The organism is Proteus genomosp. 4 str. ATCC 51469, assembly GCF_003144375.1.
Lineage (GTDB): Bacteria > Pseudomonadota > Gammaproteobacteria > Enterobacterales > Enterobacteriaceae > Proteus.
In genome coordinates this window covers 173,015-213,883 of sequence record NZ_PENV01000005.1, presented here as the reverse complement: position 1 = coordinate 213,883, position 40,869 = coordinate 173,015, and the positions used below count along the sequence as shown (strand labels likewise).

Sequence of the window (40,869 nt, the reverse complement as noted above, 5' to 3'; positions counted from 1 at the left end):
AGAAGTGAAACGTTGTAGCGCCGATGGTAGTGTGGGGTCTCCCCATGTGAGAGTAGGGAACTGCCAGGCATTAAATAAGACGAAAAAGCCAACCCAATGGGTTGGCTTTTTTGCGTTTAAGCTTTTTAAAAGCTCAAATCAATGAGTAATTTATCTTTGTTAATAAAATAATTGCTAAATAATACCTTGGCTCCAACGAGAAAACTGCTCAATTCCCATCCGATTTAATATGTAACGAAACCAAACACTGTAATTTTGTGCGTTCTCTTCAATATCTTGATAAAGAGAATCGAGAGAGATCCAGCGATAATTCATCACTTCATTTGGATTACTAAGTGGTAATTCGTTACTAAACCCAAGAAATAGATGATCAAATTCATGTTCTATCAGATCATCAGTCACTTTTTCGTTATATAGAATAGTTCCAATAGATTGCATATCACATTTCATGCCTAATTCTTCATCTAAACGACGATGAATAGCATCTGAAACTAATTCGTTTGGAAGAGGATGACTACAACAAGTGTTTGCCCATAAACCACCAGAGTGATATTTAGATATTGCACGTTGTTGAATAAGTAATTGCTGCTTTGAATTAAAAATAAATATTGAAAAGGCTCGATGTAAGGCGCCTACAATATGAGCTTCAAGCTTTGGCATCGTTCCCAGCTCATTATCATTTTTATCTACGAGAATAACAGCGTCTTCCACAAGAAATCACCTTAATAAAATAATATATTGTTATAGCGTGAATATAACATGACTGTATATCAAATAACGATTTATTGTGTTGTCCTTTTTATGGCATCACATTTGTGATGCCTAGAATAAAAGGAAAAAGATCTAAGCAGTATAATATTGAACGCCAATCTTAATAAGTTCTCGGCCTTGTGATTTACGATATTTATTTGTATCTCTTAACGAATAAATACACCCACAGTATTCTTGTTGATAGAATTGTTCTCGCTTACTTATTTCTATCATTCTGGCTGAGCCACCTTTTTTACGCCAATTATAATCCCAATAAACCATATCTGGATAAGGCGCTACTGCTCTTTCGCCACAACCATTTATCTGTTTCATATCTTTCCACCGTGATATCCCAAGTGAACTTGAAATAACAGAAAAACCATTTTCAGCAGCATAAAGAGCTGTTCTTTCAAAACGCATATCAAAACACATTGTGCATCGGATACCACGTTCAGGCTCTTTTTCCATTCCCTTAGCTCTTTCAAACCAATTGTCAGTATCATAATCGGCATCGACAAAAGGAATATTATGTTTTTTAGCAAAACGGATATTTTCCTCTTTTCGAATTAAATACTCTTTTTGAGGATGAATATTGGGATTATAAAAAAAGATTGTATATTCAATGCCTGATGCTTGTAATGCTTCCATGACTTCACCAGAACAAGGGGCACAACAAGAATGTAATAAGAGTTTATTGGCATTTGCAGGTAATGTCAGTTTTTCTCGTATAAGTGTCATTGATGATCCTAAACTACGTTATTTTAGTTATAAAACAATGCTTATATTATAGATATAAATACGTAATTAATCTGCTGTTTTAAAATTATATTAAAATAACTATTTGTTTTACATATATTTAAATAATGCAATATCAATATATAAGGTAATAGCTATCAGAGAGTTTACTAGATTCATATTCTGATGAGAGGTAAGATGAAATACTAATTCTGCTATTGTTTATAGCAAAATCAAAAATAAAGGAATTTAGTTATGCCGTCTATATTACCTCGTTCTGTAACCTCCCCAAAAAAATTCTTTATTGGTAGCCAACTTCTTGCTTCTGTTGGTAAATATGTTAAAGATTTTGGTGATAATGCTTTTATTATTAGTGATGAATTTTTCTTAGAAAAAGTAACTAAAGAAGCGCTTCCTTCTCTAAAAGAAAATAAGATTGGAGCGATTGTTGAAAAATTTAATTACGAATGTACTGAAGCAGAAGTTAATCGCCTTGGTCAAATTGCAATTGAGAATAAAGCGAACGTTATTATTGGTATTGGCGGTGGCAAGACATTAGACGTGTCTAAAGCGGTTGCTTATTATCAACATATTCCTGTTATTTTATTTCCTACGATTGCCTCTACTGACGCACCTTGTACTGCACTTTCAGTGTTATACAAAGAAAATGGTGAGTTTGATAAATATTTATTTTTACCGCAAAACCCTGATGTTGTTATTGCAGACACTGCGATTATTGCCTCTGCACCACAACGTTTTTTCTCAGCGGGTGTTGGTGATGCTCTGGCGACTTACTTTGAAGCACGCGCTTGCTATCAAGCAGATGGTTTAAACTTAGTCAATCAACGCCCATCACGTACAGGCCTTGGTTTAGCACAATTATGCTTTGAAATGTTAAGTGAAAACATTGATAAAGCAATGGATGCTATCCGTCATAAAATTACTACACCAGCATTAGAACAAACTATTGAAGCAACAATTTATCTTAGTGGTGTTGGTGCCGAAGCTGGCGGTTTAGCCGCTGCTCATGCGGTCAACAATGGTATGTCTGCGGTTGAGTCTTTACATCGTGTTCAACATGGTGAAAAAGTTGTCTTTGGTTTATTAACACAATTAGTGCTAGAAAATGCGCCACAAGAAGAAATTGATGAAGTGATCCGTATTATTAAAGCGGCGGAATTACCACTGACACTTGAAGATATGGGTATGAAAGAATTCATTGAAAGCGAATGGCGTACTGTAGCGAAAATTGCCTGTGCCGAAGGTGATACCATGGGTAATATGCCAATGAGAGTCACTGAAGACGATGTTTATAATGCAATGATCGCTGCTAACGCATTAGCTCATCGCTATAAATAATTCTTAGCTTGGCAAATGATTATCTTAAAACCCCAAATTTTATTTTGGGGTTTTTCTTTAATCTAAGGTTGGATTCATATGAGCAAGATCGAACGGTGTTATCTGATAAACATAGTAATTCAACCAGTTTGCAAACAATAAATGCCCATGGCTACGCCAAGAAGCGATAGGTTTTTTACTTGGATCATTATTAGGAAAATAATTTTCTGGTAATTGAGGATCTAGCCCTGCTTTAACATCACGATGATATTCATCTGCTAGTGTATTGGGATCGTATTCTGGATGCCCAGTTGCAAAGACAACTCTTTTATCTTTTGATGCAAACAAATAAGCGCCTGCTTCTTCTGAAGTCGCAAGGATCTCTAAATCAGTATTATGTTGAATAAAATCGATAGGAAACCCGGCATAACGAGAATGAGGTGCAAAAAAAGTCTCATCAAATCCACGAGTCAATAATGAAAGAGGCGAGCAAGTGCTATGACGATATACTCCTGAAATTTTTTGTTCTAGCGTATATTTTGGTAATCCATATAAAATATTTAGCCCTGCTTGGGCAGCCCAGCAAATAAAAAGTGTTGAAGTGACGTGTTCTTTAGCCCATGTAATAACTTCCTTTATTTCATCCCAATAAGCCACATCTTCAAATTCGACTAACCCTAATGGTGCCCCTGTAACAATAAGACCATCAAAATTTTGTTCTTTAATTTGGTCGAAATCGCAATAGAAAGTATCGAGATGTTCTACTGGCGTATTTTTAGGGATACGAGAATCAATACGTAATAATTGGATATCAATTTGCAGAGGGCTATTAGAAAGTAACCGCAGAAATTGGTTTTCTGTTTCTATTTTCTTTGGCATTAAATTAAGGATAAGCACTTTTAAAGGGCGAATATCTTGAATACTTGCTCTACTGGATGTCATGACGAAGACATTCTCTTTTTGTAAACAACTGACTGCGGGTAGCTCATCGGGTACTCTAATTGGCATTTCAATAACCTCTAAAAACATCTAGACATCTAGAAGCCTAAATTTAGCTAATAACCTTTTGAATGTCGAGGTCTTCATGTTGTGTATGAAGAATATTCATATAAGAAAAAGCTATATAGGTAAAATCATCAAGTATGAACACACTTTTTTTCCTTTCGTTAGCGATCTCTTCTAGATCCCTCTAGTTATTTTTGAAATTTCCGTTTTTGTACAATAAAAAAACACCATTGTAATCACATTGTTAAAATTTATTTAAATAAAAATGGAATTCATTTTTGATTTTTGTGAAAACTGCATTAATCTTAATCAGGTGTGTAAACGATTTTAGGGGAATGCAGAATGTCACAATCGTTAATAACAGAAGAATTAAATTTTACGCAATCTTTTGGTGAACAGGAAAAAGAGATAATAAATCAAGATGTTAAATTATTTTTAACTGATTTGGTTAATCATTTTTCAGAGAGAAGGGATACCTTATTAGCGGAAAGGGAAAAGTGGAAAAATAAAGTTGATAATGGAATGCTTCCTGATTTTATTTCGGAATCAGATTCCATTATAAATTCGGAGTGGAAAGTTAATCCAATACCTAAAGATCTGCAAGACCGTCGTGTTGAAATAACAGGGCCCGTTGATCGCAAAATGGTTATCAATGCATTGAATGCCAATGTAAAAGTCTTTATGGCGGACTTTGAAGATTCCTTAGCACCTACATGGGACAAAGTGATTGATGGCCAAATTAATTTGCGTGATGCCGTCAAAGGCACCATTTCTTATACCAATGAACAGGGTAAATGCTATCAACTTAAAGCATCACCAGCAGTATTGATTGCCAGAGTTAGAGGATTACATCTTCCTGAAAAACATGTGTTATGGCAGGGGGAGCCTATTTCTGGTGGATTATTTGATTTTGCTTTGTATTTTTATCATAACCACAAAGCACTGTTAGAAAAAGGAAGTGGACCATATTTCTACATTCCTAAATTGCAAACATGGCAAGAGGCTAAATGGTGGAGTGATGTTTTTCATTTCACTGAAAAGCGCTTTGGTTTAGCAACAGGAACGATTAAAGCCACGGTATTAATTGAAACCTTACCCGCTGTTTTCCAAATGGAAGAAATCCTCTTCCACATGAAAGAGCATATTGTCGGGCTTAACTGTGGTCGTTGGGATTATATTTTTAGCTATATTAAGACATTAAAAAATTACCCTGATCGTGTATTACCAGATAGACAAGGGATCACGATGACTCAGCCTTTCTTGAGTGCTTATTCTCGTCTACTTGTTCAAACTTGCCATAAACGTGGCGCTTTTGCGATGGGAGGAATGTCTGCGTTTATTCCAAGTCGAGATCCTGAGCAAAACGGCATTATTTTGAAAAAAGTATTTGATGATAAAGAGCTTGAAGCAACAAATGGTCATGATGGTACTTGGATTGCTCATCCTGGTCTTGCTGAAACCGTATTAGCAGCTTTTGATGCCGTATTGGGAGCTCGTTCCAATCAACTTGATGTACAACGTAATGAAAAAATAACGGCAGAAATGTTATTAGCACCTTGTACAGGTGAACGTACAGAAAAGGGCATGAGAGCTAATATCCGTGTTGCTGTGCAATATATCGAAGCGTGGATTTCTGGTAATGGTTGCGTACCTATCTATGGACTAATGGAAGATGCCGCAACGGCAGAAATATCGCGTACTTCTATTTGGCAATGGATCAGCCACCAAAAAACGCTGTCTGATGGGCAAATTGTGACTAAAGATCTCTTCCGTAATATGTTGAAAGAAGAGCTTGAGGTGATACGCCAAGAAGTCGGTGATACTCGTTTCGAAGAAGGGCGTTTTAAAGAAGCCGCTTCTTTGATGGATAACATTACAACCCAAGATGAATTAGTCGATTTTCTGACTTTGCCGGGTTATCAACTTTTAAATTAAAAAAGATACGTCAAAACGTATTTATAAACTGCAAACATCATCACTACCGTATTTATAGGAGCTGTTTTTATGACTATTAGTAGATCAGAGCAAATCGCCCAATTAGAGAAAGAGTGGGAACAACCTCGCTGGAAAGGTATTACTCGTCCTTATAGCGCTGAAGATGTCATTAAATTAAGAGGTTCGGTTAACCCAGAACATACCTTAGCACGACGTGGCGCTCAAAGGCTTTGGTCATCATTAAATGGAAAATCGAAAAAAGGCTATGTGAATGCATTAGGGGCTTTAACGGGTGGGCAAGCGTTGCAACAAGCAAAAGCAGGGTTAGAAGCCGTTTATCTTTCAGGATGGCAAGTGGCTGCTGATGCTAACACTGCGGCAAGCATGTATCCTGATCAGTCTTTATATCCGGTTGATTCTGTTCCTAATGTTGTACAACGTATCAATAATACCTTTAGACGAGCTGATCAAATTCAGTGGTCAAATGGTATTGGTCCTCAACATAAAGATTATATTGATTTCTTCCTTCCTATTGTGGCTGATGCGGAAGCGGGCTTTGGTGGTGTATTAAATGCCTTTGAATTAATGAAGGCGATGATTGAAGCTGGCGCAGCAGGTGTTCATTTTGAAGATCAGTTAGCCGCAGTGAAAAAATGCGGACATATGGGGGGAAAAGTATTAGTTCCAACCCAAGAAGCTGTACAAAAACTGGTTGCGGCACGTTTAGCTGCTGATGTGTCTGATGTACCAACTTTATTAGTTGCAAGAACAGATGCTGATGCCGCAGATCTCTTAACTTCTGATTGCGATCCTTATGATAGTTCGTTCTTAACAGGAGAACGTACACCTGAAGGTTTCTTCTGTACCCATGCTGGTATTGATCAAGCCATTAGCCGTGGTCTTGCTTATGCGCCTTATGCCGATTTGGTGTGGTGTGAAACATCACTCCCCGATCTGAAAATGGCGGCTAAGTTTGCTGAAGCTATTCACGATAAATATCCCGGAAAAATGCTGGCTTATAACTGTTCACCTTCCTTTAACTGGAAAAAGAATCTTGATGATCGCACGATTGCGCATTTCCAAGATGAGCTTTCTGCAATGGGATATAAATTCCAATTTATTACTTTAGCGGGTATCCATAGCATGTGGTTCAACATGTTTGATTTAGCGCATGACTACGCTAAAGGTGAAGGTATGAAGCATTACGTTGAAAAAGTACAAGAAAAAGAATTTGCTGCACTTAATCAAGGTTATACCTTCTCCTCACATCAACAAGAAGTGGGAACAGGATATTTTGATAAAGTCACGACGATTATTCAAGGTGGTATGTCTTCTGTAACGGCACTAACAGGCTCAACAGAAGAGCAGCAATTCTAAAGTTTAAAAATATTATTATCTCTTTTTGTGGTGATAATTCAGGAGCAGGATGCTCCTCTTTTTCGTGAGGTTGTGAATGACGCCAGAAGATTTGATTGCTCAAACAATTTTACAGGGCTTTGATGCTCAATATGGTCGTTTCCTTGAGATAACATCAGGAGCTCAATATCGTTTTGAACAAGCAGATTGGCATGGTGCTCAACTGGCGATGAAAGAGCGCATCCGTTTATATGATAATCATGTTGGATTAGTGGTTGAACAACTTAGATGTATTCGTCACGACATTGATAAAGAAAGTCTTTTTTTACAAAAAGTAAAAGAAAACTATACGCAATTATTGCCTAATTATCCTCGATTTGAGATTGCAGAAAGCTTTTTTAATTCCGTTTATTGTCGTCTGTTTCACCATCGTGAATTGAATAAAAGAAATCTTTTTGTTTTTTCATCACAACCTGCTTATCGCTTTACGCAAGCCCCTCGACCATTATCAAAGCAGTTTGTTATTCAAAGTGATTTACCGACATTACTGCAAGACATCTTATCGCGCTTACCTTTACGGTTGCCGTGGCAAAATAAGCAACGAGATATTAATTCAATCTGTAATGTGCTAAATGCCCAGTTTTCTTCTTTGCAGTTACGTAATGCGGTATTTCATATTGCAAATGAACTCTTTTATCGTAATAAAGCTGCATGGCTAATAGGTAAAATTGTTATTGATAATCAATATATTCCGTTCCTATTACCTATTCATAATATTGAACAACAATTGTTGATTGATACTTGTTTGATAACCGCAGATGAAGCCAGCATTGTCTTTGGTTTTGCCCGTTCTTATTTTATGGTTTATGCGCCATTTCCTGCGGCATTAGTTGCATGGTTAAGAGATATATTGCCGGGGAAATCTATCGCTGAGCTTTATATGTCTATTGGATGTCAAAAACACGGTAAAACAGAATACTACCGCGAATACCTTGCTTTTATGAATTTTTCATCGGAGCAATTTATCGAAGCACCAGGAGTAAAAGGTATGGTGATGTTGGTGTTTACGTTACCAACGTATGATCGTGTTTTTAAAGTGATCAAAGATAAATTTGCGCCACAAAAAACGATCACCGCTGAGCGTGTAAAAGAGTGCTATCAATTAGTTAAAGAGCACGATCGTGTTGGTCGAATGGCAGATACTCAAGAATTTGAGAATTTTGTGGTCGATAAAAAAAGAATTAGCCCTGAGTTAATGGCTGTCTTTGAACAGGAGATCCCAAATAAATTGGAAGATCTTGGCGATAAGTTACTGATCCGCCATCTTTATATGGAACGCAGAATGACACCTCTCAATATCTATATGGCGCAATGTAATGATGATCAACTCAAAGCTGTCGTCGAAGACTACGGCCAAGCATTAAAAGAACTTATCGCGGCGAATATTTTTCCTGGTGACATGTTATTTAAAAACTTTGGAGTGACTCGTCATCATCGTGTCATTTTCTATGATTATGATGAAATTAGCTATATTACAGATATGAATTTTCGGGCGATCCCTCCGGCCCGCTATCCTGAAGATGAATTAGCCAGTGAACCTTGGTATAGCGTTGCGCTTAATGATGTTTTTCCAGAAGAATTTCGTTATTTTTTATGCAGTGATAAACAAGTCTGTCGTTATTTTGAGGCTCAACATCATGATCTTTTATCACCAGAATATTGGCAACAACAACAGCAAAGAATTAAAGAAGGGTATATTGAGGATGTTTACGCTTATGCCCAAACTAAGCGATTTGCTTATCGTGATCCGTCAGAATAAAAAAGGTTAAAAACAAAGATAGGCATAAAGGGGATACCTATCTTTATTGAGCTAAATATATTTTTATTGCAAAAATTAGCGCTGAGTGCCAGCAACAGCTTCTCTAGCTAATTCAGTAATACGCTGGAAATCACCAGCTTTAACCGCATCATTAGGCACTAACCAAGAGCCACCAATACAAAGTACGCTTTCTAGCGCCAGATAATTACGGTAATTATCTGGTGAAATGCCTCCGGTTGGACAAAAGCGAACTTTTGAGAATGGTCCTGCAATTGCTTTTAATGCCTTAACACCCCCGTTGGCTTCAGCAGGGAAAAACTTAAATTCATTTAAACCATAACTCATACCGAGCATTAGCTCAGAAACTGTTGAAATACCAGGAATTAAAGGGATCGTTCCAGCTACTGCAGCTTTGAGTAGTGCTTCTGTTAACCCAGGGCTAATAGCAAATTGAGCGCCTGCTTCAGTAACTTGTGCTAACTGTTGTGGATTAATCACGGTTCCTGCACCCACAATGGCTTCTGGGACTTCTTTCGCAATACGGCGAATAGCTTCAATAGCGCAATCTGTACGTAATGTGACTTCTAAAACTTTTACGCCACCTGCAACCAATGCTCTGGCAACAGGTACAGCTTCATCAATATGATTAATAACAATAACAGGAACGACAGGCCCTGATTTTAGTACAGACTCTGCACTTGTATTCCAATGATTCATCATTTGTATTTCCTAATTAGAAAATGGTGAGCAAATGAATTAAATCTGCTCCTCGTTAGGCATTAAAACTTGTTGCTATTAAAAATCAATACAACAAGCACCTTGTTCAGCTCCGGATAAATGACGACGCAAATTCACAAATAGTTCACGGCCACAGCCTATGTCGTTCGCACTTAAATCAGGCATCTTATCTTGGCGAGCATTGAGTGTTTGTTCATCAACAAGGAGTGTTAACTCACCTGTTTTACCATTAACACGAATGATATCACCATCGTGCACTTTGGATAATAAACCACCATTAATAGCTTCAGGAGTGACATGAATTGCGGCAGGTACTTTACCAGATGCGCCTGAAAGTCGGCCATCGGTAACTAATGCTACTTTGTAGCCTTTATCCATTAACACCCCTAGTGGTGGCATTAATTTATGTAATTCTGGCATACCGTTGGCTTGTGGCCCTTGATAACGCACAACCACAACACAATCTTTATTTAGCTCACCGGCTTCAAATTTAGCGGCAATATCATGTTGGCTATTAAACACCACAGCAGGGGCTTCGATAATTTTATTTTCATCAGGTACGGCTGAAGTTTTCATTACAGCTCTGCCTAAATTACCTTGCATCACTTGTGTACCACCATGTGATGAGAATGGTGTATTGATATCAGCAATGACATCTTTATCTAAAGAGCTTGTTGTACCTTCGCGCCAATCAAGTTTACCCTCATTTAACCAAGGTTCTAAGGTATAACGCTCAATGCCAAATCCTGCAACAGTATTGACATCACGATGAATTAAGCCTTTTTTCAGTAGTTCGCGAATAATTAGTGCGATACCCCCTGCTGCTTGAAACTGGTTGATATCGGCAGGGCCATTAGGATAAATACGAGCAATCAGTGGCACAACTTGTGAAAGTTCAGAGAAATCATCCCAATTAATGATAATGCCAGCCGCGCGTGCCATTGCAACTAAGTGCATTGTTAGGTTAGTTGATCCACCCGTTGTTAATAGAGCAATAATGCCGTTTACAATGACCTTCTCGTCAACTAATTGACCGATAGGAAGGTAATTACCTGAGTTTTCAGTAAGGCGTACTATTTGGTTAGCCGCTGCATCCGTCAATGCATCACGCAAGGGGGTATCTGGATGAACAAAAGAAGCACCGGGTAAATGTAACCCCATCATTTCCATGACCATCTGATTTGAGTTCGCTGTACCGTAAAAGGTGCAGGTGCCAATACTATGGTAAGACGCTGCTTCGGCTTCTAACAATGCATGACGATCCACTTTACCTTCAGCATAAAGTTGGCGAATACGCACTTTTTCTTTATTGGGTAAACCACTCGTCATAGGGCCAGCAGGAACAAAAATAGCAGGAAGATGACCAAAAGAGAGTGCTGCCATTGTCAGTCCAGGAACAATTTTATCGCAGATCCCTAAATAGAGTGCACCATCAAACATATTATGAGATAAACCGACAGCCGCTGACATCGCAATCACATCCCGACTCAGGAGTGATAGTTCCATCCCATCTTGACCTTGAGTTACACCATCACACATAGCAGGAACACCGCCTGCAACTTGCCCTACGGCACCAACAGCATGTAATGCTTTTTTAATTTTTTGGGGATAATTTTCATACGGCTGATGAGCTGACAACATATCATTGTAAGCAGTGATAATGGCAATATCATTATGAACCATATTTTTCAGGCGATTTTTATCATCAGCCTGACAAGCAGCGAAACCATGAGCCAAATTACCGCAAGCTAATTGAGCACGATGTACTGTTTGGCTTTTTGCAGCTTCGATTTTTTTCAGATAAGCACGACGAGTCAATTGTGAGCGAACAATAATGCGCTCTGTTACCTGTTTTACAGTCTCATTAAGCGGAACAAAGTCGTTCTGAATTGGGTTATGGTTTTTAGGGTTCATAATGATGCTTCCTTTATTCACACAGGGTGATGAGCGTTACTATCGGCTATGAATAGAGCGTATTTTAATTTAGCTATAGTATTTGTTACCGGTAACATTGTTGCGGGTAACAAGAAGAGTTGCAATACTCTTAATGCGTCTTAAACAACATCTGTGATCAACATCAATTTTTTTAGGTGATAAATAACAGTTTTTTAATATTTAACGAATATAAAGCCGAAACTCTGCCTTTTTAAAAAGCTGAATCGGTTTAATTAGGGAGTTCCTTCCTCATTGTTTGGTAACGAGGAAGGTGAAAGATAGGATCAGCTTTTTACACCACCATATTCACGGCTAATTTGTTTTGCAGCTTTGATAACCATAGCGCCTAATTCAGTGATACGTGAATCAGTCATTCTAGAAACAGGGCCTGAAAGTGAAATTGCAGCAAAAGGCTGGTGGTGTTCATCATAAATACAAGCACCAATACAGCGTAAGCCTAAAGCATGCTCTTCATCATCGAAAGAAAAACCTTGTTTACGAGCTTGATCCAAATTTTCTTTTAAAGAAGAAGGGAGTGTTCTGGTGTGAGGTGTATAGGCCATTAAGCCTTTTTTCTGGAGTAGCGGTAGCAATTTATTTTCTGGCAACGTCGAAAGAAATGCTTTACCAGCACCTGAAGCATGCATCGGTAATTTACCACCAATAGGAGCCGACATTCTCATTAGTGCATTACATTGCACTTGATCGACAATCACGGCATCAAATTCAATTTGGTCAAGAATAGCCAGATTGACGGTTTCACCTGAATCTTCCATCAACTGACGCAAAATAGGATGCACCATTACTAAAAGATTACGAGTTTGCAGAAAGCTACTGCCAACAATAAAGGCGTGTGTACCAACAACCCACAACCCTAAATCGCCAACTTGACGGACAAAACCATGTTGCTGAAGTGTCGTGAGTAAACGGTGTGTTGTGGAATTAGGCAATCCAGCTTGAAAGGCGAGATCTGTTAGGGCGATCCCCCCCGGAGATTCGGAAATATATTCCAATAATGTCAGTCCACGGCTTAATGACTGAACGGGGCCTCCTTGTGCAGTACTTTGAGTGGCAGTTGTTTTCGTCTTACGCACTTTTTTATTTGTAGGGGAAACTGTCATGCATACACTCCAGAAATGCTATCCATATTAATATCTATTATGAACTATCTCGCATAATAAAACTCCTCCGATCACTACATTTTTCAAAACAAAGTGTGTGATAAGAAATATTTATTAAAAGCATTTATTACTGAGTGAAAATCTCTCATCTTCGTCTTAGAAATCTTTCTAAAAAGATATGGTAGGATAAAAAAACAACGAAAGAAAAATAAAGAAATAAGAATAAAAACATTCTCGATTAAGAGGAAGCAACGTGGCAAACATAAAACAACAACTGGTAGAAGCATTAGAAAAACGTATCTTAGTACTCGATGGTGCAATGGGTACAATGATCCAGCAATATCAACTGACAGAAGCTGATTATCGAGGTGAGCGTTTTGCTAATTGGGGTTGTGATGTTAAAGGAAATAATGACCTTTTAGTGTTAACACAACCCCAGATTATTGCAGATATACATGATGCTTATTTTCAAGCGGGTGCTGATATTGTTGAAACCAATACCTTTAACTCAACTTCCATTGCGATGGCTGATTATCAGATGGAGTCGCTCTGTTTTGAGTTGAATGAAGAAGCTGCAAAATTAGCAAAAATCTGTGCAGATAAATGGAGTGCCTTAACTCCTGATAAACCACGTTATGTTGCTGGTGTTTTAGGACCAACAAATAGAACGGCGTCCATATCTCCTGATGTTAATGATCCTGCATTTCGTAATGTTTCATTTGATAAGCTGGTGGATGCTTATCGAGAAGCGATTCGAGGACTAATTAAAGGCGGTGTCGATTTAATTATGGTCGAAACTATTTTCGACACATTAAATGCGAAAGCTGCTATTTTTGCGATTAAATGTGAATTTGAAGCGCTAAATATTGAATTACCTGTGATGATCTCAGGCACCATTACAGATGCTTCAGGAAGAACTTTAACAGGGCAAACAACAGAAGCGTTCTACCACTCTTTACGTCATGCTGATGCACTCTCATTTGGTTTAAACTGTGCGTTAGGCCCTAAAGAATTACGCCAATATATTCAAACACTTTCGCAAATTTCTGAAGCCTATGTCAGCGCTCACCCTAATGCGGGTTTACCTAACGCATTTGGAGGTTATGACTTAGATGCTCAAGAAATGGCTGAGCAAATTAAAGAGTGGGCGCAAGCTGGTTTTCTCAATATTGTGGGGGGATGTTGTGGAACAACACCTGCACATATTCTTGCAATTTCACAAGCAGTAGAAGGTATCGCACCAAGAGTATTACCGACTCTTAAGAAAGCGTGTCGCCTTTCAGGTTTAGAGCCTTTAGTGATTGATGATAACTCACTGTTTGTAAATGTGGGGGAACGAACTAACGTAACAGGCTCGGCGAAATTTAAGCGTTTGATAAAAGAAGGCAATTACCAAGAAGCATTGGATGTTGCACGTCAGCAAGTTGAGAATGGTGCTCAAATAATCGATATCAACATGGATGAAGGCATGCTAGATGCGGTTGAAGCCATGACACGTTTTCTCAATCTTATTGCTGGTGAGCCTGATATTGCCAAGGTTCCGGTGATGATCGACTCTTCAAAATGGGAAGTAATCGAAGAGGGATTAAAGTGTATCCAAGGCAAAGGAATTGTTAACTCAATTTCAATGAAAGAGGGAGAAACACCTTTTCTTGAACATGCTAAATTAGTGCGTAAATATGGTGCCGCTGTCGTTGTTATGGCGTTTGATGAAGTGGGGCAAGCGGATACTCGAGAGCGTAAAATCGAAATCTGTCGTCGAGCTTATCAGTTATTAACAGAGCAAACCGGTTTTCCACCTGAAGATATTATTTTTGATCCTAATATTTTTGCAGTAGCGACAGGCATTGCTGAACATAATAATTATGCTGTTGATTTTATTGAGGTCTGTGCAGATATTAAATCTCAATTACCTTATGCTTTAATATCTGGCGGGGTGTCTAACGTTTCATTCTCATTCCGGGGTAACGATCCTGTTCGTGAAGCTATTCACTCTGTTTTTCTTTATTACGCCGTAAAAAATGGCATGGATATGGGGATTGTGAATGCAGGGCAACTTGCTATTTACGACTCATTGCCAGATGAACTGCGTAATGCGGTTGAAGACGTTATTTTAAATCGCCATGAAGAAAGCACAGATAATCTATTAGCATTGGCAGAGCGTTATCGTGGAACGAAAAATGATGAACAAAACCATCAACTTGCTGAATGGCGTCAATGGGATGTAGAAAAACGCTTAGAGTACGCCTTAGTTAAAGGGATCACTGAATTTATTGTTGAAGATACGGAAGCTTGTCGTCAACAAGCATCAAGCCCAATTGAAGTTATTGAAGGACCATTGATGAATGGTATGAATACAGTGGGTGATTTGTTTGGCGAAGGGAAAATGTTTTTACCTCAAGTAGTGAAATCAGCAAGGGTGATGAAACAAGCCGTTGCTTATCTTGAACCCTATATTCAAGCGACAAAACAAGCAGGTACTTCCGCAGGTAAAATTTTACTCGCTACTGTAAAAGGGGATGTTCACGATATCGGTAAAAATATTGTCGGAGTTGTTTTGCAGTGTAATAACTATGAGATTATCGATCTGGGGGTAATGGTACCTTGCGATAAGATCCTGCAAACGGCGATTGATGAAAAAGTCGATATTATTGGTCTTTCAGGTCTGATTACTCCGTCACTTGATGAAATGGTGAATGTGGCTAAAGAGATGGAAAGGCGAGGTTTTTCGTTACCATTAATGATTGGTGGTGCAACAACGTCTAAAGCCCATACAGCTGTAAAAATAGAACCAAATTATAGCCATCCTACCATTTACGTACAGAATGCATCACGTACGGTCGGTGTTGTTGCAGCTCTATTATCTGAAACACAAAAAGCGGATTTTGTTGCAAAAACACGGCGCGAATATGAAGTCGTACGCCAGCAATACGCTAGAAAAAAACCACGTACACCACCGGTCGCTTTAGACATTGCGCGATCCAATGCACTTAAAATTGATTGGCAAAATTACACGCCACCCAAACCGAACCAACTTGGTGTGCAAGAAATTACTGTAAGCATTGATGTGCTGCGTGAATATATCGACTGGACGCCTTTCTTTATGACGTGGTCTTTAGCAGGTAAATATCCTCGTATTTTAGAAGATGACGTGGTCGGTGAAGAAGCGAAACGGGTATTCGCTGATGCGAACGCGATGTTGGATAAGCTAAGTCATGAAAACTTACTCACGCCTAAAGGTATTATGGGGATCTTTCCTGCTAATCGTTTGGGTGATGATATTGTTATTTATCAAGATGAAAGCCGACAGCATGAATTATTGCACAGTTGCCATTTGCGCCAGCAAACAGAGAAAAAAGAGTTTCCTAACTACTGTTTAGCCGATTTTATTGCGCCAGTGGAAAGTGGTGTCCCTGATTATTTCGGTGCTTTCGCTGTAACTGGAGGGCTAGAAGAAGACTCGCTCGCCAATGCGTATGATAATGCCCATGATGATTACAATAAAATCATGGTGAAAGCGTTATCGGATCGTCTTGCTGAAGCTTTTGCGGAATATCTTCACCAACAGGTGAGAACAAAAATTTGGGGTTATAGCCCTGATGAAAACCTCTCTAATGACGAGCTTATTCGAGAAAAATATCAAGGAACACGACCTGCACCGGGATATCCTGCCTGCCCTGAACACACAGAAAAAGCCAAAATTTGGCAACTGCTTGATGTTGAAAACCGTATTGGTATGAAGCTAACAGATGCTTATGCGATGTGGCCGGGTGCTTCAGTATCCGGTTGGTATTTTAGTCATCCTGAAAGTAAATATTTTGCAATTGCTCAAATTCAAAAAGATCAGGTTGAAGATTACGCAAAACGTCGAGGGATGAGTGTCAATGAAGTTGAACGTTGGCTAGCGCCTAATTTAGGTTATGGATCTTAATTTGTCTTTATTCTAAGATCTCAACAATATAATAAATCCAGAGGGGGTAGCGATATCCCCTTGTTATTTCCTCTCGCAGTTCCCATTAAAGGTGTATAAGCTATAAGCCTGTATCAGAAAAAAGGACATGACGATGAGTTATACTTTGTATCTTCAGAAAACTCCGCCCGCTGGCACTGAAATACCTTTCCCTTCTTTAGTGAAAGGGGGCTATCCATTAAATGAAGTGTTAATTAATGCTTTTTTAAATCTGATGCAATTAACAGGAAGTTTAGATACAGAGGCAATTTTAGACGAAAAAGTATTTGATAATATTTGGCTAAAAGCAGAAATGACGCCTGCACGAATCGAAGAAGTGGGGGATTATCTTTATCATAAAATTCCTACTACTCCTGAGCCTGTTGAAGAAGAAATTGTGTTATTTAAGCAGGCGATGAAAGAAGAAGAAGCGTTATTAGCCAAAGAGAGTGAGAAAGAAGGCAATATTCCTATTTGTAAATTTGCCACTAATGATGGTTGGATTGTGACACCCAAAGAGTGCGAAATAATTGCAGCTACACTTACCGCTAAATTGCTGGAAGATAACCGAGTTTTCGTTGAAAAAATTGCAAAGATGTCACATCTTGCTCATCGTTCTTTAGAGATTGCTTTAATTGATTTTGGTAAGTTTAATCAATTTGCTAAGAAATATGGTGGTTATCGAGTTTATTAATTTATTAGAAGCTAGGCTTCTAGAAAAAGAAGCCTAGATTAAATATTAAAATCTAAGATAAGTAGTATTTATTTTTTCTATGCTTTCTTTATGATTTGTTATTAATTCTAATATTTTATTATGATCTTTTAATTGGTCACTATTTTCTAATATAGATATATAATTTGAAGTGATTGTACATAGTTCATCAATGGCTTTATTTAAATTTTCATTATACTTCTTGGCTTTACTTGTTTCTTCTTCAATTTTCATTCCTATGTTTTTTTGTGATGTATTGTATTTAATTAAGCTTGAGAGAATTTTATTTTGGTCATCGTATTCATTTATTTTCTTTTCGAGTTCAGGTGTTTCATCTAGTTTGTCTTTAAGATTTTGAAAATAACTATCTAGAACTTTTATTGTATTTTTTATTGTGGTGTGATTTTCTATGATTTTATCAGATAGTTTCATAAATTCCTTTGTAAGCTGAATTTCTTTATTTGTAGTATTTATGCCTATTTTTTTTAATATATCTGAATAAAGGCTAATAGCTGAATGGTCTTTTTTCTTTTCTCTATGATGTATATCAATCATAGAGAAAAGGCTATCCTTATCGACTAATTCTAGATTGTATATGGCATCTATATTTTCAGAAATAGGACGCTTATCTTCTATATATTTTAAAAGAGAGAGCGTGGTATCGAGAGGAATACTCAGCGTAACTGAATTATTGTGCAAAGAATTAATTTCTTTTTTTATATCTGTAAGAATACGAGCATGAGGCTTATTAGTGCTAATTTTATTACTTATAATTTCACTTATACTCATGCTGCTATTACTGACTTTATGCATTTTTTAATACTCCATTAATAGAATTAGGCTTTGATTCTAATTATTATTAAATGAAGTTCTTTAAAGCTTGCACCTTTTCAGCAATAAAGGTTGAATTTTGAGAGAGATAAAAATTTTATCTCTCTTTTCAATGTGAATTTGTTAAAACAAAGTATCATGCAATTTACGCACAATATTATCCGCATCTTTGCCATCAACTAATAAACATAAATTATGAGTACTTGCACCGTGGCTAATCATACGAATATTGTAATTTTCTAATGTGCCAAAAATTTTAATACCTAAACCATTTACCTGTGAAAGAGAGTTACCAATCACGGCAACTAACGCCAGATCTTCTTCTACTTCAACACGGCATAATGCAGAAAGCTCAGTTAATAAGGCATTTGTTAATAAACTGCCTGATGAATTTGTTGTACCTGTTGTATCTAGGGTTAAAGCAATACTGACTTCAGATGTTGTTATCACATCAACCGAAATATGATGGCGCGATAAAATGGTGAAAATTTCAGCCAAGAAACCACGCGCATGAAGCATTTTCAGGCTATGTAACGTGAGCAATGTTTGCTTTCTACGCAGTGCAATAGCACGGAATACAGGTGGATTTTCTGTTTGTGCACAAACTAACGTACCACCTTCTTCGGGAGCTTTGCTTGAGCCAACAAATACCGGAATGCCACTACGAACAGCAGGCAATAATGTAGCGGGGTGTAATATTTTAGCGCCAAAGGTTGCCATCTCTGCCGCTTCATCAAAGGCGATTTGATCAATACGATGCGCCTCTGGCACTATTCTTGGATCAGTGCTGTAAATGCCTGGTACATCCGTCCAGATATCTACACGAGACATTCCTAGTGCTTCACCAATCAATGCAGCCGTATAGTCGCTACCACCACGACCTAGAGTTGTGGTTCTACCTTTTGGCTCTTGACCAATAAAGCCTTGTGTGACAATAACTGTTTCATCTAGACGAGGCTGAAGAAGGCTTTGTGTGAGCTCGGTTAATTGCACCATATCAGGCTCAGCGTGACAAAATAGATCGTTCGTTTTCATCACTTTTCTGACATCAAACCAATCCGCTTGTATGCCTTTTTCACGCAGTAACTCAACGAAAAGTAAGGTTGACATTAATTCACCATGACTTACAAGTTCGTCTGTTAATGCATCAGAAGTAGCTAACGCGGCCGCTTCAGAGAGCATTTCAATATTTTCAAGCAAGCGGTTTATTTCTTGGGAAATAATTTCTGGCTGAGAGAGTTGATTGATAATCGCGTACTCAATATCGCGAACTTGTGAAAGTAAAGCTTCTCGTTGTGAAGGCTCAGTGCCTGCCGCAAGTTCAATCAGCAGATTAGTGATCCCAGCAGATGCAGAAAGAACGACGACACGAACTGACTTTTGTTTCAGGATAATATCTGCACATTTTTCCATTGCTGAATAGTTGGCAACACTCGTGCCACCAAATTTAGCGATAGTGTATGGTGATGATGAAGATGAAGGCGTAGCAGTATTATCAGTCATTGTCGTATTCCTTTAGGCAAAAATGAGATGTTGGACACAATTAGGAATATCGGTTATTAAGTAGAGAGTCAATGCAGAGTGAAGAATAATCAATTTAATTAATAATCAGCTCCACATTATCGGTTTTACCTATGTAAGTAATTAGTACTAGATTTGTTGATTGGTTTTGACCAATATCATCAAATGAGAAAGAATTGACTGTAACTATTAAATGTCAGGCTACAATCTGAGAATATTGGATTGTAATCTTAAGAGAGTATTGTGAATGAAAAATGTAAACCCAACTCAAACCCTAGCTTGGAAGGCATTAGAAAACCATTTTTCGGTTATCAAAGATACCGATATGAAAACGCTTTTTGCTCAGGAACCATCACGCTTTGAGCAATTTTCAAAAGTGTTTTCAGACCAAATTCTAGTGGATTTTTCAAAAAACCGTATTACGAAAGAAACATTAGATAAATTGCAGGCTTTGGCGAAGGAATGTGACGTAGAAGGTGCGATAAATAGCATGTTTACGGGTGAAAAAATCAACCGTACTGAAGATCGTGCTGTATTGCATACTGCATTACGTAATCGTAGCAATACTCCTGTCATCGTTGATGGCAAAGATGTTATGCCAGAAGTTAACGCAGTACTGAATAAAATGAAAAAATTCAGTGAACGTATTATTAGTGGTGAATGGAAAGGTTATACAGGCAAAGCAATTACTGATGTTGTAAATATTGGTATCGGTGGGTCCGATCTCGGCCCTTATATGGTAACAGAAGCATTACGCCCATATAAAAACCACCTTACTATGCATTTTGTTTCGAATGTCGATGGTACTCATATTGCCGAAACACTAAAAAAATGTGATCCCGAAACTACATTATTCTTAATTGCGTCAAAAACATTCACGACACAAGAGACCATGACAAATGCGCATTCAGCAAGAGATTGGTTCTTAGCATCAGCGAAAGAGAGTGTTTTTGTCGCTAAACATTTCGTCGCGTTATCCACGAATAGCACTGAAGTTGAAAAATTTGGTATTGATACTGCCAATATGTTTGAGTTCTGGGACTGGGTTGGTGGTCGTTATTCATTATGGTCAGCAATTGGTTTATCTATCGCGTTATCTGTTGGTTATGACAACTTTGAGCAATTATTGGAAGGTGCTCATGCTATGGATAACCACTTTAGAACCACTGATGCTGAAAATAACATCCCAACAATCCTTGCACTGATTGGCATTTGGTATAACAATTTTTTTGGCACAGAAACTGAAGCGATTCTGCCATACGATCAGTACATGCATCGTTTTGCTGCTTACTTCCAACAAGGTAATATGGAATCAAATGGTAAGTATATTGATCGCGATGGAAATCAAGTCAATTACCAAACGGGACCTATTATTTGGGGTGAACCAGGTACAAATGGCCAACATGCGTTTTATCAACTGATCCATCAAGGTACAAAAATTATCCCTTGTGATTTTATTGCACCTGCAATTAGTCATAATCCATTATCAGATCACCATGCAAAATTGATGTCTAATTTCTTTGCTCAAACAGAAGCGCTCGCTTTTGGTAAAACTCGTGAGCAAGTTGATGCTGAATTTGCGGCAGCAGGAAAAGATCCTAAAACCATGGGATATGTTGCACCTTTCAAAGTGTTCGAAGGTAATCGCCCAACTAACTCTATTCTGTTAAAAGAAATTACGCCTTATTCATTAGGTGCATTGATTGCAATGTATGAACATAAGATCTTTGTACAAGGTGTTATTTTCAATATCTTCACGTTTGACCAATGGGGTGTTGAATTAGGTAAACAGCTGGCTAACCGCATTCTTCCTGAATTAAAAGGTAAGGAAAGTGTTAACAGCCATGATAGCTCAACAAATAACCTGATTAATCGTTACAAAGCATGGCGTTAATCGAATAAATTGAATATAAGTAGTCGGTTAGATACAAAGGAGGTTTTTATGGCCTCCTTTATTTTTTGAATATTTCGTGCTCAATCTGATTTTCTTTTAACGCTTTTTTAGATTATTTATGCGAAATGTTATCAGCTTTTAACTTCCCTTAGTCACATCATGATATCCTTATGTATCATGACTCACACAAGCTAGGATCATCAACGCGTGATGATGAAATAATGTTCAAAAAATCAATAATTACCCCTGCTCCTATCCATTGGTTGCCCAGTGAGGAACATGAAAACATTAAAGAAAGTACATTAAGTTGGTTAATGGAATTAGGCTCAATGACACGACGCTTTGAACAGCATTGTCAAAAAGTTACAGTGATGCCTTATCAAGAAGGATTTGTTGAGGTTATTGAGCCTGCTGATGAAAAAGCATGTTTACCTGAAAGTCAGCGTTATTGGTTAAGAGAAGTGGTATTGTGTGGTGATAATGTTCCTTGGTTATTAGGGAGAACATTAGTACCAGAAGAGACACTGACAGGTGAAGATAGAAAACTGGTCAATTTAAGAACCGTTCCTCTTGGACGTTATCTGTTTCAGGAAACAACCTTAGGCCGTGATTTTATTCATATCGGGCAACAAAATGGGTATTGGCTACGCCGTTCTCGTTTCCAGCTTTCAGATAAACCTTTATTATTAACCGAGGTGTTTCTACCTGCATCACCAGTGTATGAGAAGTAATTAGGGGGAGCTAAAATTGGAGGGAAGTATGACGCACAATAAATGGCAGGCATATAGCCGTTTAATGCGTATAGATAAACCTATCGGAGCGCTATTATTACTTTGGCCAACTTATTGGGCTTTATGGATTGCGGCTAAAGGTTTTCCTGATTGGCATATTCTGATTGTCTTTACTATTGGCGTGTTCTCTATGCGTGCCGCTGGGTGTGTAATAAACGACTTTGCTGACAGAAAAATTGACGGCAGCGTTGAACGAACTAAAAATCGACCATTACCTAGTGGGGCTGTGACAGAAAAAGAGAGTAAAATTTTATTTATTGTATTGGTTATCTTGTCATTTGGATTAGTACTCACACTCAATACGATGACAATTTGGCTCTCTGTGGCAGGACTTGCACTAGCATGGTTCTACCCCTTTGTTAAACGCTTTAGTAGTCTACCTCAGCTTATTTTAGGTATGGCCTTTGGGTGGTCGATTCCAATGGGTTTTGCTGCTGTTTCTGAAAGCTTACCATTAGTATGTTGGCTATTATTTCTTGTTAATATTGTCTGGTCGGTGATTTACGATACCCAATATGCGATGGTTGACCGCAATGATGATATAAAGATTGGCGTAAAATCTACTGCTATTTTATTTGGTCGTTATGACAAAATTATTATCGGTATTTTACAACTGATGATGTTGGCGCTACTCGTGGGTATTGGTGTTCTGCTGAACATGAAAGGTATCTATTATTGGTCGATATTACTCATTACCGCGCTCTTTATCTATCAACAAAAACTGATTGCAGAGCGTGAAAGAGCACCTTGTTTTCAAGCTTTTATGAATAATAATTATGTTGGTTTCGTTTTATTTGCGGGTATTTTATTTAGTTATTTTTAAGATAAATAAGCGCTGAAGTATTCTCTATCACTGAGTAGAAACAAAAAGGGATAAGCAATGCGCTTATCCCTTTTCTATTGCGGTCATGGCGTTATTTACTGATTATTTATCAGCTTTAGGCTCATTCTTTTCATTCATTATCTGTGCTGAATTGTTATCTTCAGTGACACCGACACTCTCAATGGTTAAGCGAATTTCTGGCGACATTAATTTTGCAATCACTTGGTAAAGGGCAGATGCATCTGCTTTTAGGATATCTTCGTTATCGTTGAGATAGCCTTCTTCACGCAGTGTTGAAACTAAGGTAGAGAATACTGCTTTATCAAAAAACTCAGGTGCGTTGATGCCATGTAATACAGAAAGACGTTGTGCCAAAATACGGCTCTCTTTTTCCAATAATGCACGACTAATTTCAGGAGCAAAATTGAGTAAAGACAGCGTAATGCCATAACGTTGTAATGTTTCTCTGACACTAGCCGCTAAAAGCTGTAATGGACGAATACGAGCAGGATTAATGCGTAGTAAGCCATCACTATCACAACAAATTAGACGCTGACGACAAAGTTCTGCGATCAAGGTATTAATGACTTCAGGCAGCTCTTCTTTCTCATAGCGAATAAATAACTCTGCTTTAATTAGAGGGAAGATTAATTCAACCTGTTTCATTAAATCATCACGATGGATTTTTTCATGATGCAAGATGATGCTAGCAATTAACGATGGAGTAACCATTAAATGGATCGTGTTATTACGGTAATAAGTCATTAATACCGCGCTTTCACGAGGAAGCACCACAATATCACCTAAACTATCTTTTTCGACTAAGAATTTATCTGATTGCAGAGCATGTTCTAATAATGCCTCAGCATTTTTATCAGACACAATCATGTCAGTCGAATAAGGCACATTACGTAATAATTGCAGATAACAATCGACTTGTTCTAACAGCTGTTCTCTAGTGAGTGCTCGCTGACGTGATGCTAACAGTGCCGTTGAGACCAAGTTAATTGCATTAATTGAGGCTGCATTATTGATATGAACCATAATATTGTCAGCTAATGCGCTTACAGCTGGATTTAACCAACTTGGGCGTTGTGGCTCAATGGGATCAATATCATCACGCCACTGTGGAACCGCTTGATTTAAGTACTGTGCAACAGAGATAGGTTCACCAAAGTTAACATAGCCTTGGCCAAGGTTACGTAATTTACGTAAACCCCTCACCATCTGCATAAAACCTTCTTTCTCTTTTGTTGCGCCACGTAATTCTTTGGCATAGGTTGCCACTTCCATAACGTGTTCATACCCAATATAAATAGGAACAACAGAGATAGGGCGTGTTTCACCACGTAACATTGCTTGTACTGTCATTGAAAGTGTTCCTGTTTTAGGATCTAACAATCGACCTGTACGTGAGCGTCCACCTTCAACGAAATATTCAATAGAGTAGCCTCGTGTAAATAGCTCACCTAAATATTCACGGAAAATGGTGGAGTACAGCTTGTTACCTTTAAAGGTTCTTCGGATAAAGAAAGCCCCTAAACGGCGGAAAATTGGACCTGCTGGCCAGAAATTAAGGTTAATACCCGCTGCTATATGTGGAGGAACTAAGCCTTGATGATAAAGCACATAAGAAAGCAGTAGGTAGTCCATGTGGCTGCGGTGGCAAGGTACATAAACAATCTCATGTCCATCTTGTGCGAGTTTACGTACTCGTTCGGCATTATAGACGTTGATACCTTGATAGAGCTTATTCCATGTCCAACTTAATACGCGATCACTAATACGCACCGCTTCATATGAGAAATTAGCTGCAATTTCTTCCATGATATCAGTAGCATTTTTGCGCGCTTTATCCAGTGATATTTTTTTTGCTTTTGATTCATCTTCAATTGCTTTTTCAATGGCTTTCGATGAAAGCAATTTATTGAAGAGGTCTTGACGTGCTGGTAATTTTGGGCCAACAGCGGCTAAACGCTGGCGAGAAAAATGAATACGCGCAACGCGTGCGAGTTTTCGGGCTATACTGGTGTCAGTACCGTGTTCGTTCGCCATTTCACGCATTGATACAGTGGGTGAAAAACGAACAAAGCTATCACGACCTAACCAGAGGATAGCGATAAATTTTTGGATACCATTAAGCACACGTAAATGTGGTACGCCATTATGACCTTCACGGCCAGGAGAGCGACCAAACATCACGGAAACCGGTAACATCTCGATATCAAGGTGTGGATTATTACGATGAGCATCAAGATAAGCGTGGAATGTTTTCACGGAATCTTTACGAGGATCGGGCGAGTAGTAACGGAATACTCTTGGGCCGTCATCAATAAAGACATACGCAGGGAGCTTCGTACCGCCTATCTCAATAGGTTGCAGTGGATCAGGCAATCCTAAAGTTAAACATTGCTGTCTTAATGTCAGTAAGTCTGCCTTTGAATGATAAGGCAGCACATAAAGGAAAGATCGCGACGTATCCAACCCTAACTCAGTGATAGGATCAGTCGGAACTCGTTTACTTTTTACCAGTAATTTTAGTGGTAAATTCAATGTGTTATAATATAGTTTACGCCAAGCTGACATAAATAGTTGTAGCCTCTTATTAGCAATACTTCGAAAGCATAACAGAAAGTCTTTCGTAGATCTGTGGTGCTGTGACAATATTAATAGAGAAAAGTGGCAAAATAATCGTTTGTTTTCGATAGAGTTTATTATGGCTAATCAAAATAAAGGTCTTACCCGAATCATCAAAGCTGGTGGCTATTCATACAAGGGCATTCGTGCCGCTTGGATTAATGAAGCTGCTTTTAGACAAGAAGCAATTGTGACCTTGGTTGCAATTATCCTTTCATTTTTCATCGATGTCAGTGGTCTAGAGCGCATTTTACTCATTGGTTCCGTTGTATTGGTTGTGATCTTGGAACTGGTAAATAGTGCAATAGAAGCGGTTGTCGATCGAATTGGATCTGAATACCACGAATTATCAGGACGTGCAAAAGATATGGGTTCTGCTGCCGTTCTCATTGCTATTATATTGGGATTATTTACTTGGGTAACCATTCTTTGGGGACATTTCTTCGCATAAAGTTAAAAAATTCGATTTTTGTCGAAAAATAATCCAAAGATGCGTGTTTTATATTCATTTAAGGTTTCAAATCGTCATATACCTGTATATACTCACAGTCTGACTGTATAAACAAACAGGGGGCGGAATGAAAGCATTAACTGCAAGGCAGCAGCAGGTTTACGATTTGGTTCGTGATCACATTTCGCAAACGGGTATGCCACCAACACGGGCTGAAATAGCTTCCCAACTTGGGTTTCGCTCACCAAATGCGGCAGAAGAGCACTTAAAAGCTCTTGCTCGTAAAGGCGTGATAGAAATTATCTCTGGTGCATCTAGAGGTATCCGTTTGCTGATGGAAGAAGAGCCAGAAGGACTGCCATTAATTGGGCGAGTTGCTGCTGGTGAACCACTTTTAGCACAAGAGCATATTGAAAGCCATTATCAAGTTGACCCAATGCTATTTAAACCAAGTGCAGATTTTTTATTGCGCGTTAATGGTATGTCGATGAAAGACATCGGTATTATGGATGGCGACTTACTTGCTGTGCATAAAACACAAGATGTTCATAACGGGCAAGTGATTGTGGCACGTATTGAAGATGAAGTGACAGTAAAACGCTTTAAGAAAAGCGGTAATAAAATTGAACTTCATGCAGAAAATCCAGAGTTTTCACCTATTATTGTCGATTTACGCGAGCAAAGCTTTACTGTTGAAGGTTTAGCAGTAGGGGTTATTCGTAACGGTGAATGGCTGTAATTTGTACCAAAGTAAGTCAATACAACTTATTTTATAAAGATGCAGATGATGTGTAAAAACACAAAATCGTCTGCATTTTTTATTTCTGATTTGTATAAAAAAACACCACTGCACTACAAATGTAATTACAATATGATGTGTTTTAATTGCGGAGGTGCTTATGACAACGATACAAGTTAGAGTAGACGATGAGCTCAAAAAAGAAGCTTATCAAGTATTTGAAAAAATGAACCTGTCTCCTTCAGATGCCATAAGATTATTTCTACGTTATGTTTCTGAAAATGAAAAATTACCTTTCTCAGAAGTTTCTGTCATAGAGTCGTCAGCTCGCTTAAAAGGTGATCTCACGGGTTGCTATAAGATTAAATTACGAGCATCTGGTTTTCGATTGGTTTAGCAAGTTATTGATTCTTAAGTTGTGATTTTAGTTATTGCTGTTGGTAAGCGAGAAGAGAGTAAAGCTTATTCATTAGCCGAAGTGAGAATTAAAAAGTAGAACACGTATTAGCCAGCATTTAGCTGGCTTTTTGTATTTTATAAGCTCAACGAGGCTTATAGTCACCGGTTTTTTTCTGCTTAAGATTATCATCCATACTGTGATCATGATGACAGCCTTCAGGATGCGTACACTCTTGTGCTTCGTGGCACAGTGAACACAATCCATGAATTTCGATGACGCTATGTCGTAAATGAAACCCACTCTCTTTTGCTAGTAATGAAATCGCATTTTCGATTTTATGACTATTTTTTTCTGTGACAGATAAGCAACGGTCACAAATTAGCATGACTGACGTATGTTCAACATCATCAAAATGATGACAAAGTACATAACTGTTGGTGGATTCTATTTTATGGATAAATCCTTGCTCAAGTAAAAATTCTAACCCGCGATAGACTGTTGGTGGTTTGGCTTGTGGCTCAACTTGGCGTAATAAATCCAATAAATCATATGCGCTGATAGCAGAAGGTTGCTGCATTATCAGACGTAATACTGCCAGACGTTGTGAAGTCAGGCGAACACCTCGTTTCTGGCAGATCTTTTCTGCCTGAGCGAGCAATTTCTCTTCATTCATGGGGATAAGATGCTCTCAGACGTTGTTAATAACACAGATCCTATCATATTTTTCAAGAGTAAACCTTTGTGTAAAGTGGGGTTTTATGAAAATAACTGTGGTATTACGCTCTTTTTTAAAGAGAGCTGTTGTTAGATAAAAGAACATGTTTTCTTTCAATAATATAAAGAAAGTGTCTTTGAAGAGAGATAAACACATAACAATTTACTGCGTAAAGCGAATTTATTCTATGTAAACAAGTTGGCTTACATGGGGATATAGCTTTTTGATCATTAGCAACAAAAAAACCCAGCCTAAGCTGGGTTAATTTTTTAGATGGTTTTAAATAATTTGTTCTGAACCTTAGAATGGTTAGGTTTACCTGATATAGCATGAACAATATCATGAAAACAATAAATGCTTATATAGTAGAGAAAATTATCACAATCTTTTCGACCAAAACTACAAATTGTAATGTTATATGTAAAATTTTTTATAATATACTCTGTGAAACATTACATTGTTGTCAGCGACTACTAAGTTAACCATCTTAGCTGTCAACCGGCTAGGCCATAATTTCCGTCGTAAGGTATCTGAGTTTTCAGTACGCCATAGCATAGATGAATTAATTTTCTCATCGCGGCACCAAGTGCTGACATTTTCGATTTACCTCGTGCTAGTAGCCGGTCATACAATGCTTTTACATGAGGATTAAATTGCTTAGCTGTTATTGATGCAAAAAAGAGTTTTGCTCTGACATCTGAAGGACCTGCTTTCGATAAATGGGTGTGAACATTCATTGATGAGCCTGAACGCTTTTCAATCGGAAACCACACCCAAATAGGCAGCAACCTGCTCAGCATTCTGGAAATTATGGCTGCGTAGGATTATCAACATAATGCTGCCCATTGAGGGCCAATTGACTTTATTGATGTCAGCAGTGCCATGTCTTTTTTTAATCCAGGATTATTATCAATGTGTCTGGCTATCTCCACTTCTATTCCTTTTTTCTCTTTCTCCTGGGTCTTCAGTACATTCATGCATGGAATGCATTACAACTTTTGGTGTTTTTGTAGCCTCTGCTTTTTCTAAACGATTTCTCTCTGATAGAACATCAGATAGCAGCGCCTTCCGGCGACACAAAAGAGACTTGAGTTCACGGACTTCTGGTGGAGGTGGTTCCCACGCGGTGGGTTGTTTTAGGGTTGAAAAACAGGTAAGTGCATAAGCATCAACCGTATCATTTTTAGTCAGTACCCCCATTCCTCTTGCAAACTCACGGATACGGTAAGGGTTGACGATAGAGAGATAAATGCCAGCATCAACAAGCTGATCGCAAAGGAGGTCATGATAAGTTCCTGTCGCTTCCAATACGATACGTACTTTTTTAGGCTGACATTTTTGCTTACCCAGCCAACTGATTAATTGTGGCACAGCGTGGGTATCATTGCTGAGGACTTTAGTTTTACGTTTACCTGAAATTCCATCTAATAACAGACAGATATCTAATTTCTTTTTACTAACATCAATTCCAATATGAAACATGAGTGTTCTCCTTTCACAAAGACCATCACGCTTATTACTCTTGTACATGCAGAGCCATTGCTCTCGGTAACCGTCCAATTTAAATGCTGGCGTGAAAGGTGAAATAGGGGGCTTTTACTTAGGACCAAGGTTTATCCATAAAGAGGAAAGACAAGCTCACTCTGTTTCGTATGGTAGTAGCTAACTACCATACAAATTAAAGATGCAAGAGGATAGGTTAGTCTGATGGACTGTGAAGTGCCTGTTAACTCCGAGACTAGTCATTCGAAGATTGCGTTGAAACCTCTTGGAAACCGCACGTTGAATACTTTTTCACTTATTGAAATCATCTAAATAACGCCCCCCGCGAAATAAAGAAAACCGCGCTAGCGACTAATTTTTCATTTCTTATGCGTCCAACTCTGAGTTATAGTCTGTTACAATTGTCCACTTCCCCTAAAATGGAACAACTATAATTAGATTTTCTGCCCTGAAAACAGCAGAGGTCATGATGAAAAAAGCACGTTTACCGAATCGCAGATTGTCAGTATTTTAAAGCTGATTGATTCCGGCATGAAGATCGAAGAAATTTGTCGTCAGAATGGGATCAGTAACGCCACGTATTACAACTGGAAATCAAAATGTGATGATGTGTAACCTACTGATATTAAACAGCTTAATGGGTTTGAGGATGAGGTGCCAGACTTAAAAATTTGCACTAAAACAATACTCCACTGATCATCCTAACAGTTATATATTTCATAGAATCACTAAATTCCCAGCCAGACTAAATGCAAATATATTCCTTATGATTTGTCTCCAAATTAGCATATTCTATTACAAAAGGAATCATAATGAAAAGGAACAAAAGATTTACCTCTGTGAGAAGCAAGATAGAAAGCCAAAAACGAAAATTTGAAAAAATAATTAAGCAAAATAAAACAGATGAAGAAAAAACATCAATTATATTTAATGAATTATCACTACTAAGACAGACTTCTACTACAGCAGCTATACATGCCTACAAAAATTTCTTAAGCATTGAAGGTGCCGATAAGTTAATGCGGGCAAGATATATATCCAATGACGAAAATATATTTAAAATCAGTCGGGTACGCGTAATTGAAAAAGAAACAAGCACGGATGTCATAAATTGGGTGACAACCACATTATCATATTTCTCGAATGAAATTAATGAATTTCTAGTAATGAGAAATGAATTCATTAAATCACTTATGAATTCATCATTTGGTGAAGCAGCAAAACTATTAGACGAAATAGAGCATAAGTTTGGGAAAACTTTTTGGAGTTTAACAAACAAAATGATACTAGTCTATTTCAAAAAAGATTTGGCAGAATTCAACCGTATATCTAAAGAAATGCAATTACTCGAACATTCATATTCTAAATCTCGCATAGGATATGAGGTAGTAAGATGCAACAGGAATATCTCGGCTGAAAGATACGTTTTTTCTATTGGAAAAATGATTGAGGAAGTGAGGTTGGATGGCATTTTTCATGCGATCGATACAATTTGTTACAGACATTTATTCGACCCTTCAGCCAACTATGAATCAATAATTAACATATATAAAAATGACTATGACATAAGAATAATAGACCAATATATTTCCTATTTGAGATTTGTTTTATATTTGAAAAATTGTAGTTTACTATCCGATGAATCAGAATCCACCTTAGAGCAATTAAATTTACTCATCGATGATAAAGAGCTAAAAAACTTAGTAAGTAATATGCGTGATTTTAATGGTAACAGAATAAATGAGGGTCAGGTTTTATACCAAAAAATCATAATGCTTTACCTTGAGGAGTCATATGAAGAAGTAGTAGATTTATGTGAACGTACACTGGTTGACGAACCTAACTTATCTGTTATCTATATCCCTTACGCGAAATCATTAATACAACTTGAGAAATACTGTTCCTTTAATAATGTCTTGGGTGAGATCATCAATTTAATAATTAATATTACATTAGATAATGACACTGAGAACTCCCTTGCGCAGTTAATGAAAATAAGTCAAGTACTGAATGATTATAATTGGTCATTCATCCTAAACTGTGTTCTAGCAAGTTATAACGCTGAAGGTGATAGTAACACTCATAAAAAATACAGTTTTGTAGACTTATGTTCACTTAACAGTAACATAATGGATCTTGATGAACTCAGCAAAGATATCATTAATAACGAATCAATACCGGATTGGCGAAAAAATAAATATACAGCTGATCACTTATATCACTTAACAGAATATGAGCAAGCACTAAAATACTATAAAATGCTAAATTCGCGTGATGAATCATATGCACGCTCTAAAATAATACAGTGCTATTACAAACTAGGCAATACTGATAAGGCTAATGAAATTATGGCCACGGAATTATTAAAGGAGACGAATCCTAAAACTTTACCAATAAAAATTATAGTTAACGACATTATAAAAAATCTTACATTCACCACTGACAATAATAAACTACTGAATTCAGCTATAATTTTACACTATTACAACCAATATATTTCTAACGATTACACCCAACCTCTATCAGATATTTGCGAGAATTACTTTAATAACCTTGGTATTTTTGAACATCATGAAATTAAATTTGAAAATCCCAATATAAACTCTTTTTTATTAGAGAGAATATTAAATTTAGAAGTTCTTGATGGCATGAGTACATTTTTCAACACTGATAGTGATGTACTCTTTTTTAGAGTATCCATTAATAGAATTTTGCTGTCTAATCTAAACTCTTATAATATTGAAAAATGCAGCTTTATTTTTGAGGAAGCTCGATCTCTTCTGAATAAAATTGTTATTAATTTATGTTCCCATGAGGCTGGCGCTGGCAGAATATACATAGATAAAACTAGTATAAGAAATAAAATCAATGACGAAGTGAAAAATGATTTAGATATATTGAAAAAATATGAAGAGCGTGATTTGTCATATCAAATACAGGATATAGATGAAGAACATGATGCATTATTTTATAGTTCTGATAACGAATTTTTCAATGGTGTAATGGCATTATTATATAAAATCACAAACGATTATACTTTGGATAAGCTATATGGTCTCGATCAATCATTGAACATGGGAATAAGGCATGGAGGATTTGTTAATTTACTTTGGGCGCCTCTTAAACGTAACAATATTTCAGCTAAAAAACATGATGAAAATAAATTCTCACCCAACCCAGTTTGGCGTACAGATTTTGGATATTTTAAGGATTCAATCCTTGATGGCATAGACAATGCTTTGGTCGATTTTAATAAAAAGGCAAATGCAATAATTAACCAAGCAAAAAATAAAGTTCATATAAATACTGGTGAGTTTGGTTACAACTCTAAACTATTCGAGTTTTCGCTTGAACCTGACTACCAAGCGTCTGTAGCAAGTAGAATCGACTCTCTATCTGCAGAAACGTTAATTGATGATGTATTCCTTTATCTTGACAAGCAGACGAATGAGAAAATGGCTATTGCAAGAGGAGAGTTCGTGGATTCAATTGAAAAGGAAATGTTTGAAGAAATAAAAAATCTCAAGGATAAACTTGAAAGTGATGGGTTGGATGTTATAGCAATTCAGCGTGCGGTATCAAAATCAAAGGATGAGTTGAAAGAATCATTTATCCAATTAAGAACGTGGTTTGACTGGGCTAAACAAACTAAAACAAATTTTGATTTAAACGTTGCACTTAAAAAAGCAGAGTCTGCTGCTAGTCAATACTATCCCTGGTTAAAGTTCAATTTAAGTGGATATAACAACTCTACATCTAATTTTCTCGGTCAATATTTTACCGATACAGTTATGATTTTAACCTTAATTATAGATAATGCACTAAAACATTCAAATCCTCGTGATAATTACCTTATCACTTACAATATTAATGAGCATAATAATTCATTGCAACTGAGTTTTACAAACACCTTAGATTTTGATTTACAGGAAGAACAATGCAAGAAAATCGTACAAATAAATGAAGATCTTGCCGAAAATCGGATTGATAATTCTACTAAAGATAATGGCAGTGGTATCTATAAAGTAAAAAAAATCATCACGCATCATCTAAAAGTTGAAAATAGAGTTAGCGTTGTATATTCAAATAAGAAATTTGAAGTTTTAATTATTATCGAAGACATTGAACCAATTAAGGAAAAATAATTGAAAATTCTTATTGCTGATGATAGCATTTATAAACAAGACATCCTTAGCGCATATATAAAAAATAAATTTCCTGATGCGGATATAAGCCAGAGTTATTCATTTAATTCAACTAGAAAGCAAATATTTGAGAATGTTTTCTCATTAATCCTGTTAGATATGACCATGCCTACTTTTGATTCAAATGACAAGTCCGCTACAGTTAGTGAAAGCAGAAACAGACCTTTAGCTGGGAAGGAAATAATTTCGTCCATGGCCTATAGGAAGCTTTGCTCACCCGTCATACTAGTTACTCAGTTTGAAGTTTTTGGGAGGCACAATCAACTAACTTCAATCGATGATATATTTGATGAAATAAATGGACTTTATCCAGATATTATAAAGGGCTCGGTTTTATTTGATTTCCAATCAGACTCTTGGAAGTCAAAATTAGATAACTTTATTTTAAAAATGGAACTAAAATGAACATTCTCATTGTTGAAGATGATGACAATAAAGCACAGGATATCATAACCTTTTTAATCAATGAAGGTGTCATGCCATTAAGTATTAAAACTGTTGATAATGTTAATGATGCACTTACTCTTTTAAGAGAAACAAAATATGACATTCTTTTACTTGATTTGAGTTTGCCGTTACGAAAATCAGGCCATCCAATCCCGGATGGTGGCTCCAAGATTTTATATAACTTGACGAGTCCATACTTTTTAACACCCAGCCATGTTATTGGGTTAACACAATTTTCAGATTTGTCAGAAAATGAAAGACCTAAGTTTCAAAAATTTGATTTTAATATTTATGATTATAATGTCGATACCTGGAAGGATATCCTTTCGCAAAAACTAAAATGGATACTTAAAGATACTACAAGTGTAGCAGAGAGAGCTGGTCATGATAAAATCATCATATTAACTCATGGGATTATGACTAGTGGGAAATGGCAATCACAAGTAACCGAAATTTTTAAAGATACGGCCAAAGAGATTATTCCTTTTAGATATCCTCACTTTTCAGCTTTTAAAATACTTCTGCCGCGGACTCGTAAAAAAATATTGAATGCCTATGTGGATTTTGTAATAAAAATATGCCAAGAACACCCGACAGCTGAACTTAATTTCATTTCACATAGTTTTGGAACATACATGACGATAACAGCTTTGAATAATGCTAATTTTTTGTTCCCTCCAGCAATTAATAATATAATTCTATGTGGCAGTGTTTTAAAACAAGATTACGACATTTCTGCTTTTATAGATAAAACGCAAACTCTGAAACTGATTAATGATTGTGCCTATGACGATAAAGCCCTTATATTTAGCAATATGTTTTGTTTTGGACTCGGTCATGCAGGTAGAATAGGATTTAATGGCTATCACGAGAAGTTAGTAAATCGTTTTTTTAAGGGGGGGCATAGTACTTTCTTTTCTGAAAAGAATAATATATTGCGCAGCTGGTTTAATGCGATAGAGAACTCAGACGTTGATCTATTTGACATGAGGGGCACTAATATCTTCGCTGAGAGCATTGACTCTGTGATGAATTTAATTGCTCCACTAGTCAAGGCCACATATATTCCTGTAATAGCTCTAATCTTCATTCTTTATTTGCAATGACAAAATTAATGTTAGACGTATAATGTAAGCATAACCAATTTTGTTTGATAGTGATTAATATAATTGAAAATTCTAGAGGCATTAATAAATAATAATTTTGATATCACTCTCCAAAGGTTGATAAGGGCGTGGCATGACGTTGCGCTAGAAAATTGGGGTAAATCTAAATACTTAGAAGTCGAGCCTGGCGTCGCTATCATATATTTCGTTTAAAATCCCAGCGAAATAGATATAGGAAGTACGATAGCTAAGACACCTAAATTTGTAGGAAAAATTTACCGTACACCTTGTTCTTGTTTTATGTGTGGGAATCAAAGAAAATACCATGGTATAAACATTCAAGAGCACAGAGCATCATTGCTTTTTACTGATTGACTTTTATAGTTCAAGCTAACAGATTCTTAAAAGACTCCAACTTCAGGAGCCTATATTTAAATACAATGTTCATTCTAACTTTATTATTTAAGCCAACTATCCCTTGTAATATATAGCCCTAGTCAAGAACAAACTATTCCCCCATTAAAAGCCCAATATTACCATTTTGTTCCTTAACTTTTTATTAGCTTAATTATCTCATCCTTTACACAAGCTAAAAAACTCACCTATGCAAAACACAAAACTCGTCACCGGACTTAACAGTTATCTTTTTTCTCCATCAGAACGCTCACGGTCAATCTTTGTCAGTTGCGCATTAAGTTGATGTTCTGTCATTCCATGTTTGTATGCATTGTATTGCCAGATAACAAACTGCTGTTTGTACCTCCGGTTCATCAGACCAAAGGGTAGAGGATTTATTTAATGGCTTCTTTGCTTGCTTACGCTGAGCAAAATCTCGCAGGTCGTCCAGCTCATGTGGTTTTAATAAATTTTTGGTCAAAAAACGCTACTCAAGGTCAATTCCACGAATATCTAAAAAGCGTAGCAAAACAACCAGATTGCTAGTCGTCGCTGACATCGTTGAAAAAGCATCCCATCTATTGCGGAGTTGTGTCGTTAAATAAAGAGTAGGGTAATACACGGGAAGGCCAGAAGAACGATTCATCACCATGCAGTAGCGCTCGCCACTGTCCATGATAAATGTTGTAAGCCCGTAGTGATTCTTCATGCACCTACACCTCATAAACTTTACACAACTGCAAGGTACATAATTTTCTAAAAAGGGGTCAATAACAAATTGACAGTTTTGAGATATCAAATGCAAAAAAGCCCCTGAATTAACAGAGGCTTGATAGAAAATTCATGACTAAATGTTCTTAGGTAAATCCTAGAATGGAATGTCGTCATCAAAATCCATTGGTGGTTCATTGTTTGGTGCAGGTGCTGCTGCGGGTTGTTGTGCTGGGCGAGATTGTGCACCACCGCTAAATTGTTGTGATGCTTGTGGCTGTTGTGGTTGGCCCCAACCGCCTTGGCCACCTTGTGAAGGTGCGCCATCTTGACCACCACGGCCACCTAACATCTGCATTGAGCCACCGATGTTAACGACAACTTCAGTGCTATATCTGTCTTGACCACTTTGGTCTTGCCATTTACGTGTTTGTAATTGACCTTCGATATACACTTGTGAACCTTTACGCAGATATTCGCCTGCAATTTCAGCTAATTTGCCGAAAATTACCACACGGTGCCACTCGGTTTTTTCTTTCATTTCACCGGTTTGTTTATCGCGCCAGCTTTCTGATGTTGCCAGTGTTAGGTTGGCAACTGCACCGCCACTTGGCATATAACGGATTTCTGGATCCTGCCCTAAATTACCGATAAGAATAACTTTGTTTACGCCTCTGCTCGCCATGTGAGGTACTCCTGCGAAAGTAAATTTTTTGAAATCATAAGCGAATAAGTTTATCACGTACGCTAAAATTTGAATATGACGTGTGATGAATTTCTCAATTGTGAACATTGTCGATATTTTTTTGTCTCAAAATGACAGGTTTACATCATCATTCAATTTCACTATATATACTGTATATCCATTCAGTTAACTTTGTGTCATAATTATCCGATTATTTCTTTTTCGGCGACTCTCTCAATCCGGGATATATTCATGGATAAAATCGAAGTACGGGGCGCTCGCACCCATAATCTAAAAAATATCAATTTGGTCATTCCTCGCGATAAACTTATTGTTATTACGGGACTTTCAGGCTCAGGTAAATCCTCTTTAGCCTTTGATACGCTTTATGCAGAAGGACAACGACGTTATGTTGAATCACTTTCTGCTTATGCTCGTCAGTTTCTTTCGTTAATGGAAAAACCTGATGTTGATCACATTGAAGGTTTATCTCCCGCTATTTCGATTGAACAAAAATCTACATCACATAACCCACGTTCAACGGTGGGAACAATTACCGAAATACACGATTACCTACGTCTCTTATTTGCGCGCGTTGGTGAACCTCGTTGCCCTGATCATGATATTCCATTAGCCGCACAAACGGTCAGTCAAATGGTTGATAATGTGCTTGAACAGCCTGAAGGTAAGCGTTTAATGCTGTTAGCACCAGTGGTGAAAGAGCGTAAAGGTGAGCACATTAAGCTACTGAATAATCTTGCAGCTCAAGGTTATATTCGTGCGCGTATTGACGGTGAAGTGTGCGATCTTTCTGATCCACCAACATTAGAATTACAGAAAAAACATACCATTGAAGTGGTAATTGACCGTTTTAAAGTACGTGACGATCTCGCTCAACGTCTAGCGGAATCTTTTGAAACCGCGTTAGAACTTTCAGGTGGTACTGCCGTTATCTCTGATATGGATGATAACAATGCAGAAGACATTATTTTTTCTGCGAATTTCGCGTGTCCTGTTTGTGGCTACAGCATGAGCGAGTTAGAACCTCGTTTATTCTCTTTTAACAACCCTGCAGGAGCTTGTCCAACCTGTGATGGTTTAGGTGTGCAGCAATTTTTTGATCCCGATTTAGTGATCCAAAACCGAGAGATCTCTCTTGCTGGTGGTGCGATTAAAGGGTGGGATCGTCGTAATTTCTACTATTTCCAGATGCTGCGTTCACTGAGTGAACATTATCATTTTGATGTTGAAGCACCGTTTGATTCCTTGCCAGATAATATCCAAAAAATAGTTTTGACTGGCTCAGGTAAAGAAAATATCGAATTTAAATACACTAACGACCGAGGTGATGTTGTTGTTCGTCATCATCCTTTTGAAGGTGTACTAAATAATATGGAACGCCGTTACCGCGAGACAGAATCAAGCGCGGTGCGTGAAGAACTTTCTAAGTACATTAGTAACCGTCCTTGTGCATCATGTGGTGGTACGCGCTTACGTCGTGAAGCTCGCCATGTATATGTTGAAAATACAACATTGCCTGAAATTGCAGATTACAGCATTGGTCATGCCATGACCTTTTTCCAAAATTTAAAGCTCAGTGGGCAGAGAGCGAAGATTGCAGAAAAAGTGTTAAAAGAAATTGGCGATCGACTGAAGTTTTTGGTTAATGTTGGCTTAAATTACCTCACACTTTCTCGTTCAGCTGAAACATTATCTGGTGGTGAAGCACAGCGTATTCGCTTGGCGAGCCAAATTGGTGCTGGGTTAGTGGGCGTTATGTATGTATTAGATGAGCCTTCTATTGGATTACATCAACGAGATAACGATCGCCTACTTGAAACATTGATCCACCTACGTAATTTAGGTAATACCGTGATCGTTGTTGAGCATGATGAAGATGCTATCCGTGCAGCAGATCATGTTATCGATATTGGCCCTGGTGCAGGTGTTCATGGTGGTGAGATTGTTGCTCAGGGGACACTTGAAGATATCATTAATAATCCGAACTCGTTAACAGGTAAGTTTTTAAGTGGAGAGCGCCGTATCGCTATTCCAGAGCAGCGTGTTCCGGTTGATCGAGAAAAAATGCTGACCATTCTTGGTGCAAAAGGCAATAACTTAAAAAATGTAAATCTGAAATTACCAGTAGGTTTATTTACCTGTATTACGGGGGTATCAGGTTCAGGCAAATCAACGCTTATCAATGATACGTTATTCCCTATTGCGCAACGCCAATTAAATGGTGCCACAACTATTGTGCCTGCACCTTATTTAGATGTTGAAGGTCTAGAGTATTTCGATAAAGTTATTGATATTAACCAAAGTCCAATTGGCCGAACTCCTCGTTCAAATCCCGCAACCTATACTGGTGTTTTTACACCTATTCGAGAGTTATTTGCGGGTGTTCCTGAATCTCGTACTCGTGGTTATACGCCAGGTCGTTTCAGTTTCAACGTAAAAGGTGGGCGCTGCGAAGCTTGCCAAGGTGATGGTGTATTAAAAGTTGAAATGCACTTTTTACCGGATGTTTATGTTCCTTGTGATCAATGTAAAGGTCAGCGCTATAACCGTGAAACTCTTGAAATTAAATACAAAGGGAAAAATATTCACGAAGCCTTGGATATGACTATCGAAGAGGCAAGAGAGTTTTTTGATGCTGTTCCTGCGCTGGCTCGTAAGTTACAAACATTGATTGATGTTGGGTTGTCTTATATTCGTTTGGGGCAATCAGCGACCACATTATCAGGTGGTGAGGCACAACGGGTTAAGTTAGCGAAAGAGTTGTCAAAACGTGGCACTGGGCAGACACTCTATATTTTAGATGAACCCACAACAGGACTTCACTTTGCTGATATTGAGTTACTGCTTGAAGTTCTTCATCAGTTACGTGATCAAGGTAATACGATTGTGGTGATTGAACACAATCTTGATGTGATCAAGACTGCAGACTGGATTGTCGATCTTGGTCCTGAAGGCGGAAGTGGTGGTGGTCAAATTTTAGTGTCAGGCACACCAGAGCAAGTTGCGGAATTTGAAGGTTCACATACCGCAAGATTCTTAAAGCCAATCCTAGAGCGTGGTTATTAGTACTAGGCTGTTTATTCCCTTATAATCTAAGCGCTACAGATAATAAACTCTTTATTGTTTGTAGCGCTTTTCTTCAAGAAAAGTAAATCTATCATAAATGATAGAATTTAATTCTATTGAAAAAAGTATTCTCTTTTCACCATTCACTTCCTTATATATTTTTATATTATTAATTCTCATTTTTATAAAAAAATAGATTAAATAGTTATTCATGCTGTTTTGTAACGCAATTTTAACCAAATACGATACAACAAAGCTAAATAGAAAAGATTATCATAGTATATCGTGATAGACAGCACAGTTTATTTGGTGATTTGTTTCAATTGTTATACTTGACTATTATTGTATAACAATAGATATTTTTCTTTATTAATCATGTTGTTGTGTGTTTTTTGAGGTTACAATAGAGGGAAGGTTATTATTTACTATGCTCTTTGAACAGATAATCCTACTTTTCTCCTTTAGAGAGAATTATTTTCCAAATCATTTCAGGCTATCACGATTTATAACAACTTTTTTCTCCGTAATATTCCC

Annotated in this window: 28 protein-coding genes and 2 pseudogenes; 17 read left to right on the top strand and 13 right to left on the bottom strand. The window is 37.5% G+C overall.

Annotated elements, in window-relative coordinates; translation table 11 throughout:
• Positions 1 to 174: 174 nt before the first annotated feature.
• Positions 175 to 711, bottom strand: a complete 537-nt coding sequence (idi, locus tag DK866_RS07915; protein ID WP_109408463.1) for an isopentenyl-diphosphate Delta-isomerase — start codon at positions 709 to 711, stop codon at positions 175 to 177.
• Between the two features lie 132 nt (positions 712 to 843).
• Positions 844 to 1,488, bottom strand: coding sequence for an epoxyqueuosine reductase QueH (locus DK866_RS07910; RefSeq protein ID WP_109408462.1), 645 nt, complete (start codon positions 1,486 to 1,488; stop codon positions 844 to 846).
• A 252-nt stretch (positions 1,489 to 1,740) separates the two neighbouring features.
• Between DK866_RS07910 and DK866_RS07905 the strand changes: the two genes are divergently transcribed.
• Positions 1,741 to 2,844, top strand: coding sequence for a glycerol dehydrogenase (locus tag DK866_RS07905; protein WP_109408461.1), 1,104 nt, complete (start codon positions 1,741 to 1,743; stop codon positions 2,842 to 2,844).
• A 57-nt stretch (positions 2,845 to 2,901) separates the two neighbouring features.
• On the opposite strand, the gene metA is transcribed toward DK866_RS07905, so the two are convergent.
• Positions 2,902 to 3,831 (bottom strand): homoserine O-acetyltransferase MetA, encoded by a 930-nt coding sequence (gene metA / locus DK866_RS07900; RefSeq protein ID WP_109408469.1) that lies wholly within the window; start codon positions 3,829 to 3,831, stop codon positions 2,902 to 2,904.
• Between the two features lie 339 nt (positions 3,832 to 4,170).
• Between metA and aceB the strand changes: the two genes are divergently transcribed.
• The 3 genes from aceB (at position 4,171) to aceK (ending at position 8,938) form a co-directional block, all read left to right on the top strand.
• Positions 4,171 to 5,763 carry a malate synthase A gene (aceB, locus tag DK866_RS07895; RefSeq protein WP_109408460.1) on the top strand — a complete coding sequence of 531 codons (1,593 nt, stop codon included), beginning with the start codon at positions 4,171 to 4,173 and terminating at the stop codon, positions 5,761 to 5,763.
• A 69-nt stretch (positions 5,764 to 5,832) separates the two neighbouring features.
• On the top strand, positions 5,833 to 7,140 hold the full coding sequence (gene aceA, locus DK866_RS07890; RefSeq protein WP_072065199.1) for an isocitrate lyase: 1,308 nt from the start codon (positions 5,833 to 5,835) through the stop codon (positions 7,138 to 7,140).
• A 76-nt stretch (positions 7,141 to 7,216) separates the two neighbouring features.
• Positions 7,217 to 8,938, top strand: a complete 1,722-nt coding sequence (gene aceK, locus DK866_RS07885; protein WP_109408459.1) for a bifunctional isocitrate dehydrogenase kinase/phosphatase — start codon at positions 7,217 to 7,219, stop codon at positions 8,936 to 8,938.
• Between the two features lie 75 nt (positions 8,939 to 9,013).
• On the opposite strand, the gene DK866_RS07880 is transcribed toward aceK, so the two are convergent.
• The 3 genes from DK866_RS07880 to iclR form a co-directional block, all read right to left on the bottom strand.
• Positions 9,014 to 9,655: a bifunctional 4-hydroxy-2-oxoglutarate aldolase/2-dehydro-3-deoxy-phosphogluconate aldolase gene (locus DK866_RS07880; protein ID WP_109408468.1), complete on the bottom strand. Its 642-nt coding sequence runs from the start codon at positions 9,653 to 9,655 to the stop codon at positions 9,014 to 9,016.
• Between the two features lie 78 nt (positions 9,656 to 9,733).
• Positions 9,734 to 11,590 carry a phosphogluconate dehydratase gene (edd, locus tag DK866_RS07875; RefSeq protein ID WP_109408458.1) on the bottom strand — a complete coding sequence of 619 codons (1,857 nt, stop codon included), beginning with the start codon at positions 11,588 to 11,590 and terminating at the stop codon, positions 9,734 to 9,736.
• A gap of 305 nt (positions 11,591 to 11,895) precedes the next feature.
• On the bottom strand, positions 11,896 to 12,732 hold the full coding sequence (iclR, locus tag DK866_RS07870) for a glyoxylate bypass operon transcriptional repressor IclR (RefSeq protein ID WP_109408457.1): 837 nt from the start codon (positions 12,730 to 12,732) through the stop codon (positions 11,896 to 11,898).
• Between the two features lie 253 nt (positions 12,733 to 12,985).
• On the opposite strand from iclR, the gene metH reads away from it, so the two are divergent.
• Together metH and DK866_RS07860 are read left to right on the top strand one after the other, a co-directional pair.
• Positions 12,986 to 16,663, top strand: coding sequence for a methionine synthase (metH, locus tag DK866_RS07865; protein WP_109408456.1), 3,678 nt, complete (start codon positions 12,986 to 12,988; stop codon positions 16,661 to 16,663).
• 133 nt (positions 16,664 to 16,796) lie between these two features.
• On the top strand, positions 16,797 to 17,375 hold the full coding sequence (locus DK866_RS07860; RefSeq protein WP_244179669.1) for a hypothetical protein: 579 nt from the start codon (positions 16,797 to 16,799) through the stop codon (positions 17,373 to 17,375).
• A gap of 45 nt (positions 17,376 to 17,420) precedes the next feature.
• On the opposite strand, the gene DK866_RS07855 is transcribed toward DK866_RS07860, so the two are convergent.
• Both DK866_RS07855 and lysC read right to left on the bottom strand, forming a co-directional pair.
• Entirely contained in the window at positions 17,421 to 18,206 is a 786-nt protein-coding gene (locus DK866_RS07855) for a hypothetical protein (protein WP_109408454.1), read from the bottom strand.
• A gap of 141 nt (positions 18,207 to 18,347) precedes the next feature.
• Positions 18,348 to 19,727, bottom strand: a complete 1,380-nt coding sequence (gene lysC / locus DK866_RS07850) for a lysine-sensitive aspartokinase 3 (RefSeq protein WP_109408453.1) — start codon at positions 19,725 to 19,727, stop codon at positions 18,348 to 18,350.
• Between the two features lie 265 nt (positions 19,728 to 19,992).
• On the opposite strand from lysC, the gene pgi reads away from it, so the two are divergent.
• The 3 genes from pgi to ubiA all read left to right on the top strand — a co-directional run bounded on the left by pgi (position 19,993) and on the right by ubiA (position 23,253).
• On the top strand, positions 19,993 to 21,639 hold the full coding sequence (pgi, locus tag DK866_RS07845) for a glucose-6-phosphate isomerase (RefSeq protein WP_109408452.1): 1,647 nt from the start codon (positions 19,993 to 19,995) through the stop codon (positions 21,637 to 21,639).
• A 221-nt stretch (positions 21,640 to 21,860) separates the two neighbouring features.
• On the top strand, positions 21,861 to 22,370 hold the full coding sequence (gene ubiC, locus DK866_RS07840; RefSeq protein ID WP_109408467.1) for a chorismate lyase: 510 nt from the start codon (positions 21,861 to 21,863) through the stop codon (positions 22,368 to 22,370).
• Between the two features lie 28 nt (positions 22,371 to 22,398).
• Positions 22,399 to 23,253 carry a 4-hydroxybenzoate octaprenyltransferase gene (gene ubiA / locus DK866_RS07835; RefSeq protein ID WP_109408451.1) on the top strand — a complete coding sequence of 285 codons (855 nt, stop codon included), beginning with the start codon at positions 22,399 to 22,401 and terminating at the stop codon, positions 23,251 to 23,253.
• 102 nt (positions 23,254 to 23,355) lie between these two features.
• Here ubiA and plsB read toward each other — a convergent pair whose 3' ends face one another.
• Complete coding sequence (gene plsB / locus DK866_RS07830) at positions 23,356 to 25,839, bottom strand: glycerol-3-phosphate 1-O-acyltransferase PlsB (RefSeq protein WP_109408450.1); 2,484 nt, start codon at positions 25,837 to 25,839, stop codon at positions 23,356 to 23,358.
• A gap of 130 nt (positions 25,840 to 25,969) precedes the next feature.
• Between plsB and DK866_RS07825 the strand changes: the two genes are divergently transcribed.
• From DK866_RS07825 to DK866_RS07815, 3 genes are all read left to right on the top strand, one after another.
• Entirely contained in the window at positions 25,970 to 26,341 is a 372-nt protein-coding gene (locus DK866_RS07825; protein ID WP_006536373.1) for a diacylglycerol kinase, read from the top strand.
• A 127-nt stretch (positions 26,342 to 26,468) separates the two neighbouring features.
• Positions 26,469 to 27,080, top strand: a complete 612-nt coding sequence (gene lexA / locus DK866_RS07820; RefSeq protein ID WP_072070935.1) for a transcriptional repressor LexA — start codon at positions 26,469 to 26,471, stop codon at positions 27,078 to 27,080.
• Positions 27,081 to 27,240: 160 nt separating this feature from the next.
• A complete protein-coding gene (locus DK866_RS07815) occupies positions 27,241 to 27,477 on the top strand; it encodes a type II toxin-antitoxin system RelB/DinJ family antitoxin (RefSeq protein ID WP_109408449.1) in 237 nt (78 codons plus the stop codon).
• Between the two features lie 145 nt (positions 27,478 to 27,622).
• On the opposite strand, the gene zur is transcribed toward DK866_RS07815, so the two are convergent.
• Together zur and DK866_RS07805 are read right to left on the bottom strand one after the other, a co-directional pair.
• On the bottom strand, positions 27,623 to 28,153 hold the full coding sequence (gene zur / locus DK866_RS07810; protein WP_109408448.1) for a zinc uptake transcriptional repressor Zur: 531 nt from the start codon (positions 28,151 to 28,153) through the stop codon (positions 27,623 to 27,625).
• Between the two features lie 536 nt (positions 28,154 to 28,689).
• Positions 28,690 to 29,677 (bottom strand): annotated as a pseudogene (locus DK866_RS07805) (IS110 family transposase).
• A gap of 459 nt (positions 29,678 to 30,136) precedes the next feature.
• Here DK866_RS07805 and DK866_RS07800 point away from each other — a divergent pair.
• The 4 genes and pseudogenes from DK866_RS07800 to DK866_RS07785 all read left to right on the top strand — a co-directional run.
• Positions 30,137 to 30,310: pseudogene (locus DK866_RS07800) on the top strand (transposase); the annotation flags it as partial.
• Between the two features lie 200 nt (positions 30,311 to 30,510).
• A complete protein-coding gene (locus DK866_RS07795; RefSeq protein ID WP_109408447.1) occupies positions 30,511 to 33,843 on the top strand; it encodes a hypothetical protein in 3,333 nt (1,110 codons plus the stop codon).
• Positions 33,844 to 34,308 carry a hypothetical protein gene (locus tag DK866_RS07790; protein WP_109408446.1) on the top strand — a complete coding sequence of 155 codons (465 nt, stop codon included), beginning with the start codon at positions 33,844 to 33,846 and terminating at the stop codon, positions 34,306 to 34,308. It begins immediately after the preceding gene.
• Positions 34,305 to 35,456 (top strand): response regulator, encoded by a 1,152-nt coding sequence (locus DK866_RS07785; RefSeq protein WP_109408445.1) that lies wholly within the window; start codon positions 34,305 to 34,307, stop codon positions 35,454 to 35,456. Before DK866_RS07790 ends, DK866_RS07785 begins: the two co-directional genes overlap by 4 nt.
• 883 nt (positions 35,457 to 36,339) lie before the next feature.
• Here the strand turns inward: DK866_RS07785 and DK866_RS07775 are convergent.
• Complete coding sequence (locus tag DK866_RS07775; protein ID WP_244179668.1) at positions 36,340 to 36,561, bottom strand: hypothetical protein; 222 nt, start codon at positions 36,559 to 36,561, stop codon at positions 36,340 to 36,342.
• Between the two features lie 159 nt (positions 36,562 to 36,720).
• Positions 36,721 to 37,248, bottom strand: coding sequence for a single-stranded DNA-binding protein SSB1 (gene ssb1, locus DK866_RS07770; protein WP_088494417.1), 528 nt, complete (start codon positions 37,246 to 37,248; stop codon positions 36,721 to 36,723).
• Between the two features lie 252 nt (positions 37,249 to 37,500).
• On the opposite strand from ssb1, the gene uvrA reads away from it, so the two are divergent.
• The gene (uvrA, locus tag DK866_RS07765) at positions 37,501 to 40,335 is read left to right on the top strand and encodes an excinuclease ABC subunit UvrA (RefSeq protein ID WP_109408444.1); all 2,835 of its coding nucleotides are present in this window, start codon (positions 37,501 to 37,503) and stop codon (positions 40,333 to 40,335) included.
• Positions 40,336 to 40,869: the final 534 nt, after the last annotated feature.

Bases quoted from the DNA above. Each gene is read 5' to 3' on its own strand.
- DK866_RS07910 (WP_109408462.1), bottom strand. From the start codon at position 1,488: ATGACACTTATACGAGAAAAACTGACATTACCTGCAAATGCCAATAAA.
- DK866_RS07905 (WP_109408461.1), top strand. From the start codon at position 1,741: ATGCCGTCTATATTACCTCGTTCTGTAACCTCCCCAAAAAAATTCTTT.
- metA (WP_109408469.1), bottom strand. From the start codon at position 3,831: ATGCCAATTAGAGTACCCGATGAGCTACCCGCAGTCAGTTGTTTACAA.
- aceB (WP_109408460.1), top strand. From the start codon at position 4,171: ATGTCACAATCGTTAATAACAGAAGAATTAAATTTTACGCAATCTTTT.
- aceA (WP_072065199.1), top strand. From the start codon at position 5,833: ATGACTATTAGTAGATCAGAGCAAATCGCCCAATTAGAGAAAGAGTGG.
- aceK (WP_109408459.1), top strand. From the start codon at position 7,217: ATGACGCCAGAAGATTTGATTGCTCAAACAATTTTACAGGGCTTTGAT.
- DK866_RS07880 (WP_109408468.1), bottom strand. From the start codon at position 9,655: ATGAATCATTGGAATACAAGTGCAGAGTCTGTACTAAAATCAGGGCCT.
- edd (WP_109408458.1), bottom strand. From the start codon at position 11,590: ATGAACCCTAAAAACCATAACCCAATTCAGAACGACTTTGTTCCGCTT.
- iclR (WP_109408457.1), bottom strand. From the start codon at position 12,732: ATGACAGTTTCCCCTACAAATAAAAAAGTGCGTAAGACGAAAACAACT.
- DK866_RS07860 (WP_244179669.1), top strand. From the start codon at position 16,797: ATGAGTTATACTTTGTATCTTCAGAAAACTCCGCCCGCTGGCACTGAA.
- DK866_RS07855 (WP_109408454.1), bottom strand. From the start codon at position 18,206: ATGCATAAAGTCAGTAATAGCAGCATGAGTATAAGTGAAATTATAAGT.
- lysC (WP_109408453.1), bottom strand. From the start codon at position 19,727: ATGACTGATAATACTGCTACGCCTTCATCTTCATCATCACCATACACT.
- pgi (WP_109408452.1), top strand. From the start codon at position 19,993: ATGAAAAATGTAAACCCAACTCAAACCCTAGCTTGGAAGGCATTAGAA.
- ubiC (WP_109408467.1), top strand. From the start codon at position 21,861: ATGTTCAAAAAATCAATAATTACCCCTGCTCCTATCCATTGGTTGCCC.
- ubiA (WP_109408451.1), top strand. From the start codon at position 22,399: ATGACGCACAATAAATGGCAGGCATATAGCCGTTTAATGCGTATAGAT.
- plsB (WP_109408450.1), bottom strand. From the start codon at position 25,839: ATGTCAGCTTGGCGTAAACTATATTATAACACATTGAATTTACCACTA.
- DK866_RS07825 (WP_006536373.1), top strand. From the start codon at position 25,970: ATGGCTAATCAAAATAAAGGTCTTACCCGAATCATCAAAGCTGGTGGC.
- lexA (WP_072070935.1), top strand. From the start codon at position 26,469: ATGAAAGCATTAACTGCAAGGCAGCAGCAGGTTTACGATTTGGTTCGT.
- DK866_RS07815 (WP_109408449.1), top strand. From the start codon at position 27,241: ATGACAACGATACAAGTTAGAGTAGACGATGAGCTCAAAAAAGAAGCT.
- zur (WP_109408448.1), bottom strand. From the start codon at position 28,153: ATGAATGAAGAGAAATTGCTCGCTCAGGCAGAAAAGATCTGCCAGAAA.
- DK866_RS07795 (WP_109408447.1), top strand. From the start codon at position 30,511: ATGAAAAGGAACAAAAGATTTACCTCTGTGAGAAGCAAGATAGAAAGC.
- DK866_RS07785 (WP_109408445.1), top strand. From the start codon at position 34,305: ATGAACATTCTCATTGTTGAAGATGATGACAATAAAGCACAGGATATC.
- DK866_RS07775 (WP_244179668.1), bottom strand. From the start codon at position 36,561: ATGAAGAATCACTACGGGCTTACAACATTTATCATGGACAGTGGCGAG.
- ssb1 (WP_088494417.1), bottom strand. From the start codon at position 37,248: ATGGCGAGCAGAGGCGTAAACAAAGTTATTCTTATCGGTAATTTAGGG.
- uvrA (WP_109408444.1), top strand. From the start codon at position 37,501: ATGGATAAAATCGAAGTACGGGGCGCTCGCACCCATAATCTAAAAAAT.